This is a genomic window from Ruegeria sp. CDSB013 (assembly GCF_059611165.1).
In genome coordinates this window covers 109,061-165,541 of record NZ_JBXWPA010000010.1, presented here as the reverse complement: position 1 = coordinate 165,541, position 56,481 = coordinate 109,061, and the positions used below count along the sequence as shown (strand labels likewise).

The window sequence follows — 56,481 nt, the reverse complement described above, 5'->3', positions numbered from 1 at the left end:
GCCCAAGCATGAACAGTTTTGACGGAAAAACTATTTGGATTGTTGGCGCCAGCGAGGGCCTGGGCCGATCCTTGGCTCAGGCGCTAAGCCGTCAGGGGGCACATCTGGTCCTGTCGGCGCGCAATGCGGCACGACTGGCCGAGATCTGCGAAACCCTTCCGAATGCGCGGGCGGTGCCGTTCGACGTGACCGACCTGAAGGCTGTGCGCAGCGCCGTGGCAGAGGTCGGGGGGGTGGATGGTCTGGTTTACAATGCCGGGGCCTATGAGCCGATGAAATCAGCCGATTGGGACACCGATGCTGTTCTGTCGATGACAGACGTGAATTATCTTGGCGCGCTGCGCGTTTTGGGCGAGACGGTGCCCGGGTTTGTGCGCGCGGGTCGGGGTGACATCACGCTGATCGGGTCTTTGTCTGGTTATCGCGGGCTTCCGGCTGCGGTTGGGTATGCGGCGAGCAAGGCGGCGCTGGTCTCTCTGGCTGAAACGATGCGATTTGATCTGGCCGGCACGGGGGTAACCGTGCGGATCGTCAATCCAGGCTTCATTAAGACCCGGCTGACCGAAAAGAACGCTTTCAAGATGCCGATGCTGATGACACCCGAGGACGCGGCGGACCGGGTGGTCAGGGCGATGTCACGTCGCCGGTTCCGCACCGATTTCCCGGCACCGTTCTCTTGGGTTATCCGTTTGCTGGATTACCTGCCGGATTGGCTGATTTACCGCGGAAAATAGACTCTGATCTGGCGTTCTACCCAAACTGCCCGTGACAGAACCAGCCTGCCGACATCGTGCCGCCATGGCCGTAAAACAGCCACAGCCGCTCACCCTGTTCGGTGACAACCACCCAGTAGTCCCGCACGCCGCTGCGCCAGTTGGGATCGTCCAGCCACCATTCGGGTGCGATCCGTTCCGGACCGGTGGCCTGTGCCAACTGCCAGTCGCGCCCGCGCCACCGAAAGGCGGCTGGAACATCCGGGGCTTCAGCGGCCATCACCGGCTCGGGCTGCCACATCTGCAACGGACGCGGGCGCGACGGGGCAGGCCAGTCACGGGCGGGTTCCGACCACGCCGCCGCCAACGTCTGCGCGGTTTTTTCGGGGATATGTGAGGCTGCCGGGTGCCGCCGGGTGATCACGTCCAGCCCGACACGTGCGCCTAGCTTGCCGATCAGGTCATCCACGGCTGTGTTGCCCTCCAGCCGATTGCGGGCCACGCGGCGCGCCTCGGCGTGACCGGCCACTGTGCGGGTGTGGATGGGCTCGGTCTGGATCGCCTCAAGCCGCAGCATGTCGATGCCATAGCCTGCGTCGATCTTATCAATTTTCATCTCTAACAAAGGACGAATGCGGTGTTTGTCGTAAGTGGGCCGAGCCAAACCAACCTCGATGATCTCAGCCGCCTGATCGGCGCGATGTGCCTCAAGCCGCAGGGTGCGGACGCCACGCGCCTTCTCTTCCAGCTTCGCGCACAGCGTGGGCAAGACTCGGTCGATGGCGGCCATCACGTCCTCGATCAGGCCGATCGGATTGGGCAGGGTCATCCGCACCGCAAAGTGATGGGGCGGACGTGCGGGCGAGACCGGCTCGGGGGCGCTGCCCATCGCCTGATCCAATCGCAGAACTAACCCTCGCCCAAATCGCCGCGCCAAACTTGCGCGCGGCTGGCCCAGTAGATCGCCGATCCGGCGCAGACCCAGTCGGTTTAGTTGTGCGACTACCTGATCCTCAAGGCGCAGCGCCGCAATCGGCAGGGGGCTGAGCGCGCCATAAGATTGCCCTGGTGCTGCGATCCGCGCGCCACCGCCCAGAGCCATCACTTGCGGCGCGGCCCCGCCCTTGGTCCAGTGCCGCCGTTTCCCTGCACGCGCGCGGGTTGCACGGGCCTCTTGGCTGATGGCGTCACCGTTGCGATCTGATGTGGCCTCTTGCCCTGCATACCGCGCCAGCGCCCAGGCCGCGCCCAGCGTGTCGGCGATGCCCATCTGCACGCTTAGCCCCATATCTGCACAGTCGGTTTCAATGACGCTCAGTAGTGCCTCTTCCCCGCCGAACAGATGCGTGCAGCCTGACAGATCGACGACCAGCCCGTCCGGGGCCTCTTCGGCCACCCAGGGGCTGAACTTGCCGGCCCAACGGCGCAGCGCGGTTAGAAACGCGGCCTCACCCGGGGCGTTGCGGTGTCGCGTGATCAGGGCTGCACACATGGCGTGGGCATCACGCACGGGTTGACCCACACGCAGACCGGCGGCCTGCGCTTCCACGTTCAGCGAGGTAATCACCTGCATGTTTGACTGTTCCGCAACCACGGCCAGAGGGCCAGCATGCAGCCCCCGCGCAGCACGGATCAGCCGTTCAGCCCCCAGACGGGGGAACCACAATGAGAGTATTCGGCGTTTCGGCATCGGCAGACATCAAAATGTTCTCACTTTGTTCTTATCGCAGAATCGCCTATTGAGTCGAGAGCGACCCAGCCGAAAAAGGCGGTGATCAAGTTGCAATTTTCCCTATGGCGTGATTCAAATTTGCCAGCCAATGGGCGCAGTTCACCCCCGTTCAGGAACTTAAAAAAGAGATGATTTTCTATCGTGCGGCATTTCTTTCCGTTTCATTGCTTGTGATCTGGGGAGCGGTATGTACCGCGAAGGCCGCGGCAGAAAGTGCCACGCCGACGAGAGGGCCTATCGGAAATCCGCTTGAGCGTTTTCAGGAATGTGAAGATTGCCCCGAAATGATCGTCATGCCTCCTGGTTCATTCATGATGGGGGCCATCCCCGGCGAATCCCGTAACCGGTTCACGTTTTATGGCGAGGACGGCTATATCGGTGTGCGCGGACCGGATGAGGTCAACATTATACCCCATGAGCATCCTCGCCATCGGGTCGAGATGGATATTCCCTATGCGATTGGTCGAAACGAAATCACGCACGCGGAGTGGATGGCCTGTGTTGACGATGGTGGTTGCTCTCACGTGCAAGAGCACAGCGCGCTTACGCTGTCCGGTCATAAGAAACTGGGTCCGAGTCATCCGGTGATTAATGTGTCGTATCTGGATGCGCTGGAATACACGGCGTGGTTGAACTCGCTGGTTGGCGAGGAGGTTTATCGTTAACCAACCGAGGCAGAATGGGAATACGCCGCCCGCGCCGGGACGGAAACTAGGTTCGCGCAAGGGGACGAACTGACTGCTGATCAGGCGAACTTTTCGAGAAGGACGACAGAGCATCTGCGCGGGCGCGAAGTAACACTACCTGCGCTCAAGAACCGACGAATTCTGGTTCCGGTTGAAGACCTTGACGCCGCCAATGCGTGGGGTGTTCGCCATATGTCGGGCAATGTTGATGAGATTACCCTGTCTTGGTGGACGGAAGAGCATTTAGGCTTGCCAACAAGTAGTGCCTACCTGTCGCTCTCAAAACAGCAAAGTTCTTGCGAGCGCGTGGTCGCCAAAGGCGGGGCGTTCAATACCGCCATGGATGGGTTGCGTCCAGCGTCTCGTATACGCCCGACTTTGGATCGCAGGAGACCTTACCTAGGTATTCGGGTTGTTCGCATCTTCGAAGCGGAGAAGTAAAGAACTCCGTTCAGAGCTGATGAGGCACTGCCAAAATGTGTACTACCCGCAGGTCAGGCGCTGAATGATCCCCGAACCGGTCACATAAACGTTCAGCCGGTCGATGCGGTAATCCTGTGTGGCGATGTCATCGGGGCCCAGAACGCGCGAGCGTTCGGGCAGCTGGCCCTGAATGGTCGACACCGGTTGGCCAATGGAATCGGCAAAAGCTTCGCCCTGGCAAAAGGCCAGATCAACCGAGGCGGCGTCCGTCGACGCAGGTGTTGCAACAGGCGCGGTCGTCTCGGCGCAGGCTGCCAGCAGGACCAGAGCGGGAATAAATCGGTGCATTGGCGTTTCTCCTTCTGACAATGTCGTTACTGCAATATCAAACAATTAGCCAACCTGTCACCAAAGCGCAGTTGAAAATGCCCTGCAATTGACGCAGGGTCGGGGCAAATAAGACAGGGAGACAACAACCATGCGTACCCGTGCCGCCGTCGCCGTCCAGGCGGGCAAACCTTTGGAAGTGATGGATGTGAACCTCGAAGGCCCCAAGGCGGGCGAGGTTCTTGTCGAGATCAAAGCCACCGGCCTCTGCCACACCGACGAATTCACCCGATCGGGCGCTGACCCCGAAGGCCTGTTTCCGGCGATTCTGGGCCATGAAGGCGCAGGCGTTGTGGTTGAAGTGGGCCCAGGTGTGACCAGCCTGAAACCGGGTGATCACGTGATCCCGCTCTACACGCCTGAATGTCGTGAGTGCGAATACTGTTTGCACCCCAAGACCAACCTGTGTCAGGCGATCCGCGAAACCCAAGGCCGGGGCTTGATGCCCGACGGAACCTCGCGGTTTTCGACCTTGGATGGCGATCCGATCCTGCACTACATGGGTTGTTCAACCTTCGCGAACCACACGGTTCTGCCGGAAATCGCGCTGGCCAAAGTGCGTGAGGACGCGCCCTTCGACAAGATCTGCTACATCGGTTGTGGCGTCACCACCGGCATCGGTGCCGTCATCAACACTGCCAAGGTTGAGATCGGTAGCCGTGCCATCGTGTTTGGTCTGGGCGGCATCGGCCTGAACGTCATTCAAGGCCTGCGTCTGGCCGGAGCGGACCAGATCGTCGGCGTCGACCTGAACCCGTCAAAGGTCGAAATGGCTACCAAGTTCGGCATGACCGATTTCGTCAACCCGTCCGAGGTTGAAGGCGATCTGGTGCCTTATCTGGTCAACCTAACCAAAGGCGGCGCGGACTACACCTTTGACGCCACCGGCAATGTCGGCGTGATGCGCGCAGCACTGGAGTCGGCACATAAAGGGTGGGGTGAATCGATCATTATCGGCGTGGCGCCGGCTGGGGCCGAAATCTCGACCCGCCCATTCCAGCTGGTCACTGGCCGCTCGTGGCGCGGCACTGCATTTGGCGGCGCGCGGGGCCGGACCGATGTGCCCAAGATTGTCGACTGGTACATGGAGGGCAAGATCGAGATCGACCCGATGATCACTCATACAATGGGTCTGGACGACATCAACCACGGATTCGACCTGATGCACAAAGGCGAAAGCATCCGGTCTGTGGTCCTTTACTAAGGGTCTAAACCTTCGGAAAACGCTATTACGGCGCGCTAAACAGCGCGCCGTTTCTTATTCCCCCGGCCGCGTTGCCCCGGTATCTGACCGAGGTGATCGCACGCGCAGAACCGGGGTGTTGGCCGAGGTGGTGTTGATCCGGCTTTCGCGCCAGACCACATAGATGCCGGATGCGATGATGATGCTGGCGCCCACCGCAACCCAGATATCCGGGCGTTCACCAAAGAAGACCATGCCAAAGATCGTAGCCCAGATGATCTGGCTATACTGGCTGGGGGCAATAACTCCGGCGGGTGCCGCGCGATAGGCCAGAATGATCAGGTGCTGGGCGATGACCGAGAATACGCCTACCAATGCCATCATCGCCAGATGCAGCAAGGATGGCGGTTGATAGACAACGGGTTGTGCAAGGCTCATCACGGCGATTGCCAACAGCATGGGGTACAGGATCAGCACCGCCGAACGTTCTTCATTTCCGATCTTGCGTACCAGTACGGATGCAAAGGCGCTGCAAAAGGCAGCTGTCAGGGCGGCCAGATGGCCCAGCGTGATATCCGTTGCGCCTGGACGCAGGACAATCAGAACGCCGATCAAGCCCACGCCTACGGCGGCCCAACGCTGGGCGCGGACCACTTCGCCGAGAATGGGGATCGACAGGACTGTCACGATCAGCGGGAAGGAAAATAGCAGCGAGTAAACCTCGGCCAGCGGCAATACGGAAAAGGAGTAAAACGCGCAGGACATCGCGGTGACCATCAGGCCAGATCGCAGCAACACCAGCCATGGGTGATGGGGCAGAAAGTTCCCGGTTGTCCGGTCGGTCAGAATCGTGACGGCCATCGGCACAAACGAGAACAGCGTGGCGAAAAAGATGATCTGCATCACCGAGTAGACGCCGCCAAGCGCCTTGATCAATGCGTCATGGCTGGCAAAGACCGCAAAGCCCAAAAACGCATAGCCGAGTCCCCGGAGGGTGGAGTTCTGAGTGCTCATCTTTGTGGCCCCGGGTGATGTATCGGTGTTGTGACTGTGCCATCACACCGCAAGTGCGCGGGTGGCTTGCCTTTGAGTAAACTCATTTTGGTGGCGCGCATAGCCCCTAATTTACCGCTAACATTGCATGGCCGCCATGACGCGGGATCATCGCAGGATCGGTGGTGCGTCCTTGGGTTGGCGTGCGGATTGCACGCCCGCTTTCATTCCCACCCCGATGCGACGGGCCAGCGCGACCCAAGGAGTCGCGGTTTCAGAGGGCAGCGTTTGGGTTGCGACCTCTTCGAACAGGTCCAGCCAATGGGCGAAGAACTCGGGCTTTACGTCGGGCCGCTCGATATGGACTCGTTGCGGGTTGCCGTCATAACTGCGCTCGAACAAAATCGCGTTGCGCCAGAACGCGGCGATCTTCTCCTCATGTGCGGGCCAATCGTGGACATGTTTGTTGAAGACCGGTCCCAGTGTCGCGTCCTCACGCACGCGGGCGTAAAAGGTGCGGACCTGCGCGTTGATCTGATCTGGCGTCGCGGGAAAGCGTGGGGGCAGGGTGGGTCTGCTCATTGGGGTGGTCCGATTTCGACTCTATTTAGGGGCAATATCTCGTACTGCAGTCATGCGACAGGCGTGGTTTTGTCGCGCGGGTCCGGTGTCAGAATATGCCGCAGCAGGGCGACGGGATGCGCCTTGAGGCTGAGGCGGGTGGCCACGTAATCCTCAACCACCTGCTCACCCAGCGTCATTTTTGGCAGATATGCTTCGGGTTCATCCAGTGCCTCGCCCTCCAGATCCTGCGAGAACAGCGGCAGCGGTTTGGCGGTGGCAATCGCCTTGGCCTGCCACAACGCCTCGCGCCGCGTCAGGTCGCAGGCGGCAAAAGCATCGGCCTCGGCCAGCCGTTCGATCACCGAGGGCCCCAGCCCGGCACGGCGCCAGACATCGTCGACCTGATGGTAGCCGTTGCCACGCGCGGCGGTGAGCCAACTGGCGTCTTCCTCGCTCAGCCCCTTGATCTGGCGAAAGCCCAGCCGCAGGGCCAGCCCGCCCTGGCCGTCAGGCTCCATCACATTGTCCCAGAAACTGGCATTGATGCAGACCGGGCGCACCTGCACCCCGTGCTCGCGCGCATCCCGCACGATCTGGGCGGGGGCATAGAATCCCATTGGCTGCGAGTTCAGCAGCGCGCAGGCGAAGATGCCCGGGTGGTGGCATTTGATCCAGGCCGAGGCGTAGACCAGCAGCGCAAAGCTGGCCGCGTGGCTTTCGGGGAACCCGTAAGAGCCAAAGCCTTCGATCTGGGAAAAACAGCGTTCGGCGAAGTCCTGTTCATACCCGTTGCGTTTCATCCCGCGCAGGAACAGCGCACGGAATTCGCTGACATTGCCGTGTTTCTTGAACGTCGCCAGCGAACGGCGCAGCCGGTCCGCCTGTTCCGGGGTGAAACCCGCACCGACGATGGCGATCTGCATCGCCTGTTCCTGAAACAACGGCACGCCCAGCGTTTTGCCCAACACCTCGCCCAATTCGTCCGAGGGGAAGCTGACTTCCTCCTCTCCGTTCCGGCGGCGAATATAGGGGTGGACCATGTCGCCCTGAATTGGACCGGGGCGGATGATGGCGACCTCGATCACCAGATCATAGAAATTGCGGGGCCGCATCCGGGGCAGAAAGTTCATCTGTGCCCGTGATTCCACCTGAAACACCCCAATAGAGTCTGCTTTGCAGAGCATGTCATAGACCACCGGGTCCTCGGGCGGCAGGGTTGCCAGCGTATAGCTGGTCTGATGGTGCTGGCCGATCAGGTCGAACGCCTTGCGGATGCAGGTCAGCATCCCGAGGCTGAGGACATCGACCTTCAGAATACCCAAAGAGTCGATGTCGTCCTTGTCCCAGCAGATGACCGTGCGGTCCTCCATCGTGGCGTTCTCGATGGGGACAAGCTCGTCCAAGCGCCCCTCGGTGATGATGAAACCGCCGACATGCTGCGACAGGTGACGGGGGAAACCATCGATCTCATAGACCAGCATTAGAGTCTGTTTCAGACGGCGATCCTCGGGATCGAGGCCGATTTCACGCATGCGCTGGGCTTCAAGGCCAGAGGCGGAAAAGAACCCCCAGAGCTGCGAAGACAGAGCCGAGATCGTGTCTTCGGTCAGCCCCATCGCGCGGCCAACCTCGCGGATGGCGCGTTTGCCGCGATAATGCACGACCGTGGCACAAAGGCCGGCGCGTTCGCGGCCATAGCGGTCATAGATGTGCTGAATCACCTCTTCGCGGCGTTCATGTTCGAAATCGACGTCGATATCAGGGGGCTCATCCCGCGCCTCGGACACGAAGCGCTCAAAAACCATGGTGCCCATCTCGGGGCTGACCTCAGTGATGCCGAGGCAGAAACAGACCACCGAATTGGCCGCCGACCCGCGCCCCTGGCAGAGGATGTCGCGCGAGCGGGCAAAATGAACGATGTCGCGGACGGTCAGGAAATAGGGTTCGTATTTCAGCTTACCGATCAGGGTGAGCTCATGCGCCAACATCTTTTGCGCTTTCGCGGAGGCGCCTGCCGGATAGCGCCATTTCAACCCTTCATGCGCCAGCCGATGCAAGCGCTGGGTTGGGGTTTCCTGTTCGCTACCCTCGCTGGGATATTCATAGCGCAGCTCGTCCAGCGAGAATGTGAGCTGTTCGCTGAGTTCATGCGCGCGGGCAACGGCCCCCTCATAACCTTTGAAGATGCGCAGCATCTCGGCCTCGGACCGCAGGCGTTGTTCGCCATTGGCCAGCGCCTCGCGGCCCAGCTCATCGACCTTGCGGCGCAGGCGGATGGCGGTCAGCACATCCCCCAGTTTGCGGCGCGTGCCGTGATGCATCATCGGCGTGGCGCTGGCGAGTGTGGGGATGCCGAGTTGTTTTGATTCAGTCTCTAATAAAGAGAAATATACGCCATCTGTGCCGTCATACCGGGGATGCATCAACAGATGCACCCGCCCGGCAAAGCGGCGCGTCAGCTGTTGCGCTTGTATCCGCCAGCCGCCCGCGCCGCCCTGAGACCGGGCCGTTTGTGGCCACAGCAGTAGGTGGAGACCGTCAGAAAACTCCAGCAGGTCGGACAAGTGCAGGATGCAGTCGCCCTTTTCGGCGCGTAGACGGCCCTTGGACAGGATGCGGCATAGATTGGCCCAGCCCTGCCGGTTCAGGGGCAGGGCGGTAACCGTGGGTGCGTCGGTAAAGATCAGCCGTGCCGCCGGTATCAGACGGGGCACCGCGTGGATCGGGTACGAGGGCGGTTTGGGGATGTGATCGGGGCAGGGTGGGCCTACGGACGTGTTCTGCGCCTCCCACTCAAGCCGTTCGCGCACCTTGCGGGTGATCTCGCGCGCCTGCGTATGGGCGCGGACGATCCCGGCGACCGAGTTGTCATCAGCGATGGCGATGGCGGGCAGGCCCAGGGTCACGGCACGCTCCATATACTCCTCGGGGTGGGACGCCCCGGTGAGGAAGGTGAAGTTCGACGTGATCGACAGCTCGGCATACATGACGAATCCGTATTATATTCACGTTTTGTTCTTTTTCGAGTCCTTTGCGCAGGAAACGGGTCGATTGGGTTTGGTCCGATGGGCAGTGTCGGGAAAAAGGAGACCCAAAATGTTCAAAATCACCGCATTACCCACCGACGACGTACGCGCCCTTCAGGCCGGTCACCCGGATGCTTATGGCGCAACGCCAGAACGGGCCGTTTCCACGGGTGCCGGAAACCCGTGTCGCCATTGTTTGCAGAATATTCCCGAGGGCGAAGAAATGCTGGTCTTGGCCCACAGGCCCTTTTTAGAGACACATCCATATGCTGAAACCGGGCCGATCTTTCTGTGTGCGGCACTCTGTGAGCGATACGAAGGGCAAGACCTGCCCGAGATTCTGACCTCGTCGCCCGACTACCTTATTAAGGGCTATGGCACAGATAATCGCATCGTCTATGGCACCGGGGCGATCACGCCCACGGATCAGATCGGTGCAAAAGTCAGAGATATCTTTGCCCGACCAGATGTGGCCTACATCCACGTCCGATCCGCGCGAAACAACTGCTATCAGGCCCGAATCGACCGAGACTAAAGCTTAACCCTATGCATCCCCCGGCGCGGCTGATCCGGATCAGCCGCCGGGGTGTCCCCTGTGCGGCTAGACGTCAAGGCGAGGAACACATCCTCTAGATCAGCCTCTTCAGTGCGGACGTCGCTAATGCGGATATTGGCTGCGCGGACGGATTCCAGAACTTGCTCGGCGTTGGTTTGGGCGCTGCGATATTGCAGCACTAGGTTGCCATCGTCGCGCAAGGCGGCCTCGACCCCTTCGGTTGCGGGTAGATCGATGACCGGGCTGTCGGGCACGATGACCATGGTACGGCTGTCCATTCGGCCCAGCAGGTTGGCGGTGCTGTCCTGCGCGATTTTCTCACCGTGATTGATGATGGCAATCTCGTCACACATTTCCTGCGCTTCTTCCAGGTAATGCGTGGTCAGGATGATGGTCATGCCCTGATCGTTCAGCTTGCGCACATTTGTCCAGAGCATCTGGCGCAGTTCGATATCCACGCCTGCCGTCGGTTCATCCAGCACCAGAATCTTGGGGTGATGCACCAGCGCCTTGGCCAGCAGCAACCGCCGCCGCATGCCACCCGACAGGGTACGGGCATAGGCTTCGGCCTTGTCGCTGAGGCCGACCAGTTCAAGGATCTCATCGCTACGGCGCTCGGATTTGGGTACGCCGTACAAACCGGCCTGCACCTCCAACGCGCCGCGGGGGGTAAAAAACGGGTCAAGGTTCAGCTCTTGTGGCATCACGCCAATCGCGGAACGGGACTGGCGTGGGTTGCGGTCCTGATCATACCCCCAGATCGACACTGACCCGGCCGATTTCACCACCAGACCAGCCAGAATGTTGATCAGGGTCGATTTACCGGCCCCGTTCGGGCCCAGCAGGCCAAACACCGAACCTCGTGGAATGCTCAGGTCAATGCCCTTCAGTGCCTGTTTCTCGGGCTGGCCCTTGCCGCCGCGATAGGTCTTGCGCAGTCCATCGATCCTGATTGCCGCATCGGTCATGAGACCCTTGCCCCCGGTTTGCTCATCGCTCATAAACGCACCTAATGCATGCCCGCGAGGCCGACAACCAATGAAGGATCGCCAGCCGTGACACTTGATGCACCGGAAACCAAGTTCGTCGAAACCGCACGTGTCGCCTGTGACGGCGGCGAAGGCGCATTGGGTCATCCGCGCGTTTGGTTGCAGATCCCCGAAGATACCGGCTGGGTCGAGTGCCCGTATTGCGATTGCAAATACGTACTGTCGGAGCACGACGCGCAATAAATTCGGAGGCCGGATGCTTTTTGCAGTGCAGCTTTTGCGGGTGTCCGATCAGGACCCGATTGCCAGCGGCGGACATCGAGACGTGTATGCCTGTCCAGGGCAATCGCACTTATTGATAAAGGTGACGCGCCCGCGCAAACGGCCCAACCGATCTTTTTCAAAACGGCTGATCCGGCGGCTTCTGCCCGATTCTGTTTTTCGCAATGCGCTGAAGGAAATCGAGGGTGAGATGAAGGCGTCGTTGAAAAGCGGCACCGACATCGAGCACCTGCCCTTGGCGCGATGTTTTGGCATAGCGCAAACCGACATTGGCCCGGCGATAATTGTGGAACGGATCGAATCCGATGACGGACAGCTCGCACGTCCCCTTGCGAAGCTGTGCGAGGATGGAACGCTGAGCGCTGATGTTCTGAGTGAATTGAACAGCTTTGCCCAAAAACTGTTTAAGCTTCAAATTGTTGCCCGCGATATTCACGAGACCAACATTGTCTACGGGCTGCGCAATCAAACCCGGATGTTTCTGCTGATCGATGGTTACGGAGAGCGCAATCTAATTCCATTGCGTACATTGAGCCGCAGATTGAACGACCGGTCGCTGCACAAGCAGATGAACGGCATCGCCGAGCGTGTGGGACTGATCTGGGACAGAACCGGGCAGGAATTCCGCGTCGCGTGATTGACGGCCTGCGTTGACGTTCCGGAACAGTTTTCCGGCCTCTTGTGTGGATTGACCACCTTCTTTGCTGGCCACCCGCGCGGGCCTGTGGCAGAACCGTTTCCAACCAGAACGGAGCGCGCGCATGAGCAATTTCGGAAAAGGGTGTCACCTGCATCTGATTGACGGATCGGCCTTTATTTTCAGGGCCTACCACGCGCTGCCGCCACTAACGCGAAAGTCGGACGGACTGCCGATTGGTGCAGTTTCTGGCTTTTGCAACATGTTGCAGAAATATGTTGAAGGGAACGCCGGCCCGGACGCACCGACCCATGTGGCGGTGATCTTCGACAAAGGCTCGCACACGTTCCGCAACGATATGTATGACCTCTACAAGGCCAACCGCGAAGCGATGCCCGAGGACCTGCGCCCGCAGATGCCCCTGACACGCGAAGCGACGAAAGCCTTCAACATCGCTTGTAAAGAGTTGGAGGGGTACGAGGCCGACGACATCATCGCGACCCTTGCGGTGCAGGCGCGTGAGGCGGGCGGGCGTGTGACCATCGTAAGCTCGGATAAGGACCTGATGCAGCTGGTTGGCGGCGGTGTCGAAATGCTGGATGCGATGAAGAACAAGCGCATCGACCGCGATGGCGTGATTGAGAAATTCGGTGTCGGCCCTGAACGCGTGGTTGATGTACAGGCACTGGCTGGCGACAGCGTCGATAACGTTCCCGGGGCTCCAGGCATTGGGGTCAAGACGGCCGCCCTGTTGATCAACGAATACGGTGATCTGGAAACGCTGCTGGACCGCGCAGAAGAGATCAAACAGCCCAAGCGTCGCCAGACCCTGATTGAAAAGCGCGACCAGATCGAGCTGTCGAAGAAACTGGTGCAACTGGACGAGAACACACCGCTGGACTTCACCCTCGACGATCTTGAGGTGAAAGACCCCGAGCCGGACACTTTGTTGGGCTTTCTGGCCGATATGGAGTTTCGCACGCTCACCAAGCGGATCGCAGACAAGTTGGGAGCCGAAGCCCCGGTAATCGCCGACGCGCCTGCGCCGGCTGCTGAGGAGGTCGAGGCCGAGACCATCCCGTTCGACGCGTCCAAATATGAATGCGTGCGAGATGCGGGTGCGCTGCAGAAATGGATAGATCAGGCGTATGAGCGCGGCTGGATCGCCGTGGATACGGAAACCACCGGCCTAAATGAAATGATAGCTGATCTTGTCGGCATCTCCCTGTCGGTTGAGCCGGGCGAGGCGTGTTACATCCCGCTGATCCACCGGGAAAGCGCCAGCGACGATCTGTTCGGTTCAGACGCGCTGGCCGAGGGGCAGCTACCGTTGGAAGAGGCGCTGACGCTGCTGAAGCCGATTCTCGAGGACCCGTCGATCCTGAAAATCGGGCAGAACATGAAATACGACGCCAAGATTTTCGCCCGCTATGGCGTGAATGTTGCGCCGATCGATGACACGATGCTGATGTCCTACGCGATGCATGGGGGTGAGCATGGGCATGGTATGGATACTTTGTCCGAACGCTATCTGAATCACACGCCGATCCCGATCAAACCGCTGCTGGGTTCGGGTAAATCGGCGATCACTTTCGACAAGGTGCCGATTGATGAGGCGACCGCCTATGCCGCTGAAGATGCCGACATCACTCTGCGCCTATGGAAGCTGTTCAAACCGCAACTGCATCAGGTGCAGGTGACAACGGTATATGAAACGCTCGAACGTCCGCTGGTGCCGGTTCTGGCCGAGATGGAGATGCACGGCATCAAGGTCGACCGCGATGTTCTGAGCCGGATGTCCAACGCATTTGCCCAGAAAATGGCAGGGTTAGAGGCTGATATCCACGAATTGGCGGGCGAGAATTTCAATGTTGGCTCTCCTGCCCAGCTTGGTGAGATTCTGTTCGACAAGATGGGGCTGGAAGGCGGCAAGAAGGGGAAAACCGGAAAATACTCGACCGGGGCTGACATTCTCGAAGACCTCGCGACCGAGCATGAATTGCCACGCCGAGTACTGGACTGGCGGCAACTGTCCAAGCTGAAATCGACCTACACCGATGCGCTGCAGACCCATATCAATCCAGATACGGGCCGGGTGCATACGTCTTATTCCATCACGGGGGCGAATACGGGGCGTCTGGCCTCGACCGATCCGAACCTGCAGAACATTCCGGTGCGTACCGAGGAGGGTCGGCGCATTCGCGAGGCGTTCATAGCCGAACCAGGCAATGTGCTGGTCAGCCTCGACTACAGCCAGATCGAGCTGCGCATTCTGGCGCATATCGCCGATATTTCGGCTCTGAAACAGGCGTTTTCCGACGGGCTGGACATTCACGCCATGACCGCGTCCGAGATGTTCGATGTGCCGCTGGACGAGATGACGCCGGATATCCGCCGTCAGGCCAAGGCGATCAACTTTGGTGTAATCTACGGCATCTCAGGCTTTGGGCTGGCGCGCAATCTGCGCATTCCGCGGGCCGAGGCACAGGGGTTCATCGACCGTTATTTCGAACGCTTCCCGGGTATTCGCAAGTATATGGACGACACTGTCGCCTTTGCCAAAGAGCATGGCTATGTGCAGACTTTGTTCGGACGTAAAATTCATACACCCGAGATTAATGCCAAGGGGCCGCATGCGGGGTTCTCGCGCCGGGCGGCGATCAATGCACCGATTCAGGGAACGGCGGCGGATGTAATCCGGCGCGCGATGGTGCGGATGCCAGATGCGATCAATGGTCTGCCCGCCAAGATGCTGCTGCAGGTGCATGACGAATTGCTGTTCGAAGTCGCCGAGGATGCGGTGGACTCTTTGATCGATGTCGCACGCGACGTGATGGAAGGCGCATCTGATCCAGCTGTGAAGCTGGATGTGAAGCTGAGCGTGGATGCCGGGCAAGGCGCCAACTGGGCTGAGGCGCACTAGAAATTCATCAAGCGGGCGGCGCTGCTCATCAGGCCCGGCGGGCCCTCTTTGCAGCGGGTCAGTCTTGCGGTCTGACCCACCCCTCGACCATACGTTTTACTGTTGGTCCAAGGGTTAGGATGACGGCGAAGGCGATGGGCCAGCAAAAAGCCCAGGAACCCATCCAGTCACCAAATGTGGACGGTCCGAAACCGACAGCTTTGACCGTGGCGATGCCAGTGACGATACAGGACATGAGGCCGGACATGATCAGTCCGAATACAGCGTGGGCCAAGCGGGCAGGGATCATTTCGGGCATCCTTAAGGTCGCGATGCCCCGGTTTTAGATATTTTCCCCCTGATTGCCAGACGGAATAGGGAATCTGGCGTCACATCCAGCCCAATGAGTGCACGGTTCTGGATGTTGACGGTGTGTATTCGGCGCTAACCCAACCGGAATATCCCGACGCCGTCATAGCGTTAAAAAGCTGAGCGAAATCCGTCGGACCGCGTCCCGGTTCAGAGCGGTCCGGGGCGGCTCCGACCTGGGCATGTACGACCCTTGGATGAAACTGTTCCCAAACAGCCAGCGCATCTCCATGGATCATATGGGCGTGAAAGCTGTCGTATTGCAGGCCGACATTCGGGCGATCCACACGGTCCAGGATGTCAGCAGCCAGGTTGTAATCGTTGAGGAAGTAATCGGGCTGAGACACGGGGTTGAGCGGTTCAATCGTAAATTGTTGGTGCGGTGCAAGGTCGGCCGTCCATTGCAGGTTGTGCACCATGCATTCAAACGCGTCCGGTCCCGAGGAATAACCTGACATGATGTGGATCAGCCCCGGGCGCAGAACCTGAGCATAGCGCAAAACGCGGCGGATATCCGACTGGAACCGGCCTTCACCACCGGGAACAGCGGCATAACCGGGATCGCCGCCGGTGTAATTGGGTGGAGGCGCATTGATCAGCACCAGATCCAAACCGTTGGCCAGCAACGCGCGGTGTGTCTCTTTGGCGGCCAGGTCGTAGGGAAACAGAATTTCAACCGCCATGAACCCGGCCTCTGCGGCGGCCTGAAACCGGTCCAGGTAGGGAAGCTCGGCAAAGAGCAGGGAGATATTGGCCGCGAATTTTGGCATCGGAAGCCTTTTGATAGCTGGTGCGCTGATCTTATCCGCGAGGCGTTTTTAACGAAAGAGACCGAAAACGACAGTTTGTCGAAATTCGACCAGATCGGCCTGACTGAATCAGCGAGGGTCTGGGCAACGCGGCGAATCATTTCAGAACGCCGTGCCAACAAAAGGTTCGAACATTATGGCGATGAGCCCAAACCCCGCGCGCGGGAACGCCCTTTCTGCGTCTGCCGGGCAAAATTCGGCCTTGTCCGGCAACGGCTTGGCAGTGGCATCCATGCTGACGTGGGCGGCTGGGTTTCCGGCGGCCGAGGTGCTGTTGCAGACATGGCCGCCAGTTGCGCTGTTGGTTGCGCGCATGGCCATGGCTGTTGCGTTTCTACTCCCGATTTGGGTCATGATAGATGGCCCGGAACGGGTTCTGCGCGCCCGTTGGGGACATGCGTTTGTTGTCGGCGGGTTTGGCATCGGTCTGGGGATGTTTCTGCTGATCGTGGCGCAAAAACTGATGGACCCGGTCACAACGGCCATCATTGCCTCATGCGCGCCATTGATTGCGACATTGCTGGAACTTGCGTCTGGTACTCGGCGACTCAAGTGGAATTTTGCTGTTGGGGTTCTGATCTCGGTAGTGGGTGGATTGATCGCCACCAGCGCGGTAGCCCCGGCACAGTTGGGTTTGGGCGCGGCCTGTGCCGTTGCAGCGACAGCCCTGTTTTGCTGGGGTAGCCAGGCAACCTCGCGAGATTTCCCCGAATTAAGCCAGACCGGGCGCGCAGCGGTCACATTTGTTGGCGGGTTCTTCATGGCAACCATCCTGATGGCCGGCGCACATCATCTGGGCATGGATATCGTGCCGTCCATTTCTATCGACACGCGTCAAATTGGGATGCTGGCGATCTATTCGCTGATTTCCATGGCGCTCAGCCAGATCCTGTTTGTCGCATCGATTGGCAAACTGGGCGTCGCGCTTACGTCCTTTCACATCAATGTCGCCCCCTTCTACGTGATGCTGATCATGCTGGTGCTGGGCGAAGAGTGGAACTGGACCCGAGCGCTGGGTGCAGGGGTCGTGGCAATGGCTGTTGTTCTGGCACAGGATCGTCGGGTCGCAAAACCGGCCTAGTCGGTCAGGCTGTCCGACCGGATAAGCGGGAAAAACTGCCCACTGGACCAGACGCCAAACCAGCCATCTTTGTGCGTTGCGATGTCCACAAGACGATAAAAGCTTTTGCGATCTATGCGCGCCTCAAGATTTGCGCGAACCAATACGTAAGGTGACGGCTCGTCTGTTTCGGGATTGATGACAATCCGGATCGGGTGATCAGGACCAGCTATCGCGGTATCACCAACACGGGTCGTAAATGTCAGTACTTGGGCCTGACCCTCGCCTGCCGCGTCAAAATCCACGGCCACAAAGGGCGCATCCTCGACAGTGATTCCCACCTTTTCCACCGGGGTCACAAGGTAGTATTTCCCGTCTTCTTCCTTAAGAATTGAGGAAAAAAGCTTCACAAGCTCGAACCGGTTGATCGGCGACCCTAAATAAGTCCAAGACCCATCTTTTGCGATATGGATGTCCAGATCGCCGCAAAACGGAGGATTCCACAGGTGAACAGGGGGTAAACCCCTGGTTTTGGCCGCTTTGACCGAGGCCGCCAGCCCGTCCGGAGAGGGGGTCACAGGTTTTTGTCCGCTCATTGCTTTTGCCATTTCCTTTTCGCGCGATACACTTCAACCATAATAGTCCACGGAAGGGAAAGTCATGACCGAACCTGCCGACCTCGTGTCCGAGATCGAAGCGCTGGAAATCAAACTGCAAGAGGCCAAGGCCTCGATCACCCGTCGCTTTATCGGACAGGAAAGGGTCGTGGACCTGACGCTGACCGCGCTATTGTGCGGTGGGCACGCCCTGCTGATCGGCCTGCCTGGGCTTGGCAAGACGCGGCTGGTTGAAACGCTGTCGACCGTGATGGGTCTGCACGGTAACCGCATCCAGTTCACGCCTGATCTGATGCCCGCCGATATTCTGGGGTCCGAGGTTCTGGACACAGCCGAGGATGGCAGCCGCCACTTTCGCTTTATTTCCGGTCCGATCTTCTGCCAGCTGCTGATGGCGGACGAAATCAACCGCGCCAGCCCCCGGACTCAATCAGCGCTTTTGCAGGCGATGCAGGAACGCACTGTGACTGTGGCTGGCGAAGACCGCGATCTGGGTGAACCATTCCACGTATTGGCGACGCAAAACCCGATCGAGCAAGAGGGTACTTATCCACTGCCCGAGGCGCAGCTGGACCGCTTTTTGGTGCGGATAGACGTGGATTATCCCGATCGCCAGACCGAGCGCGATATTCTTTTGGCCACGACTGGCGTGGAAGAGGACGAAGCGCACGAGATTTTCAGCAAGGAAGAGCTGTTGGCCGCTCAGACCCTGTTGCGCCGGATGCCGGTCGGGGACTCGGTTGTGGAACTGATCCTCGATCTTGTCCGCGCCTTCCGCCCCGAAGAGGCGGGTGTATCTGAGCGGGTGGCTGAAACCGTCGCCTGGGGCCCCGGCCCCCGTGCTGCACAAGCGCTGATGATGACAGTGCGCGCCCGGGCGATGCTGCAGGGGCGTTTGGCCCCAAATTCCGAGGATGTGCTGGACATGGCGCGTCCGGTGCTCAGCCACCGGATGGCGTTGAACTTTGCGGCGCGGGCGCGCGGTGACAGTTTGGCTGACCTGATCGACTCGACTGCCGCTGGTCTTGTCCGCACCGAGGCTGCGGCGTGAATGCGGCGCTGACCCTTCGAGAAAGATCTGAGGCCGAGGCGTCCCGGCTGCCGCCGCTCTTGGCGCGGGCCGAGCAGCTGGCCGGTACGGTTCTGCTGGGCGATCACGGTCGACGCCGCGCGGGGCTTGGTGACGATTTCTGGCAATATCGCCCTGCTCAGATCGGCGACAGCCGCCGGATGATCGACCATCGGCGCTCTGCCAGGGGCGATCAGCAATTTGTGCGTGAACGCGAGTGGCAGATTGCACAATCGGTAATGCTGTGGGTCGATCAGGGCGCGTCGATGCGGTTTGCGTCTGACAAGAACCTGCCTACCAAGGCCGACCGCGCTCGTCTGCTGGGGTTGGCAACCGCGATCCTGCTGGTGCGCGGGGGTGAGCGTGTCGGTTTGACTGGTACGACCCTGCCGCCGCGACGCGGTAATGCTCAGATCATCCGACTGGCAGAAGCGTGGTCCGAGGATGCTGAGAGCGACTATGCGCCACCCGAACACCGCGCCATGATCCCGCATGCCCGCGCCGTTTTCATTTCCGATTTCCTTGGTCCGCTGGACGAGGTCGAACTGGCCCTCACCAAAGCCGCCGACCGGGGGGTGCGGGGCTTGGTCCTGCAGGTTCTCGATCCCGGAGAAGAGACCTTTCCGTACCGGGGGCGCACGATCTTTGAAAGCGTCGGCGGGTCTGTCCGACACGAAACCCTAAAGGCCGGAGAACTGCGCGAGCGGTATCTGGAACGACTTGCGAAACGCAAGGATGCGCTGACCCATTTGTGCCGCGCAACGGGCTGGCAGCTGGGGCTGCATCACACCGGTGACAGTGCGCAAGCAGCTCTGTTGTGGCTCTATCGTGCGCTGGATGGGGGAACGGGATGACGGTTTTGGCGGGAATTGGCTTTACCGCACCGTGGGTGTTGATGGGTCTTTTGACCCTGCCGGTCCTGTGGCTAATCCTGCGTGCCGTGCCACCCGCGCCGATCCGTCGGTTGTTCCCGGCGGTGACGCTGCTGCTGGGGTTGAGGGATGACGAAAGCGTTTCTGACCGCACCCCATGGTGGCTGTTGTTGCTGCGCATGCTGGCGGCGGCGGCGATTATCATTGGATTGGCCGGACCGGTCCTGAACCCCTCGCGCGATCAGGCAGGTTCAGGTCCGTTGCTGCTGGTTCTGGATGCCAGCTGGGCCGGGGCGACCCGCTGGTCAACGACGCTGGATCAGATCGATGTGCAGCTGACCGAGGCCGGGCGCGCGGGTCGCACCGTGGCCATCCTGCGCCTGACCGAACCTGAAACCCCCGTTTTTCAAGCCGCCGAAGCATGGCGCGGCCGTTTACCCGGGCTGACCCCGACACCGTGGCAACCGACCCCGGCGCAAGTCGATATGGCGCTGGCTGCCATGGATCAGGTGGACGGAGGGTTTGACACCCATTGGTTCAGCGATCGCTTAACCTACCAGGGGCACGAGGCGATCCTGTCTGCCCTGCGCGCGCGCGGTGATGTGACAGTCTATCAGGCCCCGTCGCCTGCGGTTGCGATTCTGCCTGCTACATACCAGGACGGGGTCATTCAATTGTCCGCGCAACGGGCGGAACCCGGTCCGGCAGATCGCGTCACGATACTGGCTCAGGGGCGTGACCCCGCCGGTGCAATGCGTGTTCTGCAATCGGCCGAGATGGAGTTTGCCGGCGGCGAGACACAGGCGCAGGTAGAACTGTCGCTGCCTTCCGAACTGCGCGCGCGCATCACCCGGTTCGAGATTCAGGGTGAGCGTTCGGCAGGGGCCGTCACGCTGACCGATGACAGCTTGCGGCGACGCGAAGTCGCCCTGATTGCCGGATCGCTGAACCGCGAAGGGTTAGAGCTGTTGTCGCCGTTGCATTACCTGACGCAAGTTCTGACCCCTACGGCGGACTTCGTCGATGGCGGATTGCTGGAAGTCCTGCCCGCCAATCCAGATGTGATCGTGCTGGCCGATGTGGCGAAACTGGCCGGGTCCGAACAGGCGGCGCTGGTCGAATGGGTGGAACAGGGCGGTTTGCTGCTGCGCTTTGCAGGGCCGCGGATGGCGGCCAGTGATCTTGGCCGGGATGCTGAGGATACCCTGTTGCCGGTGCGCCTGCGCAGCGGCGGACGCTCGGTCGGTGGCGCGATGAGTTGGGGCGAAGCCAAAGGGCTGGCACCTTTCCCGGAGAACTCGCCCTTTTATGGGTTGAAGGTACCGGAAGATGTCACAGTGACCACGCAGGTCATGGCGCAACCAGACCCTAATTTGGCGGATCGGGTCATTGCCTCACTTTCGGATGGCACGCCCTTGGTGACGCGCAAAGCGTTGGGATTGGGGCAGGTGGTACTGTTCCATGTGACGGCAGATGCAGAATGGTCCAGCCTTCCCTTGTCTGGGCTTTTTGTTGAAATGTTGGACCGGCTGGCGGTGTCATCAGCGGCGAAATCGCGGCAGGAGTCACAGTTGCAAGGCACCACGTGGGAACCGATTCAGGTTATGGATGGCTTTGGTGTTCTGTCTGATGCCGGAAATCTACCGGGCGTCGATGGTGTTGAGCTTGTGGCCGGTCAGATCGGTCCCGATCTGCGACCCGGCCTTTACGAAAGCGGCAAACAGAAATTGGCACGCAACGTTCTGTCCGATGAAACGGTTCTCAGCCCAGCGGTCTGGCCGTCGGATGTTCCGATCAAGGGCCAGGAGGTCAGCACCGAAACACCCATTGGGGGCATCCTGCTGAGCCTTGCATTGTTGTTACTGACGATTGACGTCATCGCCTCGCTGGCACTATCCGGTCGCCTGGGTCTGGCCAGGGCGGCTGCTGTCGCACTGGGGGCGGTTTTGCTGGTGCCCGAAGTACAGGCGCAAACGCCCGAAAGTACAGATTTCGCGTTGAACGCCACACAGGAATTGGTTCTGGCGCATGTTCTGACGGGTGATCAGCAGGTTGACGATATTGCGGCTGCAGGAATGCGCGGATTGGCTCAGACGTTGTTTTTCCGAACCTCGGTAGAACCTGCTGAACCCATTGGCGTAGATCTGGAGCGGGACGAGTTGGCGTTTTTTCCGTTGCTTTATTGGCCGATCGCACCCGACCAGCCGCAACCGTCGGCTGAGGCTTATGCCAAGCTCAACGCTTACCTGCGTTCGGGCGGAATGATCCTGTTCGACACGCGAGACGCGGATGTAGCGCGCTTCGGGGCCGCCAGCCCGAATGGGCGCAAGTTGCAACAGATCGCTGCCCCGCTGAATATCCCTTCGTTAGAGCCTGTTCCGCGTGACCATGTTCTGACCCGTGCCTTCTATCTGCTGCAGGATTTCCCAGGCCGCTACGCGGGCACTGAAGTGTGGGTCGAGGCCGCACCCATGGATGCCGAGCAGATCGAAGGCATGCCCTTCCGCAACCTCAATGACAATGTGACACCGGTGGTGATCGGCGGCAATGACTGGGGCGCGGCCTGGGCCATTGATCGCAACGGCCAGGCGCTGCTGCCGGTCGGCCGTGGGTATGCGGGTGAGCGGCAGCGTGAGCTTGCAAACCGCTTTGGTGTCAATCTGGTGATGCATGTGCTGACCGGGAACTATAAATCAGATCAGGTGCACGTGCCTGCCTTGCTGGACAGGTTGGGACAATGACTGGAACCGTCATCTTCGATCCGCTGATCCCCTGGCCCATTCTCGCCATCGTGGTGGCGATTGCTGTCGCTGGGGTTGTTCTGGCCCTGTGGCGCGGTCTGTCTGGCTGGGCTTTGCGCGGTTTGGCGGCGCTGGTTGTGATCGCTGCGCTGTCAGGTCCGGTCTATCAGATCGAAGATCGCGCGCCGCTGACCGATATCGTTCTGATGATCGAGGATGAAAGCGCCAGTCAGACCCTTTCGGACCGGGCGGATCAGACTGCACAGGCCACAAAGGAATTGGCGGCCGAGATTGAATCCCGTGACAATACGGAACTGCGCCGCATTCGCGTAGGCGACGGAGACGGGGATGAAGGCACGCAGGTGATCGCGGCGCTGAACGAAGCGTTGGCCGAAGAGCCGCGCGCGCGGATCGCGGGCATCCTAGTTGTATCGGACGGCATCGTGCATGATGCCGATCAGGCCCCCGACCTGCCCGCGCCCATGCACCTTTTGCAGACAGGGCGTGCAACGGATTGGGATCGCCGTCTGATCGTCCGCAATGCACCTGCCTTTGCCATTATTGATGAACCCGTCACCTTGACCCTAAGGGTTGAGGATAGCGGTGCAGCACCCACTGGGGCCTCGACCGCGCCGCTCGAAATTTCGGTCGACGGGGCCGAAGCCGAGCAATTCACGATCCCCATTGGTGTTGATGTCGAGCTGCCGATCACGCTGCCCCATGGCGGGCGCAACGTGATTCAGTTCACCGTGCCAGAGGCTGAGGGCGAGCTGACCGATCGCAACAATACGGCGCTGATCCAGATGAACGGGGTCCGTGACCGGCTGCGCGTGTTGCTGGTGTCTGGAGAGCCGCATCCGGGTGGGCGAACATGGCGCAACTTGCTGAAATCCGACAGTTCTGTGGATCTTGTGCATTTCACCATTCTGCGCCCCCCTGAAAAGCAGGACGGGGTGCCGGTGGATGAATTGTCACTGATCGCCTTCCCGACGCGCGAGCTGTTTCTGGAAAAGATCAACGATTTCGACCTGATCATCTTTGACCGCTACAAGCGGCGTGGCATCCTGCCTGCTATCTATCTGGACAATGTCACCAACTATATCAACGAAGGTGGTGCCGTTCTTGTTGCTGCCGGACCAGATTTCGCCAGCGCCGACAGTATCTTCCGCTCACCCTTGGCACCGATCCTGCCTGCGCAACCCACTGCGCGGGTGATCGAGGAACGCTATGTACCTATGGTCACCGACCTGGGGCATCGCCATCCGGTCACGACGGACCTTGGCGACTCGGATAACTGGGGTGCTTGGCTGCGCCAGATCGACGTCAATCACCGCACGGGTGAGGTGTTAATGACGGGCGTGGATGACCGGCCCCTGTTGGTGCTCAACCGTGTTGGCGAAGGGCGCGTGGCGCTGCTGGCCTCGGACCATGCCTGGTTGTGGAGCCGGGGATTCGAAGGTGGCGGACCGCAGCTGGAATTGCTGCGCCGATTGGCGCATTGGATGATGAAAGAGCCCGAGCTCGAGGAAGAGGCCTTGTGGGCCGAGGCCAATGGTCAGGTGATGCGCATCATCCGTCAAACGCTGGGGGATGAGGTCGGGCCGGTAACCGTAACCCGCCCGAACGGCGAAACGGTCGAAATTACCTTGGATGAGGTCTCGCCGGGGCGGTTCGAAGCACAGTATTTCGGGCCGGAAATCGGCCTCTATCGCCTTCAGGAAGGGGAGCAATCCACCGTCATCGGGCTTGGCCCCGCGGCACCCAAGGAATTCGAACGCACGATCGCAACGGCCGAGGTTCTGGAACCTGTGACGGCAGAATTGCGCGGCGGTACGGTGCGTTTGGAGGAGGGTTTGCCGTCGATCCGCAACGTACGTGCCGGGCGTCCCGCATCAGGGCGCGGATGGATCGGTCTGACCCCGCGCAACGCCTATGAAACACGTGACGTGACGCAGGCCGGGCTATTGCCACCTTGGCTTGTATTGCTGCTGGCGGGCGGGTTCCTTCTGGCGGGCTGGCTGCGCGAGGGACGGTGACAGGTCAGTCAAACACCACGCTTACCGTGGGATTGCCGGGCAAGCCGACGTAAGACACAGACGCCCCGCCTTTACCCTTTGCGGGCGGGAATAACGGCCCGAATGATCCGACGGAAATCAGGTCCCCCGGTTGAAATTCAATCCCTTTGGACATCAGCCAAAGGGCGGCATTGGCCGGATGCCCCAGTACCGCTGTGCCCGGTGCCTGCGCCAAAATCTCGTCATCTACGGCGCGGAGGGTGACGGTCATATCAGCCAAGGCCTGCACCATAGCTGCCGGATCGGACACAGGGATTTCTGCTCCCAAAACACCCAGCTTCGGAGCAACGCCAATTGCTGTCAGCGTGACCGGGGTGATCGGTTCACCCTCGGCAAAGGTCAGGTCCGGTAGCTCGATAAACGGGCGAATGGCTGAGATGCCTTGCAGCACCTCCTCTGGCGACGTGGCCTGATTGATATCCGCTGTGCCAACAACTAGCACCAGATCGGCCTCAAATACCGGTCGCGCACCCCAGTCTGATGGAACGGTCGCGCCGTCATCCAGCATCATGTCGCGGAACAATACGCCCTGAACCGGTTCGGATGCGCCAAATCTTTCTTGTGCCGGTGCGCTGGTCAAACCGGCCTTGTAGCCGATGACCGGCCCTAAATGTGGCTCTAATGCGGACACTATGAGCGCTTGCGTGCACAGCGCGTCATTCATTGTGCCATCAGATGAAAGGGCAGGTGTGGGCGAAGCTGAGAGGTAATCCGCGATGAACTGATCGATCTGATCATCCGTTGCGCAGCCTGCCGCCACAGGATGGGCAAACACGCCACAGGCCAACAAAGCGCCGAAGAAACCCTGCATATCACACCTCCGTTTTGGCAAGAGTGGCACGAGGTTCGATCATTGGGCAACGGCTTAAACAGTTCTTCACTCTCTGCCCGGATGCTGGACGCAGATTGTTCCGGAAACACCAAAGATGAGTCTTGCAGGAAAACTGTCACAGGAACGGCGCGCACGTCTGGCGGCCGAGCGGTTGTTGGAAATGAAACAGGCAGAGCTGTCGGCGGCGAATCGCAAACTGGGCCTGCATGCGATGGCATTGACCAAGCGGATCGGCGAAACCCAGGCCGAGGTTGAAACGGTCCGGGGTGAAAATGAAAAGGTCAAATCCGATCTGACGGTCGCCAACGCCAAGATCGAGGTAGCCGAGCGCCGCCTGTGGCATTCTATCCAAACTATTCAGGATGGATTCGCGTTCTTTGACGAGGAAAGTCGCCTGATCGGGGCAAACGCGGCTTACTTGAGCGTCTTTGACGGGCTGGAAGAGGTTGCGCCGGGTGTAACCTATCCTAGGATTCTTGAGATTCTGACGACCGAGGGGCTGATTGATCTTGGGTCCGAGCCGACGTCCGGCTGGCGTGAGAGAATGCTGCAGAGATGGGCCATGCCGCATCCACAGCCCGAGGTTATCCGGCTGTGGAACGGCCATTACATCAAGCTAATCGACCAGCGCGGTCATGGTGGCGATGTGGTGAGTCTGGCCCTGAACATCTCGGCATCCGTGCGCCATGAGGCCGAATTGACCTCTGCTCGTGAACGGGCCGAGGCGGCAAACCGCGCCAAATCGGCCTTTCTGGCCAATATGAGCCATGAAATCCGAACCCCGATGAACGGTATCGTGGGCATGACTGAATTGCTGACTGAAACACCTTTGGATGAAGAACAACGGCTGTATTTGAACACCATCCGCAACTCGGGCGAGGCGCTATTGGTGATTATCAACGACGTCCTGGACTATTCCAAGATCGAGGCGGACAAGCTGACCCTGCACCCGGAACAGTTCGACTTTGAACGCTGCATTCTTGAAGTCGCGATGCTGCTGCAACCCAGCGTGCGCGATAAAGGTCTGACGCTATTGGTGGATTACGATCTGTTCCTGCCCACATTGTTTGTCGGCGATCCGGGGCGGGTCCGGCAGGTTTTGACCAATCTTGTCGGCAATGCGGTCAAGTTCACGTCCGAGGGCCATGTCCTGATCCGTGTCACCGGCGTACCGAACCCGGATGCCCAATCCTGCGATGTGCATGTCGCGATCGAAGATACCGGTATCGGCATCGACGAAGACAAGATCGGGCACATTTTTGGTGAATTCAATCAGGTCGAAGACGAGCGAAACCGGGCCTTTGAAGGAACCGGTCTGGGCCTTGCCATTACCAAACGACTGATCACATTGATGGGCGGTTCTATCTGGGTGGACAGCGAGCCGGGGCAGGGGTCCTGCTTTGGCTTTCGTGTCTCACTGCCGACCGCTGAAGGCCCGCAACCTGCCCCGCCCGATCTTGATGGGCGCCTGCGCCATGTGATGATCGTCGAGGATTTGGCCGCCAATTGCGCGATCCTGTCCAAACAGCTGGGTCGACTGGGGGTGCAGGTCACCGTTTGCACCTCGGGCCGAGAGGCACTGACAGCGCTGGACGACAGTGTGGACCTTCTGCTGTGCGATCATGACCTGCCCGACATGGACGGGCTTGAGCTGGCTGTCCTGCTGAAAGACAGGGGATGGGGCGCTCTGCCGGTTGTCGTGATGTCGGCCAATCCCGGTGTCATTCACGCCCACCCCGCACGCCACCTGATCCAAGGCGTTCTGCAAAAACCGATCCCCAGGGCCGAGCTATACGCCCGCCTGAAAGCGCTTGGCAATCCAAAGGGCGTCGAGACGCCTTCGGAGACCGCTCCGATCAGCCAGGCACTCGACCAGCCCGCATGTGAAGGAACGCAGCGCATCATGCGTGTTCTGGCGGCCGAAGATAACCGGACCAATCAACTGATTCTTAAGAAGATGGTCAAAGATTTAAACATTGACTTGCGCTTTGCCGGCAACGGGATCGAAGCGGTGCAGGAGTATCAAGAGTTTGACCCCGACCTTATCTTTATGGATATCTCGATGCCTAAAATGGACGGCAAACAGGCCACAGCCGAAATCCGGCGCCGCGAGATTGAGACCGGCCGACATGTTCCCATTGTCGCTCTGACGGCTCATGCGATGGCTGGTGATGATCAGGGGATCTTGTCTGCCGGGCTGGATCACTACCTGACCAAACCGCTGCAAAAGCAAACGATTCACCAGATGGTTCTGACCCATAGGCCGGATGATTGTTGCCCGGTTGTTGCAGAGGAAATCCAGGCTGACTAGATTGAACCCATGTCTGAAGATCGTGGATTTCAGCCCCGCGCGCTGGGTGAAATTGCCATCCGCTGCGCGGATATGGCCGCCATGGTCGCGTTTTATGAAAACGTGATCGGGTTAGAGCGTCTCAGCGGTGACCACAACAGCGCGATCACCTTTTTCCAAATCGCGCCCGGATATGGTGGCCATACGCAGGTTCTGGCCCTGTTTCACCACACTGCCGCCCCGCGACCAGGGTTGCACCCGACCGGGTCGCAAAACCCGGTGACGGGTGGCGCGTCATCCCTTCATCATATCGCATTGTCGCTGCCATTTGACGAACAAGACGCGGTAATGCGGTGGTATGACCACCTTGGCCAGCCCTACCGCGTCGAGCAGTTCGGATGGATCGGCTGGCGCGGCATCTTCACCGAAGATCCCGAAGGCAATACGGTCGAACTGGTCGCTTATGACCCATCTATGTTGGATCAGGCCTGATAGGGGCGCACGAAGACTGGTTTGTTTTCTTCTGACAAATCGGGGCGGTATTCATAACCACCTGAGTCAAAGTCCAGCAGCCCTTTTGGATCGTCCAGCCTGTGCTGAATGACATACCGTGCCATCGCACCGCGCGCCTTTTTGGCAAAAAAGCTCACGATCTTTGGCGTGCCGGCTTTGTCTTCCATGAAAACAGGGGTGATAACGCGAAGTTTCAGCGCTTTAAGGTCTACTGCGCCAAAATACTCCTGGCTGGCGCAGTTCACCAGGACTTCTGATCCAACCTCAGCACCTTGCGCGTTAAGCGCTTTGCTCAGTTGATCGCGCCAGTACTCATACAGGTTCTTTCCGCGGCGGGTTTTAAGCTTGCTGCCCATCTCAAGCCGATAAGCCTGAATGGAATCCAGCGGGCGCAGCACACCGTAAAGACCGGACAGAATGCGAAGATGATCCTGCGCCCAGGCCATCTCCTCGGCATCTAGCGACGCAGCTTCAAGCCCTTGATAGGTGTCGCCCGCAAAGGCCAGCGCGGCGGGGCGTGTCACATCCGCCTCGGGCGCGTCTGAGAATGCGCGATACCGGTCGCGGTTCAGGCGCGCGAGATCATCGCTTAGGTCCATCAGTTTTTTCAGATCACCCAGTGTCAGATTGCGGGCGGTTTTTGACAGGCGGATGGCATCGTCCTGAAAGTCTGGCTGCGTGACTTCGACATCCCGTTCCGCCCAGTCCAGCCGCTTGGCCGGGGAAATAACTACCAGCATATCCGCTCTCTTTCCTTGCCTGTTCTGGGCCGTATCTAGTCCGTCTGTCGCAGCACGTCCAGAAAGGCGGCTCCAAACCTTTCGTGACGGCGGTCACCCAGAACATGTTCCATTGCGCGCGGGTCATCTGACCGCAATTGTGCAACCTTGGCGAGTTGCGAGGCCGAGCAAGTTAGCGGCTTGTCGATCCCCTGCGGACCGCGTGACAGCTGCGACTGCACTTCAAGCAACTGGTCATAGATATCTCCCTGATCCCGGCCAGCCAATTTGCGGCGCGCGGGATGAACGGCTTCAACCTCACCGGCGACGACTTCAAGAAACGTGTCACCATAACGTTCCAGCTTTTTCGCGCCGACCCCGCCAATTCGGGCCATATCGTCCAGAGACAGGGGGCGTTTCTCAGCCATTTCGATCAGCGTGCGGTCGGGGAAGATGACATAGGCCGGAACCCGCGCGGCTTCGGCCAAAGCGCGCCGTTTGGCTTTCAGGGCCGATAGCAGCGGCGCGTCTTCTTCAGACACCATCATTTTGACCGCCGGGCGGCGTCCGGCCTTGCGCAATGTGTCCTTGCGCAGGTTGATCCGGGCCTCACCCTTCAGGATGGGCTTGGCAGCCTCTGTCATTTGCAGTGCGCCGTGGCGTTCGGGGTCCGGGCGGACCAGATCATGCCCCATCATCTGTCGGAAAATGGCCTGCCATTGCGGGCGCGACCACTCATTGCCGATCCCATAGGTCGACAGTTGGTCATGACGTCGCGCGCGGATCTTGTCGGTTTCATTGCCCAGCAGGATGTCGATCAGGTGGCCGGCGCCGAACCATTCCTCGGTGCGCAGGATTGCAGACAAGGCCATGCGGACGGGCGTGGTCCCATCGAACACTTCGGGCGGGGCGTCACACAGATCGCACTTGCCGCAAGGTTCTGCCTGTTCACCGAAGTAGCCCAAGAGAGTCTGACGGCGGCATAACAATGCTTCGGCCAGACCCAATAGAGAATTCAGGCGTGCATGGTCGGCCATGCGACGTTCTGGCGGGGCCAACCCTTCGTCGATTTGCGAGCGGCGCAGGCGGATATCGTCGGGGCCGAACAGAGTCAGCGTCTCGGCAGGGCCACCGTCGCGGCCCGCACGGCCGATTTCCTGATAATAGGCCTCGATGGATTTGGGCAGGTCGGCATGGGCGACCCATCGAATGTCGGGTTTGTCGATGCCCATGCCAAAAGCGACGGTGGCAACCACGATCAACCCGTCTTCGCGGGCAAAGCGGGTTTCGACGATACGACGATCCTCGGCCTCCATTCCGCCATGATAGTGGCAGGCAGAGTGACCTTCCGCGCGTAAGGCTTGCGCGAGCACTTCGGTTTTGTTGCGAGTGCCGCAATAGACGATGCCAGATTGCCCTTTTCGGGCACTGGCAAAGTCTAGGATCTGTTTGCGGGGGCCATCCTTGGCCCCAAAGGCAAGGTGGATATTGGGCCGGTCGAACCCGCGCAAAAACTTGTTGGGGGGCGTGCCGTCGAACAGTTTTTCGACAATCTCGTCCTGCGTTTCGGCATCCGCGGTGGCGGTGAAGGCGGCGAGGGGGACGCCCAGCGCGCGCCGCAGCTCACCGATCCGCAGGTAGTCGGGGCGGAAATCATGGCCCCACTGGCTGACGCAATGGGCTTCATCCACGGCAATCAGACTGACGTTGATCCGGCGCAGCATCCCCAGCGCCGATCCTGCCGCCAGACGTTCGGGGGCCATGTAAAGCAGCTTGAGCCGCCCGGCCTCCAGCGCTTCCCACACGGCATCCGTTTCTTCGGGCGTGTTGCCCGAGGTCAGAGCACCTGCTTCAACGCCGGCCTCTTGCAGCCCGCGAACCTGATCGCGCATCAGGGCGATCAGCGGGGAAATCACCACCGTCACGCCATCCCGCATCAACGCAGGTAGTTGGAAACAAAGGGATTTACCGCCACCCGTCGGCATGATCGCCAGCACGTTTTCACCTGCGGTCACGGCATCGACGATCTCTTCCTGCCCGGGGCGGAAGTCGTCGAATCCAAAGACATCTCGCAGCATCGGTGCGGCGTCGAACATGTGCGGGGTTGCCCTGTTTTAAGGTTTATCTGCTCTTAAGACAGGACAATCACATACTAAGATTCGGTGAACAAGGCCTCAGACAAAATAGCCCACATTGTTGATCAGAATAATCCGCAAGGCATAAACGCCGATCAGTACCACCAAGGGTGTCAGATCGAGTCCGCCCATATTGGGCAGAATGCGACGGATCGGACCATAAATAGGCTCTAATATGCGATTCAGGCCGTACCAGATTTGTGCGACCAGCTGTTGATGCAAATTAAGCACCTGAAAGTTGATCAGCCAGCTCATGATCACATGGGCCAGGATGATGAACCAGACAATGTCCAGGATCAGCAGAAGGATTTGGATCAGCGACAGCATGGGCACTCCGTTTTCACATTTGCTGAGACGTAAGCGCCCCTGCGGCAAAGAGCAAGTGTAAGCCAACAGAACCCTTGCGAATTAGGCCAAAGCCCCGTCTTATGAAGACAACGATAAACAGGGGCAGTTATGGCAGAAATTTCCAAGCGCAAGCGCATTTGGGGTTGGTGGTTTTTCGACTGGGCCAGTCAACCGTATCACACGCTTTTGGTAACCTTTGTTTTTGGTCCCTACTTTGCCGGGGTGGCGGCAGAGTATTATCTGACGTCCGGTCTGGATGCTGATGCGGCCGATGCGCGGGCGCAGACGGTGTGGGCGAATTGCATGACCATCATTGGGTTGATCATCGCCTTTGGCGCACCGTTGATGGGGGCCATGGCGGATGTTTCGGGTCGCCGAATGCCATGGATTTTCGCGTTTTCGGTGATGTATGCGGTGGGGTCCGCCGCGCTTTGGTACACGATGCCCGACGGGTCGAATATGTGGCTGATGTTGTCGGCCTTTGGTCTGGGCTTTGTTGGCGCGGAATACGCTCTGATCTTCATCAATTCGCAGCTGCCCGATTTGGGGGACGAAAATGAGGTTGGTGAGATTTCGGGGTCAGGATTTGCCTTTGGCTATTTTGGTGGGCTGATCTCACTTGCGATCATGCTGGCGCTGTTCGTCGAGCAGGCCAACGGCAAGACCCTGATCGGGATGGATCCGCTGTTTGGGCTGGATGCCTCAATGCAGCAGGGCACACGTTTCGTGGGGCCATTCACGGCGGTTTGGTTCGTTCTGTTCATGATCCCCTACTTCCTTTGGGTCCGGGATGATGCGCCGACCGACAAAAAAGGCAATGTGGGCGACGCCCTGCGCCTTCTGGTCAAGTCGATTTCCAATCTGCGTCACCGGGTCAGCCTGGCCACCTACCTTGGATCATCCATGTTCTACCGTGACGCGTTGAACGGGCTTTACACCTTTGGCGGTGTTTATGCGCGACTGGTGCTGGAATGGGACCTGATCAAGATCGGTGTCTTTGGTATCGTCAGCGTTCTGGCTGCGGCTGCGTTTTCGTGGATCGGCGGTAAGCTGGACAAGAAATACGGCCCTAAACCAGTAATTTTAGTGGCTATCTGGGTGCTGATCTTTGTTTGCATCACCATCGTGTCGATGGACCGCACACAGATCTTTGGCATGTCTTTACCCGAAGGATCCGGCCTGCCTGATCTGGTGTTCTTTGGCTGTGGGGTTCTGATCGGCGGTATGGGCGGTATTCTGCAATCCGCCAGCCGTTCGATGATGGTGCGACACACCGACCCCAAAGCCCCGGTCGAAAGCTTTGGGCTTTACGGTTTGTCGGGTCGTGCCACAGCCTTTGCCGCCCCCTTGCTGATCGGAATAGCCACAACTGTAACCGGCAGTGCAAGACTGGGGGTGTCACCCATCGTTCTGTTGTTTATTCTGGGCCTAATACTGATGCGCTGGGTGAAACCGGAAGGGGATCAGAGCAGATGATTTTATTACGTTTTTTGACGATACTGGCCGCGATAGTTCTGACGAACACTGCTACGGCGCAGCCTCTGGCAAAGCAGTTGTTCGGGGCGCAAAAAGTAAGTTCGCAGCAGAAATCCGCCGCCTTCGGCAGTTATTCGCGCGGGTGCGCAGCTGGGTCGGTGCAATTGCCCGAGACGGGACCGACATGGCAGGCGATGCGGCTGTCACGCAATCGCAATTGGGGACATCCTGAGGCGATTGATTATGTGCAGGACCTCAGCAGGTTTGCGGCAAAGCAGCCCGGGTGGAACGGGCTATATGTCGGCGATATCAGCCAGCCGCGCGGTGGGCCGATGACATCCGGGCACCGCAGCCATCAACTGGGTCTGGACATCGATATCTGGATGCTGCCCGGCGACAACATGCGCTTAAGCCGCAAGGCGCGTGAGAATATCTCGTCGATTTCATTGCGCCGATCGAATGGCGCGTTTGTCAACGGTAACTGGACAAAACAACACCATGCTGTGCTGCGTGCGGCGGCCAAGGACAAACGCGTTGCGCGTATTTTTGTCTTTCCCGGTGCCAAGGCGGAAATGTGCAAAAACGAGAAGGGCAATCGTGCCTATTTGCGCAAGATCAGGCCCTGGTGGGGACATCATTATCATTTCCATGTCCGTCTGAAATGCCCGCGCGGCTCTAAAGGTTGCGTTAATCAGGATCCTCCGCCAAAAGGGGATGGCTGTGCCGAGGCGCAGCAATGGGTGAATAATATCCTTAACCCACCCCCACCCGACCCAAATGCCCCAGCGCCCAAGAAACGGCGTGAATATCGATTGGCCGATCTACCTCAGCAATGCACACAAGTTCTGCAATCCAACTGATCGTCGCAGTATTGCTGGCCGGGGCGGCTTGGGCAGTTGATCTCAAGACACCCAACCACCTTGGCAGTTTTACATGGCGTCACACGGCCGAGTGGTTTGGCGGGATTTCTGCCATCCACATCTCGGATGATGGCCGCCATTTGATTGGAATTACAGATCGTTCGACACTGATTGCCGCACGGGTCGAGCGTAATGATGACGAAATTATCGACATTCAGATCACTGAAAATTGGCCTCTCATTTCCAGCAGAGGACGCCCTCTGACTGGTGGGGCCGGGGATTCCGAAGGCATAGCCATTGCCCCTGATGGCGCCCTGTTCGTCTCGTTCGAAGGTATCCACCGCGTGGTATATTACCCCGCGCCAGGGACCAAAGCGCAGGTTCTGCCGCGACCCAAGGCGTTCGACGGCTTTGAGGTCAACGGCTCGCTTGAGGCGTTGGCCATTGATCGGCGCGGCCACATTTTCACAATGCCCGAGGAAAACCGAACAGCGACGGGTGATATCCCTGTCTATCGGTGGGACGGTCAGGCGTGGTCGACGCCTTTCGCCTTGCCACAACGGGGGGATTTTCTGCCGGTTGCAGCAGATTTCGGACCGGATAGCAGGCTTTACGTTTTGGAACGGGATGTCGGTTGGATCGGGTTCCGTTCGCGTCTGCGGCGATGGGAGTTGGACGGTGACACCCCAAGCGCCGAAGAGATTCTTTTCCAAACTGGGACCGGTGCACATGACAACCTCGAGGGTTTGTCTGTCTGGCGCGACGACGAGGGCCGCTTGCGGGCCACTATGGTGTCAGATGACAATTTTCTGGCGCTTCAGCGTACTGAACTGGTCGAGTATGCTCTGCCCGATTGACACGTCCAAAGCAAAGGTCTAGAAGCGCGGCTTGCCTTGGGACGGTCCCTTGGCCAAGTCGCCGCTACCTTGTCAAAACGGGCATCTGAAAATGCAACGCGCTTATATACCCGGCATTATTGCCATGGCTGCCATTGTTGTGGCCTCGAATTTTCTGGTTCAGTTCCTGATCTTTGACGGGCTGCTTACCTGGGGTGCTTTCACCTATCCGCTGGCCTTTCTGGTCACCGACATCATGAACCGCGTCTATGGCGTGGCGACCGCCCGCAAAGTCGTGTTTGCCGGGTTTATCACCGGTATCATCTGCTCGCTGATCGGCAGCCAGATCATGCTGCAAGGTGACGGTTTCACTTATGCCGCTGTGCCGCTGCGAATCGCCGTTGCGTCCGGGACCGCTTTCCTGCTCGCGCAGCTTACGGACGTCACCGTGTTCAACTCATTGCGTGGCGGCCGTTGGTGGCGCGCGCCGCTGGTCTCGACCCTGATCGGATCGGCGTTGGACACCACTTTGTTCTTCACCATCGCATTCTCGGCTTCGATTACTCTCTTTGGTGCCGACGCCGACGCCGCAATCAGCTGGGCGTGGGAGCCTGTACCCTTCATGCTGACCGGTCCGATGGCGCCCCTGTGGGTAACGCTGGCCTTTGCGGATTGGCTGGTGAAATTGTCGCTGGCGATGATCGCGCTGATCCCGTTCAAGGTGATCGTGGCGCGACTGACCGCTCAGCCGGCGTAAAAAAAAACGTTTTGAGTTTCGTGCAACTCGTGGCACGATTCCAGTAACCGAAACAGTTTGAAAGGAGGTGATCCAATGTCGAGAAAGGGATTGGAGAGAGGTGTTGGAACAACCGGGGGGATCGCCTGTTAAGGCAGCCCTTGGCGGAGCGCTCGCTCCGGCTGGTCGATTGATCTAACCGACCCAACCTCCTGAGCTTTCGAAGGGCCGTCCCATACGGGGCGGCCCTTTTTGTTTTCGGATCAGGCCTGTAAGGTCAGCCTCATGTTGCGCATCACCGACGATATCACCCTGCAAGACTGGGAAATGACCGAAAGCTTTGTTCGCTCATCCGGTCCCGGCGGGCAGAACGTGAACAAGGTGTCCACCGCCGTCGAATTGCGGTTCGAGGCGGCGCGCTCACCTTCTTTGCCTGATCCCGTCAAATCGCGGCTCAAGCGGCTGGCGGGGCGACGCTGGACCAAAGAGGGCGCGATCATCATTCAATGCGACGAAACCCGCAGCCAGGCGCGCAACCGCGAAATCGCGCGCAACCGGCTGGCCGAGCTGATCACCCGCGCTATGATTAAACCCAAGCGCCGTATCGCCACCAAACCCACCTATGGCTCGGTCAAACGACGTCTGGCGGCCAAGAAAGCACGGTCGGGCGTCAAATCCCTGCGCGGTAAAGTTTCCGAAGATTGATCTGGTATCTTTGCGGCGCATCGCTACTCTGACCCGGCGCAGTTGCAAGAGGACAAGATCATGAGGTTAGAGGGAAAAACCGCCATTGTAACCGGCAGCGCATCAGGCTTTGGTGCCGGTATCGCGCGGAAATTCCTGTCCGAAGGTGCGCGGGTCATGATTGCCGATATCAACGGCGATGCGGCAGAGGTTCAAGCCAATCAACTGGGCCCGAACGCTTTTGCCCATCAAGTCGATCTGGCCAACGGCGCATCGGTTCAGTCGATGGCAGACGTGGCTTTTGATCGTCTGGGTCATCTCGATATTCTGGTCAACAACGCGGGGGTCACTCATATGCCTACCCCGTTAGAGGAAGTCAGCGAAGAAGATTTCGACCGCGTTTTCAACATAAATATGAAGTCCGTTTATCTGACGGCGCGCGCCCTTGTTCCGCATATGAAATCGCGTGGTACTGGCGCGATCCTGAACGTGGCCTCGACAGCGGGGCTGTCGCCACGACCGAACCTCAACTGGTACAACGCCTCCAAAGGTTGGATGATCACCGCGACCAAGACGATGGCAGTCGAACTGGCACCATCAGGCGTCCGGGTGAATGCCATCTGCCCGGTGGCGGGCGAGACACCTCTGCTCAAATCCTTCATGGGAGAGGACACGCCCGAGATGCGGGCCAAGTTCCTGTCGACCATACCGCTGGGCCGATTCTCAACGCCTGAGGACATGGCCAACGCGGCCTGTTTTCTGTGTTCCGACGAGGCCAGCATGATCACCGGCACTGCATTGGAGGTCGACGGTGGCCGCTGCATCTGATCCGCTCTTCATTTGGCAAAAAATATCTCGACCGGAGGCAGCGCGGTTGCGCGCTCTTCTGCTCCAACATCTTAAAAACCAATGAACCCCGGACCCAGAAACCTGATCACCGATGTCCCTGGCCTTTTGGTTGGAAACGCTCAGGATGATGCACTCAAATCCGGCGCAACAGTCCTGACGGCCGCTGATCCCTTCACGGCCTCCGTTCATGTGATGGGCGGCGCGCCAGGTACGCGGGAAACTGACCTGTTGGCGCCCGATAAGTCGGTGTCGCGTGTGGATGCGATCGTTTTGTCCGGCGGGTCGGCCTTTGGTCTGGACGCCTGTTCCGGGGTGACCGACGCCCTGCGCACGCAACACCGCGGTTTTGAGGTTGGCAATGTCGTCGTCCCCATCGTTCCGGGGGCGATCCTGTTTGACCTTCTCAACGGCGGCGACAAAACCTGGGCCGAGAACCCCTATCGCGCGCTGGGGCGTCGAGCATTTGAAGGCGTATCCGATCAGTTCGATCTGGGCACCGCTGGTGCGGGGACTGGTGCCTTGGCTGCCATGCACAAGGGCGGGCTGGGATCTGCCTCGTTTGTGATGGAAAACGGGGTCACGGTTGGCGCCTTGGTTGCCGCCAATCCGCTCGGCAGTGTCACCACGCCCGGTGACCGTCATTTCTGGGCAGCAACGTTTGAAATGGGCGATGAATTCGGCGGATTAGGGCCTGATACCAGTACTGGCCTCGGTCGCAGCATGACTAGCCGAAAAGCCAAGGCAATGAGGCCGACCGAACCGGGCAAGGGCAATACCACCATCGCAATTGTTGCGACAGATGCCGCGCTGTCCAAGTCGCAATGCAAACGGATGGCGGTTGCGGCACATGACGGGATCGCGCGGGCGATTGTCCCCGCGCACACGCCGGGAGATGGCGATCTGGTGTTCGGCGTCAGCACGGGCAATCACCAACTGTCTGAGGGCGAACTGGGGCTTCTCGGCCACGTGGCTTCGATCTGTCTGGCGCGGGCGATTGCACGAGCCGTGTTTTTGGCGGTCCCCGCACCAAGAGATCTATTGCCCTGTTGGTCCGACATACATGACTTAAGTTAAGGACGGCCTATATGCCGCAGTGGCACAGTGCCCTCGCGCGGCAATCTGCGCGTTGACTCTTTTTTGCGCCGACGGTCCATTCGGTGCAGCCAATTCGTATCGGAGCAAAAGCTATGAATCGCATTCTCGCGACCGCAATCGTCGGCCTTCTGGCCCTTCCCGTATATGCCGAAGGCGACGCCGAAGCCGGCAAGAAGACCTTTAACAAGTGCAAATCCTGTCACCAGATTGCCGACTCTGAGGGTGAAGTCATCGTAAAGGGCGGTAAAACCGGTCCGAACCTGTATGGGATTGCAGGCCGGACCGCAGGCACCGTCGAAGACTTCAAATATGGCGATAGCATCGTTGCCGCTGGTGAAAACGGTCTGGTCTGGGACGAAACGACATTCGTTGAATACGCAAAGGACCCCAAGGCGTTTCTGAAAGATTATCTGGGTGAAACCTCGGCCAAATCCAAAATGACCTTCAAGCTGAAGAAGGGTGCCGAGGATGTTTACGCCTATATCGTAAGCGTGTCTGGCGAATAAAGCCGCAGACCAAACACCGTTTGAGGTTACAAAAGGCCGCAGCCCCTGCGGCCTTTCGTGCGATTGATAACCGCGTTGAACAGCGCCAATTTGAAAGCGCGCGGTTTTTCATGCATTGCATGCATAAATTCGCAGAGCCAAGCCGACCCGGTGGCAGCCAATTTCGAATTTCCGGCCCTTCGGGTGGATCGGCAGCAGGAGACGACAGATGGGAATCATGATCCCGGCCTGGGTTGATGGCGAGTTGACCCCAGTGGACAAGCTTGAGGCGCATGAAAAAGGCCTGCGGCACAAGGCGGTGTCGGTCTTTGTCGTGCGCGGGACCGAAATTTTGATGCAGCGTCGGGCTTTAGGAAAATATCACACCCCTGGCCTTTGGGCGAATACTTGCTGCACCCACCCCGATTGGGGCGAGACACCGTCTGTCTGCGCCGTGCGCCGACTGCGCGAGGAATTGGGAATTACCGGGCTTTACCCGGAATACCGTCACCGGCTGGAATATCACGCTGATGTTGGCAACAATATGATCGAGCATGAAGTGGTCGACATCTTTCTGGCCCATGTGCGCGGCCCGCTGAAGATTGAGCCCAACCCGGAAGAGGTCATGGAAATTCGCTGGGTCGATTACCACGATCTTCTGGCCGAAGTGCAGCGCTATCCCGAGCGATTTACACCGTGGCTCAAGATCTATTTGCACAATCACGCCGACACGATTTTCGGACCTGATCTGATTATCTCGGCCACCTCCTGACGGCTACGCCTTGCAAGGGCCGCCCAAGCCGCATAGATCAACGCGTCATGGCTAAGCAAAAGACAGACCCGAATTACAAAGTCATCGCCGAAAACCGGCGCGCACGCTTCGATTACGCAATCGAGGACGATCTTGAGTGTGGCATCATGCTGGAAGGGTCCGAGGTCAAATCCCTGCGTGTAGGTGGGACGAACATCGCCGAAAGCTATGCCTCGGTCGATGATGGCGAGCTGTGGCTGGTCAACAGCTATATCGCCCCCTATGAGCAAGCGAAATCGTTCAAACACGAGGAACGCCGTCGGCGCAAACTGCTGGTGTCACGTAAGGAATTGTCGAACCTGTGGAACGCGACCCAGCGCAAAGGCATGACACTGGTGCCGCTGGTTCTGTATTTCAACCACAAGGGCAAGGCCAAGATCAAAATCGGTATCGCCAAGGGTAAGAAAAACCACGACAAGCGCGAAACTCAGGCCAAGCGTGACTGGTCACGTCAAAAGCAGCGGTTGATGAAGGATCATAGCTGATCCTTCATACTTCTCAGAACGCCATCGCAGCTGACACCGCACGTTTCCAGCGGTCATAGGCGGCATCACGCTCTTTGGCAGAAAGTTCCGGTTCGAACCGGCGATCCAGCGCCCAGGTTTCCGCAAATCCCTGTTGATCCGGATAAACGCCTGCGCGCATACCGGCCAGCCAGGCCGCGCCCAATGCGGTGGTTTCCTGCATAACCGGTCTGTCGACCTCGGCGCCAAGGTAGTCCGACAATCCCTGCATCGCCCAGTTCGATGCACTGGCCCCACCGTCTACACGCAGGATGACGTCGGTATCTGCACCCCAGTCGCCCTGCATGGCGTGCCACAGATCGCGTGTCTGATATGCGATACTTTCCAGCGTGGCCTTAGCAAACTCGGCACGACCTGAATTCCGGGTCAGACCGAACACCGCGCCACGGCAATTGGGTTTCCAGTAAGGCGCGCCGAGGCCGGTAAAGGCGGGCACCAGCACGACATGCTGGTTCGGGTCTGCCTTTTGGGCCAGCTCGCCACTTTCCGGGGCGCTCTCGATGATCTGCAATGCATCGCGCAGCCATTGCACGGCAGCCCCGGCCACAAAGATTGACCCTTCCAGCGCATAGGTTCTTTTACCGTCCAATTGATAGGCGATGGTGGTCAACAGGCGGTTCTTCGACTCGACCGGCTTATCCCCTGTGTTCAGAAGAGCAAAACAACCGGTGCCATAAGTGGATTTCATCATGCCGGGTTGGAAGCAGGCCTGACCGATGGTGGCGGCCTGTTGATCACCGGCAACACCAAGAATCGGGATATTTCCCCCAAACAGGGTCGTATTTCCAAAATCCGAGGCGCAATCATGCACCTCGGGCAGCATGTTCATCGGCACGTCCAGCAGATCACAGATTTCGGCGCTCCATTCGCCCTTGTGGATGTCGAACAGAAGCGTGCGCGCCGCGTTGGTGGCATCCGTCGCGTGGTTGCGCCCTTCTGTCAGGCGCCAGATCAAGAAACTGTCGATGGTGCCGAACATCAGCTCTCCGGCCTCGGCCCGGTCCCGCGCTCCCGGCACGGTGTCCAGCAACCATTTAACCTTGGTGCCCGAGAAATAGGGGTCCAGCAGCAGCCCGGTCTGGGCGGTCACGTCATCCTCGCACCCGGCTTGTTTGTAACGCGCGCATATCTCGGCGGTACGACGGTCCTGCCAGACGATCGCGTTATGGATGGGCGCGCCAGTAGCGCGGTCCCAGACAACAGTTGTTTCGCGCTGGTTGGTGATGCCGATACCCGCGATCTGATCAGAGGTTACCCCGACACTGTCCATAACTTCGCGGCAAACCCGCAGAACGCTGTTCCAGATTTCCTCTGCGTCGTGTTCGACCCAGCCTTCCTGCGGGAAGTGCTGGGTGAATTCGTGCTGCGCGGTGCCTGCGGGCTGCATCTCTGCGTCGAACAGAATTGCCCGCGATGATGTGGTGCCCTGATCAATGGCAAGAATGTAGGTCACGCCTCATGCCCCCTCTTTTGGTTTTGCGGGACTTTAGCGCAAACAATGACGAACGTGCCAGTACGTTCAGACAGGAATGTTGTCGATCAGTCTCACGCCATCTGCCCAGGCCGCAGCAAACAGGCGTGCAGGGCGGTTTGCGTGGGTGAGAGGTTCCAGCGTTTCGGCACATCGCAGTTGAATATATTCTACCTGCTTGAAGCCCGCGGCCAGTAGGTCGATCTCGGCCTGAGCAGCCAAAGGATCAAACGGCGCCCCGTCTTTCAGGGCGGCTGCCAATTCCCGCATGATCCGGTTTTTGTGGGCGGCAATATCCAGCCCCTCGGGCGTCAGTCGCAGATTGCGCGATGACATGGCCAGACCCGAGGGCTCGCGCACTGTGGGGCATCCGACAACTTCGGTCGGAATGTTCAGATCGCGCGCCATTCGGGTCACAATCATCAGCTGTTGATAGTCTTTTTCTCCGAAATAGGCTCGATCTGCCTGCGTTTGCAGGAACAGTTTGGCCACAACTGTGGCAACGCCGTCGAAATGGCCGGGGCGGAACTCGCCCTCCATCACATCGGTCAGGCCCGCGACGGAAACGGTGGTGGCAAAGCCCTGCGGATAAATCTCTTCGGGTTCCGGGACATAGATCGCATCAACGCCGTATGGGGCCAATTTCTGCGCATCCTCGTTCTCGGTGCGCGGGTATTTTGCCAGATCCTCGGGGTTGTTGAACTGTTTGGGGTTCACAAAGATCGTGACGATCACCCGCTCACAACCCGACTTGGCGGCCTCAACCAGCGACAGATGCCCCTGATGCAGCGCGCCCATAGTCGGAACCACGCCGATCTCTTCACCTTTCCGCGCCCATTCCGAGGTCAAGGCACGCAGGTCGGCCAGACGGCGAAATATTGGGGCGGTCATGTCTTTGGTCCTTTGCTCGGGGCCTGATCGGAAAAGACGTGTTCGTTCGCTGGAAATGTTCGTGCGCGCACCTCGGCCGCGTATTCGGCAATGGCGGCTTCGGCCAATGGGCCAAGCTCAGCATAGCGTTTGACGAATTTCGGTTTGAAGGCGGTGAAAAAGCCAACCATGTCGTCGACAACAAGAATCTGACCGTCGCACCCAGCCGAGGCGCCGATTCCGATGGTCGGGATCGTGATTTCACCGGTAATCTGATCGGCCAGCTTCTGCGGTACTTTTTCAAGAACGACCGAGAACGCGCCCGCCTCGGCCACGGCGCGGGCATCTTCCAGTACAGCCTCGGCCTGTTCGTCCCGACCCTGAACCTTGTAGCCGCCAAGTGTGTTGATCGACTGCGGGGTCAGTCCGATATGCGCCATCACCGGAATCCCGCGCTTGACCAGAAAGCGGATAGTCTCAGCCATCTCGACGCCGCCTTCCAGCTTGACCGCGCCTGCGCTGGTTTCGGACATCAGCCGGGCCGCGTTGCGGAACGCCTCAGAAGGTGAGTGCTCGTAACTGGCAAAGGGCATGTCGATGACCATCATCGCACTTTCAAGACCGCGTGCGACGGCCTGACCATGCATCACCATCATCTCCATCGTCACGCCCAGCGTTGATTCCAGCCCGTGCAACACCATGCCGACGCTGTCGCCCACCAAAACGAAATCACAATGATCATCCATCAACCGCGCCATCGGCGTGGTGTAGGCTGTCAGACTGACCAGCGGCTCGCCGCCTTTGCGGGCGCGAATATCCTGTGCATTCGGGGCTTTTTTGCGGGCGGTGGCGCTCATTGTCGCTCCTCCGGTTGTCATGTTGCAGCGCGGCATAACAGATGGGAGCGGGCTATAGAAACCCCGGTTGCGCGAACATTTCCTTGAATGACCTAAGGTTTAAAGGGAAGTTGGGTGCAGTACGGCCCAAAAAAACGCAGGTTTCCATTTTCAGTGGGGAGTAATTTACATGACAAAGCAGACATTTCGGTCCTTTGCTTCGGTGCTGGCGGTTAGCGCCAGCCTGTTTGGTACACAGGTTTTCGCTAAATCCGACATTACCATAGCGTTGCAACTAGAGCCGCCGCATCTGGACCCGACCAGTGCAGCAGCACAGGCTATCGATTCGGTGGTTTACACCAATATCTTCGAAGGCCTGACCCGGTTTATGGGTGACGGATCGGTGGTTCCTGGTCTGGCTGAAAGTTGGGAAATCTCGGAAGATGGCAAGGTCTATACCTTCAAACTGCACGATGGGGTTACCTTCCACGACGGCACCACGATGGATGCTGAGGACGTCAAGTTCAGCCTGGACCGCGCCCGATCCGAGGACAGCGCAAATGCGCAAAAGGCCCTGTTTGCCGGGATTGAAAACATCGAGGTGGTCGACCCGCTGACCGTCAAGGTGACCCTGTCTGAGCCAAACGGGAACTTCCTGTTCAACCTAGCCTGGGGTGATGCGGTTATTGTCGCGCCCGATAGTATCGAGGGCATCAAGACCAACCCCGTCGGAACCGGCGCTTTTACCTTTGGTGAATGGGTGCAGGGCGACAGTATCACCCTGAACCGCAACCCGGACTATTGGGGTAATCAGCCCGCATTAGAGACTGCTACGTTCAAATTTATCTCCGACCCGACGGCGGCTTTTGCGGCTATGATGGCCGAGGATATCGACGTGTTCGACAACTTCCCTGCGCCAGAGAACCTGCCGCAATTTGAAGCTGATCCGCGCTTTCAGGTGCTTGTCGGTTCGACCGAAGGGGAAACCATTCTTTCCACCAATAACAAGATGCCACCCTTCGATGATATCCAAGTGCGTCAGGCATTGGCCCACGCGATTGACCGTCAGGCGATCATCGATGGAGCGATGTTTGGCTACGGCACGCCCATTGGCACGCATTTCGCGCCACACAATCCGGCTTATGTCGATCTGACCGGGAACTCGGCCTACGACCCCAAAAAGGCCGCCAAGATGTTGGCCGATGCTGGATATGCAGAAGGGTTTGAAACGACGCTGCATTTGCCGCCCCCATCCTATGCCCGCCGCGGGGGTGAGATTGTGGCCGCCCAACTGGCCGAGGTCGGGATCACGGCCAATATCATCAACGTTGAATGGGCTCAGTGGCTGGAAACGGTGTTCAAAGGCAAGGACTTTGGCCTGACTATCGTCAGTCATACCGAGCCTATGGATATCGGGATCTATGCGCGTCCTGACTATTACTTCCAATATGACAGTACCGATTTCCAGGCACTGATGGACACGCTGAATTCGACGACAGACCCCGAAGAACGCACCCGTCTGCTGGGTGAGGCTCAGCGCCTGATCGCAGACGACTACGTCAACGGGTACCTGTTTCAACTGGCCAAGCTGGGTGTGGCCAAAGCCGGAGTTCAGGGCCTGTGGGAAAACGCGCCCACGGCCGCAATCGATCTGACGCAGATCAGCTGGTCCGAGTGACTCAAGGCAGGGGCCGCTGGTTCACGGCCCTTGCATTTAATGTTGTCGAGTGAGCCAAGGATGATTTTGTTTCGTGTCCTGTTTCTGGTTTTTGTGACCGTTGCCCTGGCGGCAACGACTGTGGAACCGGTTGTGGCGCAGAACATTCTGGACAGTCGGTTGGACACGCCCATCGGGACGCCAGAGAACCCGCTGGATGTTGGTATCGGTATTCGAATAGATCAGATCACCAGCGTTGACCAGAAGGCCGAAAACTACGGTGCCGTGGTTGTGCTGCGAGTTGAGTGGACCGACCCTGCGTTGGCTTTTGACCGGCAAGAGCTGGGGCGCGATTTCCGGGTTTTCAACCCCCCGGCGCTGGCCGATCATGCCGCTGAGATTGGGACGGTGGTACCAGCATTCGTCATTCACAACCAACAATCCAACAAGTGGATTCACGAAGCCGCCGCCTCTCTGCGATATGACGGGCGGGTGTTGTATGTCGAGAAATCCTCGCTGACATTACAGGCCCCACATTTCGATTTTCGGAGATACCCTTTCGACACACAGGAGTTTCATTTCGAGGTCGTTTCGATCTTTCCATCCCAATATGTGTCCTATCATCCGATGAACGAGTTCTCGGGCCTTGGTGACCTGCTGGGCGAAGAAGAGTGGATTCTGGACAATGCGCGGCTTGAAACCTCTCAGGTCACGGGCCTTTCCGGTCAGGACAGCGATCAGGTTGCGCTGATCTTCGAAGGCCACCGGCATCTGACCTACTATGTCATTCGGGTGTTTCTGCCGATGCTGGTGCTGATCTCGGTTGGCTGGGCACTGTTCTTTCTTGATGAATACCGCAAAAGGATCGAAATTGCCGGAGGAAACTTGCTGGTATTCGTAGCTTTCAACTGGGCGATTTCTGCTGATCTGCCAAAGCTTGGATACCTGACATTTCTGGATTTCGTTCTGCAATGCATGTTCCTGATGACCGGGGCTTTGATTGTGTTCAATGTCGCCTTGCGCAGGCTCAAAGTCTCGGGTCGCGAATCCGGGGCGCGCAAGTTGGATAACTACGCCATCAAGTGGATTTACCCGCTGGGCTACGCCGCAATCGTTGGCTATGCGGTTTTTGCCTATCTTCTGGTTCCATAGGTGCTGGACCCGCAGGGCGCGCATCCCTAACGTGGCCTCGATGCTTCGCTATGCCCTCAAACGACTGATATCGCTGGTGATCAGCCTCGCCGTCGCCTCGGTGGTCATATTTGCCGTGATTGAGGTGGCGCCCGGCGATCCTGCGTCATTCATGCTGGGCGTCAATGCGCAAGAGGATACGCTTGCCGCTCTGCGGGCCGAGTTGGGTTTGGATGTATCCAAGGTGCAGCGGTATTTCAATTGGGTTGGCGGGATGATGGTGGGGGATTTCGGAACCTCTTACACCTATCGCACGCCCGTGTCGCAGATGATCGCGGATCGGCTGTGGGTCTCGCTGCCCTTGGCGCTGTATGCGCTAACTCTGTCCACCGCGATAGCGTTTCCTGTAGGCATCTACGCCGCCGCGCGCCGGGGCAAACCGGGCGATCTGACGGTAATGGGGGCAACACAGCTGGGCATTGCGGTTCCGAATTTCTGGTTCGCCATGATGCTGGTTCTGGTCTTCGCCATCAATCTGCGCTGGTTCAATGCCGGAGGGTTCGCAGGCTGGGATAAGGGACTTTGGACGGGATTACACTCCTTGACCCTTCCGGCCATCGCGCTGGCCCTGCCGCAGGCGGCCATTCTGGCGCGAGTCATGCGGTCGTCTTTGTTGGATATATTGGGCGAAGACTTCATGCGCACCGCACGTGCCAAGGGGTTATCGCGGCGTCAGGCCCTGTGGCGGCACGGGGTGCGCAACGCGCTGATCCCGGTTCTGACAATCATCGGGTTACAGTTTTCGTTCCTGCTAGCCGGTTCAATCATCATCGAACAGGTGTTCTACCTGCCGGGTCTTGGACGATTGGTGTTTCAGGCAATCTCGGCCCGCGATCTGATTGTAGTGGAATCCGTGGTAATGCTGCTGGTCTTTGCGGTCATTACCGTGAACTTTCTGGTCGATCTGGCCTATGCAGCCGTTGATCCAAGGTTAAGGAGCCGGACATGAGCCGGAGCCTGATCCTTGGGGCTTGTCTGTCCTCGCTGGTGCTGTTGGCGGCGGCGGTTTCATTTGTCTGGACGCCCTATGACTATGCCGCACTGAACATCCCCGACAAACTGCAACCACCCAACGCGCTGCATTGGTTTGGTACGGATCATTTCGGACGCGACATGTTCTCGATGATCATGGTCGGTGCCCGAACCTCGATTGCCGTGGCTTTGGTGGCGGTGGGGATTGGCATGGCGCTGGGCGTGCCTTTGGGCCTGACAGCGGCTGCGCGCAAAGGGTCGTGGCTAGACGAGCTGATCATGCGCGGCAATGATCTGGTCTTTGCCTTCCCTTCCCTGGTCATTGCCATACTGATCACTGCCGTTTTCGGTGCTGGCGCGATAAACGCGATCATCGCCATTGGCATTTTCAACATCCCTGTCTTTGCACGCATCACTCGCGGCGCAGCGCTATCTCTTTGGGAGCGGGAATTCATTCTGGCCGCGCGCGTTTCGGGCAAGGGTGCTGCCCGCATTTCCGCGGAACATATCCTGCCCAATGTCGCCAATCTGCTGATCGTTCAGGGCACCATCCAGTTCTCTCTGGGCATTCTGGCTGAGGCTGGCCTGTCCTATGTCGGTCTGGGCGCGCAACCGCCCACGCCAAGTTGGGGCCGGATGCTGGCCGATGCGCAGACAATGGTCAGTTTTGCCCCGCATTTGGCTCTGATTCCGGGTCTGGCGATCATTGTCACGGTACTGGGGTTGAACCTGCTGGGCGATGGGTTGCGCGATTGGCTGGATCCCCGGATCAGGGTGGCCCGTGCATGAATTTGCTTGAGATCCAAAACCTGTCGCTGTCCATTCACGGCACGGACATCCTGAAACAGGTCAATCTGTCCATTGCGCCCGGTCAGATCGTGGCCGTGACCGGGGAAAGCGGATCGGGTAAATCGATGACCGCGCTCGCCGTGATGCAGCTTTTGCCGGACGGGGCCAAGACAACCGGGGTCATCCGGCTGAACGGTTCAGATCTGCTGGACCGCGACGAAAACGATATGTGTGCCTTGCGCGGTGCCGCGATCGGTATGGTGTTCCAAGAACCTATGACCGCACTGAACCCAGTCAAAACCATCGGCGATCAGGTGATGGAGACCATCCTGATTCACAAGGCCATGCCGCCCAGACAGGCGCGAGACCGGGCGGAGGAAGTTCTGACCCGTGTTGGCCTGCCGCTGGATCGCTTCCCGCTGTCCCGCTTTCCGCACGAACTGTCCGGGGGGCAGCGTCAGCGTGTCGTGATTGCGATGGCGATCGCGTTGCGTCCCAAGCTGTTGATCGCGGATGAGCCGACCACAGCGCTAGATGTGACAACGCAGGCGCAAATCCTCGAGCTTCTGAAAGGGTTGGTGACCGAATTCGGCATGGGGCTGCTGATGATCACCCATGACCTTGCCGTGGTCGCGGATATGGCCGACCAAATCGTTGTTATGCGCCATGGCGAAGTGGTCGAATCCGGGGCCACTGACCACCTGCTACACCACATGCAGCATCCATATACCCGTATGCTGTTCAAGGCTTCGGGGCATCAGGTATCCCTGCCCGAACTCGCGCAATCCCGCCCTTTGCTTGAAGTGACAAATGTCGTTCGCGACTATCGTCTGCCTCGCAAGGGGCTGTTTGATACACCGGGGCACCACAGGGCAGTGGACCAAGTCAGCTTTACGCTCAATAGCGGAGAACGTCTGGGCCTGGTCGGCGAGTCGGGGTGTGGAAAATCGACCCTAACAAAGGCGATTCTGGGCCTTGAAGAAGTTCAGGGTGGTGACATTCGTCTGGATGGCCAGCCTGTCTTTTCGGGTCACAAACCCAACCTCGCCGTGCGGCGCAAGATGCAGGTGGTCTTTCAGGACCCCTATGGCAGTTTCAATCCACGTCACCGCGTGGCCCGACTGATCACTGAACCGTTCCATCTGCTCGATGCTCCTGTAATGGGGCCCGAGAAGCAGGACCGGATCGCTGAAATGTTGACAGCGGTGGGTCTCAGCCCGGATGACGCTGGTAAGTACATCCATGAATTCTCGGGCGGTCAGAGACAGCGCATCGCCATCGCCCGTGCCTTGATCATCCGTCCCGAACTGATCTTGTTTGACGAGGCTGTTTCGGCCCTTGATGTGTCGGTCCGGGCCCAGATCCTCGACCTGTTGGCCGAACTATGTGAGGCCTATGAACTGACTTATCTGTTCATCAGCCATGATCTGAGCGTCGTACGCACCATCACTGACCGCGTTATGGTGATGCGGGCCGGAAAGATCGTCGAAGAGGGCGATACCGAAAGTGTCTTCTCTGACCCACAACATCAATACACAAAAGACCTGATTAATGCCGCGCCAGTGCTGCCAGACATTGGTCGGGATGTGGCGTGAACCACATATTAGAGCCGAATATAGGAGTATCCCATGTCCAGCCCCCTTTGGTTTAATCCCGGCCTTTGTCTGATCGGCGGAAATTGGGTGCCGCCAACCTCCGAACAAACATTGCCTTTGATCAATCCTTCTGACGGTTCAGAGATCTGCCAGATCGCAAGGGGTGGCGCGCATGATGTTGATGCTGCGGTCAGGGCGGCTCAGACTGCGATTGGCGGGGATTGGGGACGAAAGACTGCGCTGGAGCGGGGCCGTATCCTTACGCGTATGGGAAGGATGGTTTTGGAGCGTGTCGAGGACCTGGCCACACTAGAGGCCATGGATGTCGGCAAGCCCCTGACACAGGCACGCGCAGATGCGGTTGCGTTGGCACGGTATTGCGAATTCTATGGCGGGGCCGCGGACAAGGTCATGGGCGAGACCATCCCGTATCTGGATGGCTACACCGTCTATACTTTACGGGAACCGCACGGCGTGACGGGGCATATCGTTCCGTGGAACTATCCGATGCAGATCATCGGGCGGTCGGTTGGGGCTGCGCTGGCGATGGGCAATGCCTGCGTTCTGAAACCTGCGGAAGAAGCTTGCCTGACCGCGCTGGCCTTTGCGCATCTGGCGCAAGAGGCCGGTTTACCCGCCGGTGCCCTGAACGTCGTACCCGGGTTGGGGGCCGAAGCGGGGGCTGCCCTGTCGGGCCATTCAGGCGTGCACCATGTCTCGTTTACCGGGTCAGTTGCCACTGGGGCGCTGGTGCAGCAGGCAGCGGGGCAAAACGTGGTTCCTGTGACGCTGGAGCTTGGGGGGAAATCACCTCAACTGGTGTTTGACGATGCTGACCTGGATGCTGCCCTGCCGTTTTTGGTCAATGCGGGGGTTCAGAATGCCGGACAAACCTGCTCTGCCTCGTCACGTATTTTGGTACAGCGCGGGGTTTATGATCAGGTCAAGCAACGCATGGCAGCGGCTTATGCAGATTTGACCGTTGGTCCCGCGCAGGATGATCTGCGCGTTGGCCCGCTAATATCGGGCCGTCAAAAAGAGATCGTGTCGGGCTTTCTGGCCAGGGGCGCAGACCTGACTGTCGCAGGGCAAGGTCGGATTGTAGACGGTGCCCCGTCTGAGGGGGCCTATGTTGTGCCGACGCTGTTTGCGGACGTTCCGCCCGATCACGGTCTGGCCAAGGATGAGATTTTCGGCCCGGTTCAGGTGCTGATCCCATTCAGCACTGAGGAAGACGCGGTAAAGATCGCCAACAGCACCGAATACGGGTTGGTTGCGAGCATCTGGACCCGCGACGGGGCACGACAGATGCGGCTGGCAAAGCAACTTCGCTCCGGTCAGGTGTTCATCAACAACTACGGTGCGGGTGGTGGCGTAGAGCTGCCCTTTGGTGGTGTCGGAAAATCCGGACACGGCCGCGAGAAAGGGTTCGAGGCCCTTTATGGCTTTTCACAGTTGAAAACGGTCGCGGCGTGCCATGGTTAGAGCCTAAACGATCACCTCGATTGCCTCTTGCGCGCCTACGCCGAACACTCGTTTGTAGCGTTCGATCTGATCCTTCGGTCCCATCGCCTTTTCCGGGTTGTCCGACAGTTTCACGGTCGGCTGGCTATTGGCGGACACAGCCTTGCAGACCAGCGAGAACGGCGCCAACGCGTCGTTTGGCACGAGTCCGCGGAAGTCGTTGGTCAGCAAAGTGCCCCACCCGAACGAGACTTTGGTTCTGTGGGCGAATTGAGTGTGCAGTTCCCGAATTTTGTCGACATCCAGACCATCCGAGAAAATCACACGCTTTTCCAGGGGGTCTTCTCCTCGAGACTGCCACCACTTGATAGCGGTTTCCGCGCCTGTTGCGGGATCACCGCTGTCGATGCGAATGCCGGTCCATCCGGCCAGCCAATCGGGCGCGCGATCCAGAAAGCCCTGCGTGCCATAGGTGTCCGGCAGTATGATGCGCAGATTGCCGTCATGTTCGTCGTGCCAGTCGCTCAGCACGTCATAAGGCGCTTGCGCCAGTTCGGCATCGTCTTTGGCAAGGGCGCTGTAGACCATCGGCAGTTCGTGCGCGTTGGTGCCGATGGCCTCAACTTCGCGCCGCATGGCGATCAGACAGTTAGATGTACCAGTAAAGGACGGTCCCAGACCCTCGATCATGGCCTGCACGCACCAGTCCTGCCAAAGAAAGCTGTGTCGACGCCGGGTTCCGAAGTCAGCGATCCCAAGCCCGTCAATATCCCGCAGTTGTTCGATCTTCTTCCAAACGCGGGTCATGGCCTGGGCATATAGCACTTGCAGCTCAAACCGCCGCATGTTGTTCAGCACCGCGCGCGAGCGCAGTTCCATCAGAACCGCAAGCGCCGGGATTTCCCACAGCATGACCTCGTGCCATTTGCCCTCAAAGGTCAGCTCGTACTGATCGCCCTTCCGTTCCAGGTGATAGGGCGGCAGGCGCATGTTTTCGAACCATTCCATGAAATCCGAACGGAACATCTGGCGTTTGCCATAGAATGTATTGCCCCGCAGCCACGTGCTTTCGCCCCGGCTGAGGCTAAGCGACCGGATATGATCCAATTGCTCGCGCAGTTCGCCTTCATCGATAAGTTTTGCCAATGGGATGTGATTCGACCGGTTGATCAGGGAAAAAGCCACATCTGTTTGGGGCTTATTTCGAAACACTGACTGGCACATCAGCAGTTTGTAGAAGTCCGTGTCGATCAAAGACCGTACAATCGGGTCAATCTTCCATTTATGATTGTACACGCGTGTCGCAATATCGACCATGGGGAACTCCTGCGATTTCCGTTGTTAGATCAATCAGTGCGTGGAATGGCAAGAGTCGCTGGAATGATGACAATGACAAGGTCAGGTCACATTGCGAGCATATTGTGTGTTCTTTTCACAGTTTAGTGAAAAGGAAGGGATGGTTGAACGAGGTTAATTTGGTGAATGGTTCTCGAGTACGATTTTGACATCGTTGTTAACGAAAAAGCGGATGAGGAAACCGGTTCCGAGCAATTGGACCAGTGCGCCACACGCGCGCGATTCCGTCATGTGAAAACGGCTGACGCGCTCAGATCGGCGTCACCTAAGATTCGTTTGATTTTTCAGGAAGCCGGGTTCGATCTGGATTCGACTGACAGCGACATGATGCACGGGTATTACCCTACACGGGATGTAGCCGAACGCGAGCGGATTTTGCGCGCGTTGTTCACGAATATTCGGGAACTTGGCATCAGTGGCGAATATTGCGGTGAGTTCGATTTTCATCGCTTTTTGGACAATGTCAAAACGGCCAAACCGCGCAACGATCAGCGCCCAAAAGTCGAGAATTGGACGCCGAACCCGCGCTACAAATCACCCGCAACGCCCGAGCGCCGCACATTGCCCGGACGAATTGGCGTTGCATTGGGACTGGCGGTGATCTTGTTCGCAGTGCTCAGGTATCTTGCCGAAAAAGGCGCTACGCCTTAGATCAGCGCAACACCGGCGTCACGCATCGCGGCCTTGGCGGCTGCCAATGATCCATCCATGTCGATCGCCCGACATGCGTCCATGCGCACGGTGACATCAAATCCCAAGCGGGCAGCGTCAACAGCCGAAAAATGAACACAGAAATCTGTGGCAAGCCCAACTAGGGTCAGTTTGGTGATCCCGCGTGATTTCAAGTAACCTTCTAAACCGGTCGGTGTCTTTTGGTCGTTCTCAAAAAATGCGGAATAGCTGTCGATACCGCGTCGAAAGCCCTTGCGAATGACAAGATCGGCATGGGTCTTCAGGTCCGGGTGGAATTCCGCACCTTCGGTGCCCTGCACACAGTGATCTGGCCACAAGACTTGAGGCCCGTAATGCATGTCGGTTGTTTCAAATGGGGACTTGCCGTCATGTCCGCTAGCAAAGGACGAATGCCCCTCAGGGTGCCAGTCCTGTGTCAGGATCACGGTGTCAAACTCAGCCATCATAGCGTTGATGTGGGCCACGATCTCGTCACCTCCAGGCACAGCCAGCGCACCACCGGGGCAAAAATCGTTCTGAACGTCAACTACAATCAGGGCATGGGTCATCAGGGTCTCCTCACATTGCCCTATCGGTAGGGGGCTGGGCGGGGGGCGTCAATCCGGTCCCTTGCGACTCTGGCCCAGCGGGTTTAGACCGCGCGCATGTATACGATCGCTGCTCTCTATCACTTCACCCGTTTTTCGGATCACGTGTCCCTGCGCGACCCGCTGCTGGACCTTTGTCGCGCGCAGTCAGTCAAGGGCACCTTGTTGCTGGCTGCCGAAGGGATCAACGGAACCATCGCAGGCCCGCGTGGCGGGATCGATGCGGTGCTGGCCCATATCAAGGCTTTGCCCGGTTGTGCGGATCTTGAGTGGAAAGAGGCCACATCCGATCACCCGCCCTTTGGCAAAATGAAGGTGCGTCTGAAAAAAGAGATCGTGACCATGGGCCAGCCGGACGTCGATCCGCGTGCCCGCGTCGGCAATTATGTCGAGCCTGAAGACTGGAATGATCTGATCCGCTCTGACGACGTGGTCGTGATCGACACTCGCAACGATTACGAAGTGGCGATTGGTACTTTTGAGGGCGCAATAGACCCTGAAACAGCCAGTTTTCGTGATTTCCCGGCCTGGTGGGAAGAAAACAAAGACCGCTTTCACAACAAGCGGGTTGCCATGTTCTGCACCGGCGGCATCCGTTGTGAGAAATCCACCAACTACCTGTTGGGGCAGGGGGTCGAGGATGTGTACCACCTGAAAGGCGGCATCCTGCGGTATCTCGAAGAGATGCCCGCCGAGGACAGCAGCTGGCAGGGTGAGTGCTTTGTTTTCGATAATCGCGTCTCGGTCGGACATGGGTTGGTCGAAGGACCACACAACCTGTGCCACGGCTGCCGCCGCCCGATTCTGCCAGAGGATATGAAGCGCGCGGAATACGAGCACGGCGTGTCCTGCCATCGGTGCATCAATGAGACTTCGGATGCGGACAAGACGCGTTTCAGGGAACGTCAGAAACAGATCCTGTTGTCGCGTCAGCGCGGGCAAGAGCATCTGGGCGCTGAATGACAGGCGAATGATTTGGGTTGCGGGTACAGGCCGGAACCCTGATGATCGCGGAAAAACCTAGGTCATCGGAGGTTTTATGCACCGCGAACCTACAACACTGGAAGAGTGGAAATCGACGCTTATCGCAGCGGTCGGACTGGTTATTGCCAGTTTTTTCGCGTGGTATGGTCTGTCGCGCCTGAGCGAGGCGGCCGCAGGCGAAACCATTGGTACTATTGTGTCGGTCTGCCTGGTGGTTTGGGTCGCATCGCAATCCTGGTACTACATGACACAGGTGAAACTGCCGCATCGACGCTTGTTTCTGATGGGTGTGTCCTTCATTCAGGTCGTGCCGTTCTTGTTCGCGGCGGCGTATGGCGCGTTCGGCTACGCCGACAATTGCGTGGTGGGTGCAGATGCTCCAGCTGATTTTCTGTATTTTTCATACGTCACCTTCACCACTGTGGGATATGGCGACATGATCCCAACAGGTTTATGTCGCGGGCTGGCCGTCGCTGAGGCTGTTACCGGCTACATCCTCTTGGGTATGTTTGTTGCTGCTACGGTTGCGCTCTATACCCGCCACCATAAACATTAGACGGCCATCATTTGTTCTGATCAATCCAGCGGGACATCATCTGTTTGTCGCGGAAACACTCGGACGGGATAGGCCTGCGCTTGCTACGGGAAATGCGTTCGGCAAAGGCAACCTGCTTACCGGTTGGATAGTCCGCAAAGGGCGATGGATCGGCTGGCTTGTGCGCCGAAATCCAGGCAGACATCGACTTGCGATCCCGTTGTGCCTCGACCGGGATTTCCAAGGCTGACTGCTGGGCAATTGCACGAGCGTATCGCATTTGCCGGTCTGTGACGGGCAACAGGTGATAGTCGTTCGATGGGCCATCCTTGGCCGGGTTGCGGGCGTGGTAAGACATCGGATTGTTCCTCTGACTATGTAGAACATAAATGGAACATTAAGCTTTTTATTCAAGAGGGGGCCGATTCACATCAGCGGGAGTCCGCCGTGATTCACTTTTGTTGACTGACCAGTCAATAAAATATAGACGCGAAGGAAAGGACTTCTGAGAAGGAAATCGGCATGAAATTCCAGCCTAAGGCGAGCCATTTTATCGACGGCGCATATGTCGAAGATACCGGCGGAACCCCGATAGACGTGATCTACCCGGCCACCGGTGAAGTCATCGCTCGGCTGCATTCTGCCACGTCGGATATTGTTGATCAGGCTCTAACAAGTGCTAAAAACGCTCAGGCAGAGTGGGCGGCAATGTCCGGGACCGAGCGTGGGCGCATCCTGAGACGGGCATCTGACATCATGCGTGACCGCAATCGCGCGCTTTCGATCCTCGAAACCCACGACACCGGTAAACCCTTGCAGGAAACCCTGGTGGCCGACGCCACATCGGGGGCGGATGCGCTGGAGTATTTCGGTGGGTTGGCCGCGTCATTGACGGGCGAGCACATCCCGCTGGGCCGCGGAGACTTTGTCTACACCATCCGCGAGGCGCTGGGCGTTTGCGTCGGTATCGGCGCATGGAACTACCCGACCCAGATCGCTTGCTGGAAAGGGGCCCCGGCACTGGCCTGTGGCAACACGATGGTCTTCAAGCCGTCCGAGACCACGCCCCTGTCGGCGCTTCAGGTGGCCGAGATCTTGATCGAGGCGGGCGCGCCTAAGGGCGTCTATAACGTGGTTCAGGGCTATGGCGATGTTGGCGCATCGCTTGTGACGGATCCGCGCGTGGCCAAGGTTTCGCTAACCGGGTCCGTGCCGACCGGTCGCAAGGTCTATGCCGCGGCCGCCGACGGCATGAAGCATGTGACGATGGAGCTGGGTGGAAAGTCCCCGATGATTGTGTTCGATGACGCGGATATTGAAAACGCCGTGTCCGGTGCGATCCTGGGCAACTTCTATTCTTCGGGTCAGGTCTGTTCGAACGGCACCCGTGTCTTTGTGCAGAAAGGCGTCAAAGAGGCATTCCTCAAGCGACTCTCTGAACGTTTGGCGACTGCAAAAATCGGTGATCCGCTGGATGAGGATGTGAATTTTGGCCCTATGGTCAGCGAAAACCAGATGAATATCGCACTAAGCTACGTTGAAAAGGGCACGGCGGAGGGCGCACGTCTGGTATTCGGCGGCAAGCGGATCGAAGGCGACGGTT

At 58.7% G+C, this 56,481-nt stretch carries 52 protein-coding genes and 1 pseudogene (1 of these 53 running past the window's edge); 34 read left to right on the top strand and 19 right to left on the bottom strand.

Annotation, left to right across the window (positions count from 1 at the left end; all coding sequences use genetic code 11):
* The first annotated feature begins 8 nt into the window (after window positions 1-8).
* Window positions 9-734 (top strand): SDR family NAD(P)-dependent oxidoreductase, encoded by a 726-nt coding sequence (locus AC2FJF_RS17155; protein ID WP_496726485.1) that lies wholly within the window; start codon window positions 9-11, stop codon window positions 732-734.
* A 16-nt stretch (window positions 735-750) separates the two neighbouring features.
* Here the strand turns inward: AC2FJF_RS17155 and AC2FJF_RS17150 are convergent, their stop codons facing one another.
* Complete coding sequence (locus tag AC2FJF_RS17150) at window positions 751-2,403, bottom strand: DUF6504 family protein (RefSeq protein ID WP_496726461.1); 1,653 nt, start codon at window positions 2,401-2,403, stop codon at window positions 751-753.
* A gap of 170 nt (window positions 2,404-2,573) precedes the next feature.
* On the opposite strand from AC2FJF_RS17150, the pseudogene AC2FJF_RS17145 reads away from it, so the two are divergent.
* Window positions 2,574-3,572: pseudogene (locus AC2FJF_RS17145) on the top strand (formylglycine-generating enzyme family protein).
* A 42-nt stretch (window positions 3,573-3,614) separates the two neighbouring features.
* Here the strand turns inward: AC2FJF_RS17145 and AC2FJF_RS17140 are convergent.
* The gene (locus AC2FJF_RS17140) at window positions 3,615-3,902 is read right to left on the bottom strand and encodes an I78 family peptidase inhibitor (protein WP_496726460.1); all 288 of its coding nucleotides are present in this window, start codon (window positions 3,900-3,902) and stop codon (window positions 3,615-3,617) included.
* A gap of 130 nt (window positions 3,903-4,032) precedes the next feature.
* On the opposite strand from AC2FJF_RS17140, the gene AC2FJF_RS17135 reads away from it, so the two are divergent.
* Window positions 4,033-5,145 carry an S-(hydroxymethyl)glutathione dehydrogenase/class III alcohol dehydrogenase gene (locus AC2FJF_RS17135; protein ID WP_496726459.1) on the top strand — a complete coding sequence of 371 codons (1,113 nt, stop codon included), beginning with the start codon at window positions 4,033-4,035 and terminating at the stop codon, window positions 5,143-5,145.
* Window positions 5,146-5,199: 54 nt separating this feature from the next.
* Here AC2FJF_RS17135 and AC2FJF_RS17130 read toward each other — a convergent pair whose 3' ends face one another.
* The 3 genes from AC2FJF_RS17130 to AC2FJF_RS17120 form a co-directional block, all read right to left on the bottom strand.
* Complete coding sequence (locus AC2FJF_RS17130) at window positions 5,200-6,138, bottom strand: DMT family transporter (RefSeq protein ID WP_496726458.1); 939 nt, start codon at window positions 6,136-6,138, stop codon at window positions 5,200-5,202.
* A gap of 147 nt (window positions 6,139-6,285) precedes the next feature.
* Entirely contained in the window at window positions 6,286-6,699 is a 414-nt protein-coding gene (locus tag AC2FJF_RS17125; protein WP_496726457.1) for a group III truncated hemoglobin, read from the bottom strand.
* Between the two features lie 50 nt (window positions 6,700-6,749).
* A complete protein-coding gene (locus tag AC2FJF_RS17120) occupies window positions 6,750-9,668 on the bottom strand; it encodes an error-prone DNA polymerase (protein ID WP_496726456.1) in 2,919 nt (972 codons plus the stop codon).
* Between the two features lie 109 nt (window positions 9,669-9,777).
* Here AC2FJF_RS17120 and AC2FJF_RS17115 point away from each other — a divergent pair, with 109 nt between their 5' ends.
* Complete coding sequence (locus tag AC2FJF_RS17115) at window positions 9,778-10,242, top strand: DUF1203 domain-containing protein (RefSeq protein WP_496726455.1); 465 nt, start codon at window positions 9,778-9,780, stop codon at window positions 10,240-10,242.
* Here the strand turns inward: AC2FJF_RS17115 and AC2FJF_RS17110 are convergent.
* Window positions 10,239-11,231 (bottom strand): ABC transporter ATP-binding protein, encoded by a 993-nt coding sequence (locus AC2FJF_RS17110; protein ID WP_496726484.1) that lies wholly within the window; start codon window positions 11,229-11,231, stop codon window positions 10,239-10,241. The two genes, AC2FJF_RS17115 and AC2FJF_RS17110, sit on opposite strands and share 4 nt — an antisense overlap.
* A gap of 87 nt (window positions 11,232-11,318) precedes the next feature.
* Here AC2FJF_RS17110 and AC2FJF_RS17105 point away from each other — a divergent pair, with 87 nt between their 5' ends.
* The 3 genes from AC2FJF_RS17105 to polA all read left to right on the top strand — a co-directional run bounded on the left by AC2FJF_RS17105 (window position 11,319) and on the right by polA (window position 15,094).
* Window positions 11,319-11,495: a zinc-finger domain-containing protein gene (locus tag AC2FJF_RS17105; protein ID WP_108859985.1), complete on the top strand. Its 177-nt coding sequence runs from the start codon at window positions 11,319-11,321 to the stop codon at window positions 11,493-11,495.
* 13 nt (window positions 11,496-11,508) lie between these two features.
* Window positions 11,509-12,171: a YrbL family protein gene (locus AC2FJF_RS17100; RefSeq protein WP_496726454.1), complete on the top strand. Its 663-nt coding sequence runs from the start codon at window positions 11,509-11,511 to the stop codon at window positions 12,169-12,171.
* A 124-nt stretch (window positions 12,172-12,295) separates the two neighbouring features.
* Window positions 12,296-15,094 (top strand): DNA polymerase I, encoded by a 2,799-nt coding sequence (gene polA / locus AC2FJF_RS17095; RefSeq protein ID WP_496726453.1) that lies wholly within the window; start codon window positions 12,296-12,298, stop codon window positions 15,092-15,094.
* A gap of 58 nt (window positions 15,095-15,152) precedes the next feature.
* On the opposite strand, the gene AC2FJF_RS17090 is transcribed toward polA, so the two are convergent.
* Both AC2FJF_RS17090 and AC2FJF_RS17085 read right to left on the bottom strand, forming a co-directional pair.
* Entirely contained in the window at window positions 15,153-15,383 is a 231-nt protein-coding gene (locus AC2FJF_RS17090) for a DUF2798 domain-containing protein (protein WP_082637211.1), read from the bottom strand.
* A gap of 79 nt (window positions 15,384-15,462) precedes the next feature.
* Window positions 15,463-16,212: a hydroxypyruvate isomerase family protein gene (locus AC2FJF_RS17085; protein WP_496726452.1), complete on the bottom strand. Its 750-nt coding sequence runs from the start codon at window positions 16,210-16,212 to the stop codon at window positions 15,463-15,465.
* Window positions 16,213-16,393: 181 nt separating this feature from the next.
* Here AC2FJF_RS17085 and AC2FJF_RS17080 point away from each other — a divergent pair, with 181 nt between their 5' ends.
* Entirely contained in the window at window positions 16,394-17,332 is a 939-nt protein-coding gene (locus tag AC2FJF_RS17080; RefSeq protein ID WP_496726451.1) for a DMT family transporter, read from the top strand.
* On the opposite strand, the gene AC2FJF_RS17075 is transcribed toward AC2FJF_RS17080, so the two are convergent.
* The gene (locus tag AC2FJF_RS17075) at window positions 17,329-17,907 is read right to left on the bottom strand and encodes a DUF1285 domain-containing protein (protein ID WP_496726450.1); all 579 of its coding nucleotides are present in this window, start codon (window positions 17,905-17,907) and stop codon (window positions 17,329-17,331) included. The two genes, AC2FJF_RS17080 and AC2FJF_RS17075, sit on opposite strands and share 4 nt — an antisense overlap.
* 64 nt (window positions 17,908-17,971) lie before the next feature.
* On the opposite strand from AC2FJF_RS17075, the gene AC2FJF_RS17070 reads away from it, so the two are divergent.
* The 4 genes from AC2FJF_RS17070 to AC2FJF_RS17055 are packed head-to-tail and all read left to right on the top strand — an operon-like array spanning window position 17,972 to window position 24,646.
* Complete coding sequence (locus tag AC2FJF_RS17070; RefSeq protein ID WP_058272869.1) at window positions 17,972-18,979, top strand: AAA family ATPase; 1,008 nt, start codon at window positions 17,972-17,974, stop codon at window positions 18,977-18,979.
* Window positions 18,976-19,851: a DUF58 domain-containing protein gene (locus AC2FJF_RS17065; protein ID WP_496726449.1), complete on the top strand. Its 876-nt coding sequence runs from the start codon at window positions 18,976-18,978 to the stop codon at window positions 19,849-19,851. The genes AC2FJF_RS17070 and AC2FJF_RS17065 overlap by 4 nt, the downstream gene beginning before the upstream one ends.
* The gene (locus tag AC2FJF_RS17060) at window positions 19,848-22,610 is read left to right on the top strand and encodes a DUF4159 domain-containing protein (RefSeq protein WP_496726448.1); all 2,763 of its coding nucleotides are present in this window, start codon (window positions 19,848-19,850) and stop codon (window positions 22,608-22,610) included. Before AC2FJF_RS17065 ends, AC2FJF_RS17060 begins: the two co-directional genes overlap by 4 nt.
* Window positions 22,607-24,646, top strand: coding sequence for a hypothetical protein (locus AC2FJF_RS17055; RefSeq protein WP_496726447.1), 2,040 nt, complete (start codon window positions 22,607-22,609; stop codon window positions 24,644-24,646). The genes AC2FJF_RS17060 and AC2FJF_RS17055 overlap by 4 nt, the downstream gene beginning before the upstream one ends.
* A gap of 4 nt (window positions 24,647-24,650) precedes the next feature.
* Here AC2FJF_RS17055 and AC2FJF_RS17050 read toward each other — a convergent pair whose 3' ends face one another.
* Window positions 24,651-25,496, bottom strand: coding sequence for a 2-keto-4-pentenoate hydratase (locus AC2FJF_RS17050; RefSeq protein WP_496726446.1), 846 nt, complete (start codon window positions 25,494-25,496; stop codon window positions 24,651-24,653).
* 115 nt (window positions 25,497-25,611) lie between these two features.
* On the opposite strand from AC2FJF_RS17050, the gene AC2FJF_RS17045 reads away from it, so the two are divergent.
* Entirely contained in the window at window positions 25,612-27,828 is a 2,217-nt protein-coding gene (locus tag AC2FJF_RS17045; protein WP_496726445.1) for a response regulator, read from the top strand.
* 9 nt (window positions 27,829-27,837) lie between these two features.
* Window positions 27,838-28,299 (top strand): VOC family protein, encoded by a 462-nt coding sequence (locus AC2FJF_RS17040; RefSeq protein ID WP_496726444.1) that lies wholly within the window; start codon window positions 27,838-27,840, stop codon window positions 28,297-28,299.
* Here AC2FJF_RS17040 and yaaA read toward each other — a convergent pair.
* The 3 genes from yaaA to AC2FJF_RS17025 all read right to left on the bottom strand — a co-directional run bounded on the left by yaaA (window position 28,290) and on the right by AC2FJF_RS17025 (window position 31,501).
* Window positions 28,290-29,060, bottom strand: coding sequence for a peroxide stress protein YaaA (gene yaaA / locus AC2FJF_RS17035; protein ID WP_282119643.1), 771 nt, complete (start codon window positions 29,058-29,060; stop codon window positions 28,290-28,292). The genes AC2FJF_RS17040 and yaaA overlap by 10 nt on opposite strands.
* A gap of 35 nt (window positions 29,061-29,095) precedes the next feature.
* Window positions 29,096-31,135, bottom strand: coding sequence for a DNA helicase RecQ (recQ, locus tag AC2FJF_RS17030; RefSeq protein ID WP_496726443.1), 2,040 nt, complete (start codon window positions 31,133-31,135; stop codon window positions 29,096-29,098).
* A 78-nt stretch (window positions 31,136-31,213) separates the two neighbouring features.
* A complete protein-coding gene (locus AC2FJF_RS17025) occupies window positions 31,214-31,501 on the bottom strand; it encodes a YggT family protein (RefSeq protein WP_058272877.1) in 288 nt (95 codons plus the stop codon).
* A 129-nt stretch (window positions 31,502-31,630) separates the two neighbouring features.
* Between AC2FJF_RS17025 and AC2FJF_RS17020 the strand changes: the two genes are divergently transcribed.
* The 10 genes from AC2FJF_RS17020 to smpB all read left to right on the top strand — a co-directional run bounded on the left by AC2FJF_RS17020 (window position 31,631) and on the right by smpB (window position 39,839).
* Entirely contained in the window at window positions 31,631-32,998 is a 1,368-nt protein-coding gene (locus AC2FJF_RS17020; protein WP_496726442.1) for an MFS transporter, read from the top strand.
* Entirely contained in the window at window positions 32,995-33,858 is an 864-nt protein-coding gene (gene mepA, locus AC2FJF_RS17015) for a penicillin-insensitive murein endopeptidase (RefSeq protein ID WP_496726441.1), read from the top strand. Before AC2FJF_RS17020 ends, mepA begins: the two co-directional genes overlap by 4 nt.
* Window positions 33,831-34,715 (top strand): esterase-like activity of phytase family protein, encoded by an 885-nt coding sequence (locus tag AC2FJF_RS17010; RefSeq protein WP_496726440.1) that lies wholly within the window; start codon window positions 33,831-33,833, stop codon window positions 34,713-34,715. Before mepA ends, AC2FJF_RS17010 begins: the two co-directional genes overlap by 28 nt.
* 91 nt (window positions 34,716-34,806) lie before the next feature.
* On the top strand, window positions 34,807-35,451 hold the full coding sequence (locus AC2FJF_RS17005; protein ID WP_058279096.1) for a queuosine precursor transporter: 645 nt from the start codon (window positions 34,807-34,809) through the stop codon (window positions 35,449-35,451).
* 264 nt (window positions 35,452-35,715) lie between these two features.
* A complete protein-coding gene (arfB, locus tag AC2FJF_RS17000; RefSeq protein WP_496726439.1) occupies window positions 35,716-36,135 on the top strand; it encodes an alternative ribosome rescue aminoacyl-tRNA hydrolase ArfB in 420 nt (139 codons plus the stop codon).
* Between the two features lie 60 nt (window positions 36,136-36,195).
* On the top strand, window positions 36,196-36,942 hold the full coding sequence (locus tag AC2FJF_RS16995; RefSeq protein ID WP_496726438.1) for an SDR family oxidoreductase: 747 nt from the start codon (window positions 36,196-36,198) through the stop codon (window positions 36,940-36,942).
* 81 nt (window positions 36,943-37,023) lie between these two features.
* Window positions 37,024-38,037, top strand: a complete 1,014-nt coding sequence (locus tag AC2FJF_RS16990) for a P1 family peptidase (protein ID WP_496726437.1) — start codon at window positions 37,024-37,026, stop codon at window positions 38,035-38,037.
* Window positions 38,038-38,150: 113 nt separating this feature from the next.
* The gene (locus AC2FJF_RS16985; RefSeq protein ID WP_496726436.1) at window positions 38,151-38,564 is read left to right on the top strand and encodes a c-type cytochrome; all 414 of its coding nucleotides are present in this window, start codon (window positions 38,151-38,153) and stop codon (window positions 38,562-38,564) included.
* A gap of 208 nt (window positions 38,565-38,772) precedes the next feature.
* A complete protein-coding gene (idi, locus tag AC2FJF_RS16980) occupies window positions 38,773-39,315 on the top strand; it encodes an isopentenyl-diphosphate Delta-isomerase (RefSeq protein WP_058272886.1) in 543 nt (180 codons plus the stop codon).
* 47 nt (window positions 39,316-39,362) lie between these two features.
* A complete protein-coding gene (smpB, locus tag AC2FJF_RS16975; RefSeq protein ID WP_058272887.1) occupies window positions 39,363-39,839 on the top strand; it encodes an SsrA-binding protein SmpB in 477 nt (158 codons plus the stop codon).
* A gap of 13 nt (window positions 39,840-39,852) precedes the next feature.
* Here smpB and glpK read toward each other — a convergent pair whose 3' ends face one another.
* The 3 genes from glpK to panB all read right to left on the bottom strand — a co-directional run bounded on the left by glpK (window position 39,853) and on the right by panB (window position 43,076).
* Window positions 39,853-41,331, bottom strand: coding sequence for a glycerol kinase GlpK (gene glpK / locus AC2FJF_RS16970; RefSeq protein ID WP_496726435.1), 1,479 nt, complete (start codon window positions 41,329-41,331; stop codon window positions 39,853-39,855).
* 66 nt (window positions 41,332-41,397) lie between these two features.
* Window positions 41,398-42,240, bottom strand: coding sequence for a pantoate--beta-alanine ligase (gene panC / locus AC2FJF_RS16965; RefSeq protein WP_496726434.1), 843 nt, complete (start codon window positions 42,238-42,240; stop codon window positions 41,398-41,400).
* Window positions 42,237-43,076, bottom strand: coding sequence for a 3-methyl-2-oxobutanoate hydroxymethyltransferase (gene panB, locus AC2FJF_RS16960; protein WP_496726433.1), 840 nt, complete (start codon window positions 43,074-43,076; stop codon window positions 42,237-42,239). Before panB ends, panC begins: the two co-directional genes overlap by 4 nt.
* Before the next feature lie 169 nt (window positions 43,077-43,245).
* Here panB and AC2FJF_RS16955 point away from each other — a divergent pair, with 169 nt between their 5' ends.
* Genes AC2FJF_RS16955 through AC2FJF_RS16930 form a run of 6 tightly spaced genes read left to right on the top strand, consistent with a single transcriptional unit; the run spans window position 43,246 to window position 50,744 of the window.
* Window positions 43,246-44,733 (top strand): ABC transporter substrate-binding protein, encoded by a 1,488-nt coding sequence (locus tag AC2FJF_RS16955; RefSeq protein ID WP_496726432.1) that lies wholly within the window; start codon window positions 43,246-43,248, stop codon window positions 44,731-44,733.
* 60 nt (window positions 44,734-44,793) lie between these two features.
* Window positions 44,794-45,864 (top strand): ligand-gated ion channel, encoded by a 1,071-nt coding sequence (locus AC2FJF_RS16950; protein WP_496726431.1) that lies wholly within the window; start codon window positions 44,794-44,796, stop codon window positions 45,862-45,864.
* 40 nt (window positions 45,865-45,904) lie between these two features.
* Complete coding sequence (locus tag AC2FJF_RS16945) at window positions 45,905-46,852, top strand: ABC transporter permease (protein ID WP_058279087.1); 948 nt, start codon at window positions 45,905-45,907, stop codon at window positions 46,850-46,852.
* Window positions 46,849-47,664 (top strand): ABC transporter permease, encoded by an 816-nt coding sequence (locus tag AC2FJF_RS16940; protein ID WP_496726430.1) that lies wholly within the window; start codon window positions 46,849-46,851, stop codon window positions 47,662-47,664. Before AC2FJF_RS16945 ends, AC2FJF_RS16940 begins: the two co-directional genes overlap by 4 nt.
* Window positions 47,661-49,259: an ABC transporter ATP-binding protein gene (locus tag AC2FJF_RS16935; protein WP_496726429.1), complete on the top strand. Its 1,599-nt coding sequence runs from the start codon at window positions 47,661-47,663 to the stop codon at window positions 49,257-49,259. The genes AC2FJF_RS16940 and AC2FJF_RS16935 overlap by 4 nt, the downstream gene beginning before the upstream one ends.
* Before the next feature lie 33 nt (window positions 49,260-49,292).
* Entirely contained in the window at window positions 49,293-50,744 is a 1,452-nt protein-coding gene (locus AC2FJF_RS16930) for an aldehyde dehydrogenase family protein (RefSeq protein WP_496726427.1), read from the top strand.
* A gap of 3 nt (window positions 50,745-50,747) precedes the next feature.
* Here AC2FJF_RS16930 and pncB read toward each other — a convergent pair whose 3' ends face one another.
* Window positions 50,748-52,040, bottom strand: coding sequence for a nicotinate phosphoribosyltransferase (gene pncB / locus AC2FJF_RS16925; protein ID WP_496726426.1), 1,293 nt, complete (start codon window positions 52,038-52,040; stop codon window positions 50,748-50,750).
* Between the two features lie 165 nt (window positions 52,041-52,205).
* Between pncB and AC2FJF_RS16920 the strand changes: the two genes are divergently transcribed.
* Window positions 52,206-52,730: a hypothetical protein gene (locus AC2FJF_RS16920; protein ID WP_496726425.1), complete on the top strand. Its 525-nt coding sequence runs from the start codon at window positions 52,206-52,208 to the stop codon at window positions 52,728-52,730.
* On the opposite strand, the gene pncA is transcribed toward AC2FJF_RS16920, so the two are convergent.
* Window positions 52,727-53,320: a bifunctional nicotinamidase/pyrazinamidase gene (gene pncA / locus AC2FJF_RS16915; RefSeq protein WP_496726424.1), complete on the bottom strand. Its 594-nt coding sequence runs from the start codon at window positions 53,318-53,320 to the stop codon at window positions 52,727-52,729. The two genes, AC2FJF_RS16920 and pncA, sit on opposite strands and share 4 nt — an antisense overlap.
* 96 nt (window positions 53,321-53,416) lie before the next feature.
* On the opposite strand from pncA, the gene trhO reads away from it, so the two are divergent.
* Together trhO and AC2FJF_RS16905 are read left to right on the top strand one after the other, a co-directional pair.
* A complete protein-coding gene (trhO, locus tag AC2FJF_RS16910) occupies window positions 53,417-54,322 on the top strand; it encodes an oxygen-dependent tRNA uridine(34) hydroxylase TrhO (RefSeq protein WP_496726423.1) in 906 nt (301 codons plus the stop codon).
* 76 nt (window positions 54,323-54,398) lie between these two features.
* Window positions 54,399-54,899, top strand: coding sequence for a potassium channel family protein (locus AC2FJF_RS16905; protein ID WP_058275022.1), 501 nt, complete (start codon window positions 54,399-54,401; stop codon window positions 54,897-54,899).
* Between the two features lie 7 nt (window positions 54,900-54,906).
* Here AC2FJF_RS16905 and AC2FJF_RS16900 read toward each other — a convergent pair whose 3' ends face one another.
* Window positions 54,907-55,236 (bottom strand): hypothetical protein, encoded by a 330-nt coding sequence (locus AC2FJF_RS16900; RefSeq protein ID WP_496726422.1) that lies wholly within the window; start codon window positions 55,234-55,236, stop codon window positions 54,907-54,909.
* 164 nt (window positions 55,237-55,400) lie between these two features.
* On the opposite strand from AC2FJF_RS16900, the gene betB reads away from it, so the two are divergent.
* Window positions 55,401-56,481, top strand: the 5' portion of a protein-coding gene (gene betB, locus AC2FJF_RS16895; protein WP_496726421.1) for a betaine-aldehyde dehydrogenase. The gene runs 374 nt beyond the window's last position; only the first 1,081 of its 1,455 coding nucleotides appear in the window; the start codon lies at window positions 55,401-55,403; the stop codon falls past the right edge of the window.

What these genes read in the sequence shown, in the direction of transcription:
- AC2FJF_RS17005 (WP_058279096.1), top strand. Translation starts at nt 34,807, where the DNA reads ATGCAACGCGCTTATATACCCGGCATTATTGCCATGGCTGCCATTGTT.
- AC2FJF_RS17130 (WP_496726458.1), bottom strand. Translation starts at nt 6,138, where the DNA reads ATGAGCACTCAGAACTCCACCCTCCGGGGACTCGGCTATGCGTTTTTG.
- AC2FJF_RS17070 (WP_058272869.1), top strand. Translation starts at nt 17,972, where the DNA reads ATGACCGAACCTGCCGACCTCGTGTCCGAGATCGAAGCGCTGGAAATC.
- AC2FJF_RS16905 (WP_058275022.1), top strand. Translation starts at nt 54,399, where the DNA reads ATGCACCGCGAACCTACAACACTGGAAGAGTGGAAATCGACGCTTATC.
- AC2FJF_RS17080 (WP_496726451.1), top strand. Translation starts at nt 16,394, where the DNA reads ATGAGCCCAAACCCCGCGCGCGGGAACGCCCTTTCTGCGTCTGCCGGG.
- AC2FJF_RS17060 (WP_496726448.1), top strand. Translation starts at nt 19,848, where the DNA reads ATGACGGTTTTGGCGGGAATTGGCTTTACCGCACCGTGGGTGTTGATG.
- polA (WP_496726453.1), top strand. Translation starts at nt 12,296, where the DNA reads ATGAGCAATTTCGGAAAAGGGTGTCACCTGCATCTGATTGACGGATCG.
- pncB (WP_496726426.1), bottom strand. Translation starts at nt 52,040, where the DNA reads ATGGTCGATATTGCGACACGCGTGTACAATCATAAATGGAAGATTGAC.
- AC2FJF_RS17010 (WP_496726440.1), top strand. Translation starts at nt 33,831, where the DNA reads ATGCACACAAGTTCTGCAATCCAACTGATCGTCGCAGTATTGCTGGCC.
- AC2FJF_RS17045 (WP_496726445.1), top strand. Translation starts at nt 25,612, where the DNA reads ATGAGTCTTGCAGGAAAACTGTCACAGGAACGGCGCGCACGTCTGGCG.
- AC2FJF_RS17040 (WP_496726444.1), top strand. Translation starts at nt 27,838, where the DNA reads ATGTCTGAAGATCGTGGATTTCAGCCCCGCGCGCTGGGTGAAATTGCC.
- panB (WP_496726433.1), bottom strand. Translation starts at nt 43,076, where the DNA reads ATGAGCGCCACCGCCCGCAAAAAAGCCCCGAATGCACAGGATATTCGC.
- AC2FJF_RS17155 (WP_496726485.1), top strand. Translation starts at nt 9, where the DNA reads ATGAACAGTTTTGACGGAAAAACTATTTGGATTGTTGGCGCCAGCGAG.
- AC2FJF_RS16930 (WP_496726427.1), top strand. Translation starts at nt 49,293, where the DNA reads ATGTCCAGCCCCCTTTGGTTTAATCCCGGCCTTTGTCTGATCGGCGGA.
- AC2FJF_RS17085 (WP_496726452.1), bottom strand. Translation starts at nt 16,212, where the DNA reads ATGCCAAAATTCGCGGCCAATATCTCCCTGCTCTTTGCCGAGCTTCCC.
- AC2FJF_RS16985 (WP_496726436.1), top strand. Translation starts at nt 38,151, where the DNA reads ATGAATCGCATTCTCGCGACCGCAATCGTCGGCCTTCTGGCCCTTCCC.
- AC2FJF_RS16920 (WP_496726425.1), top strand. Translation starts at nt 52,206, where the DNA reads ATGGTTCTCGAGTACGATTTTGACATCGTTGTTAACGAAAAAGCGGAT.
- AC2FJF_RS16900 (WP_496726422.1), bottom strand. Translation starts at nt 55,236, where the DNA reads ATGTCTTACCACGCCCGCAACCCGGCCAAGGATGGCCCATCGAACGAC.
- AC2FJF_RS17125 (WP_496726457.1), bottom strand. Translation starts at nt 6,699, where the DNA reads ATGAGCAGACCCACCCTGCCCCCACGCTTTCCCGCGACGCCAGATCAG.
- AC2FJF_RS17115 (WP_496726455.1), top strand. Translation starts at nt 9,778, where the DNA reads ATGTTCAAAATCACCGCATTACCCACCGACGACGTACGCGCCCTTCAG.
- mepA (WP_496726441.1), top strand. Translation starts at nt 32,995, where the DNA reads ATGATTTTATTACGTTTTTTGACGATACTGGCCGCGATAGTTCTGACG.
- AC2FJF_RS17020 (WP_496726442.1), top strand. Translation starts at nt 31,631, where the DNA reads ATGGCAGAAATTTCCAAGCGCAAGCGCATTTGGGGTTGGTGGTTTTTC.
- smpB (WP_058272887.1), top strand. Translation starts at nt 39,363, where the DNA reads ATGGCTAAGCAAAAGACAGACCCGAATTACAAAGTCATCGCCGAAAAC.
- AC2FJF_RS17135 (WP_496726459.1), top strand. Translation starts at nt 4,033, where the DNA reads ATGCGTACCCGTGCCGCCGTCGCCGTCCAGGCGGGCAAACCTTTGGAA.
- AC2FJF_RS16945 (WP_058279087.1), top strand. Translation starts at nt 45,905, where the DNA reads ATGCTTCGCTATGCCCTCAAACGACTGATATCGCTGGTGATCAGCCTC.
- AC2FJF_RS17025 (WP_058272877.1), bottom strand. Translation starts at nt 31,501, where the DNA reads ATGCTGTCGCTGATCCAAATCCTTCTGCTGATCCTGGACATTGTCTGG.
- AC2FJF_RS16990 (WP_496726437.1), top strand. Translation starts at nt 37,024, where the DNA reads ATGAACCCCGGACCCAGAAACCTGATCACCGATGTCCCTGGCCTTTTG.
- AC2FJF_RS16950 (WP_496726431.1), top strand. Translation starts at nt 44,794, where the DNA reads ATGATTTTGTTTCGTGTCCTGTTTCTGGTTTTTGTGACCGTTGCCCTG.
- AC2FJF_RS17110 (WP_496726484.1), bottom strand. Translation starts at nt 11,231, where the DNA reads ATGACCGATGCGGCAATCAGGATCGATGGACTGCGCAAGACCTATCGC.
- AC2FJF_RS17075 (WP_496726450.1), bottom strand. Translation starts at nt 17,907, where the DNA reads ATGAGCGGACAAAAACCTGTGACCCCCTCTCCGGACGGGCTGGCGGCC.
- yaaA (WP_282119643.1), bottom strand. Translation starts at nt 29,060, where the DNA reads ATGCTGGTAGTTATTTCCCCGGCCAAGCGGCTGGACTGGGCGGAACGG.
- AC2FJF_RS17100 (WP_496726454.1), top strand. Translation starts at nt 11,509, where the DNA reads ATGCTTTTTGCAGTGCAGCTTTTGCGGGTGTCCGATCAGGACCCGATT.
- trhO (WP_496726423.1), top strand. Translation starts at nt 53,417, where the DNA reads ATGTATACGATCGCTGCTCTCTATCACTTCACCCGTTTTTCGGATCAC.
- AC2FJF_RS17050 (WP_496726446.1), bottom strand. Translation starts at nt 25,496, where the DNA reads ATGCAGGGTTTCTTCGGCGCTTTGTTGGCCTGTGGCGTGTTTGCCCAT.
- AC2FJF_RS16955 (WP_496726432.1), top strand. Translation starts at nt 43,246, where the DNA reads ATGACAAAGCAGACATTTCGGTCCTTTGCTTCGGTGCTGGCGGTTAGC.
- idi (WP_058272886.1), top strand. Translation starts at nt 38,773, where the DNA reads ATGGGAATCATGATCCCGGCCTGGGTTGATGGCGAGTTGACCCCAGTG.
- panC (WP_496726434.1), bottom strand. Translation starts at nt 42,240, where the DNA reads ATGACCGCCCCAATATTTCGCCGTCTGGCCGACCTGCGTGCCTTGACC.
- recQ (WP_496726443.1), bottom strand. Translation starts at nt 31,135, where the DNA reads ATGTTCGACGCCGCACCGATGCTGCGAGATGTCTTTGGATTCGACGAC.
- arfB (WP_496726439.1), top strand. Translation starts at nt 35,716, where the DNA reads ATGTTGCGCATCACCGACGATATCACCCTGCAAGACTGGGAAATGACC.
- AC2FJF_RS17055 (WP_496726447.1), top strand. Translation starts at nt 22,607, where the DNA reads ATGACTGGAACCGTCATCTTCGATCCGCTGATCCCCTGGCCCATTCTC.
- AC2FJF_RS17090 (WP_082637211.1), bottom strand. Translation starts at nt 15,383, where the DNA reads ATGATCCCTGCCCGCTTGGCCCACGCTGTATTCGGACTGATCATGTCC.
- AC2FJF_RS17120 (WP_496726456.1), bottom strand. Translation starts at nt 9,668, where the DNA reads ATGTATGCCGAGCTGTCGATCACGTCGAACTTCACCTTCCTCACCGGG.
- AC2FJF_RS16935 (WP_496726429.1), top strand. Translation starts at nt 47,661, where the DNA reads ATGAATTTGCTTGAGATCCAAAACCTGTCGCTGTCCATTCACGGCACG.
- pncA (WP_496726424.1), bottom strand. Translation starts at nt 53,320, where the DNA reads ATGACCCATGCCCTGATTGTAGTTGACGTTCAGAACGATTTTTGCCCC.
- AC2FJF_RS16940 (WP_496726430.1), top strand. Translation starts at nt 46,849, where the DNA reads ATGAGCCGGAGCCTGATCCTTGGGGCTTGTCTGTCCTCGCTGGTGCTG.
- AC2FJF_RS17140 (WP_496726460.1), bottom strand. Translation starts at nt 3,902, where the DNA reads ATGCACCGATTTATTCCCGCTCTGGTCCTGCTGGCAGCCTGCGCCGAG.
- AC2FJF_RS17150 (WP_496726461.1), bottom strand. Translation starts at nt 2,403, where the DNA reads ATGCCGAAACGCCGAATACTCTCATTGTGGTTCCCCCGTCTGGGGGCT.
- AC2FJF_RS16995 (WP_496726438.1), top strand. Translation starts at nt 36,196, where the DNA reads ATGAGGTTAGAGGGAAAAACCGCCATTGTAACCGGCAGCGCATCAGGC.